52 protein-coding genes (1 of these 52 running past the window's edge) are annotated in these 46,307 nt (G+C 72.1%); 30 read left to right on the plus strand and 22 right to left on the minus strand.

The features are described 5' to 3' along the window. Positions 1 to 719, minus strand: partial view of a hypothetical protein gene (locus BSZ37_RS11235; RefSeq protein ID WP_143537631.1) — the 5' portion only. It extends 55 nt beyond the left edge of the window; 719 of the gene's 774 nt are visible here — the first part of the coding sequence; the start codon lies at positions 717 to 719; its stop codon lies beyond the left edge, outside the window. Positions 720 to 915: 196 nt separating this feature from the next. Between BSZ37_RS11235 and BSZ37_RS11240 the strand changes: the two genes are divergently transcribed. From BSZ37_RS11240 to folK, 4 genes are all read left to right on the plus strand, one after another. Next, positions 916 to 2,994, plus strand: coding sequence for a tetratricopeptide repeat protein (locus tag BSZ37_RS11240; RefSeq protein ID WP_143537632.1), 2,079 nt, complete (start codon positions 916 to 918; stop codon positions 2,992 to 2,994). Continuing rightward, positions 2,991 to 3,950 (plus strand): hypothetical protein, encoded by a 960-nt coding sequence (locus tag BSZ37_RS11245; RefSeq protein ID WP_143537633.1) that lies wholly within the window; start codon positions 2,991 to 2,993, stop codon positions 3,948 to 3,950. Before BSZ37_RS11240 ends, BSZ37_RS11245 begins: the two co-directional genes overlap by 4 nt. Positions 3,951 to 4,054: 104 nt before the next feature. Next, positions 4,055 to 4,420, plus strand: a complete 366-nt coding sequence (gene folB, locus BSZ37_RS11250) for a dihydroneopterin aldolase (RefSeq protein ID WP_218830476.1) — start codon at positions 4,055 to 4,057, stop codon at positions 4,418 to 4,420. Beyond that, entirely contained in the window at positions 4,417 to 4,929 is a 513-nt protein-coding gene (gene folK, locus BSZ37_RS11255) for a 2-amino-4-hydroxy-6-hydroxymethyldihydropteridine diphosphokinase (RefSeq protein ID WP_179299586.1), read from the plus strand. Before folB ends, folK begins: the two co-directional genes overlap by 4 nt. 10 nt (positions 4,930 to 4,939) lie before the next feature. On the opposite strand, the gene BSZ37_RS11260 is transcribed toward folK, so the two are convergent. Then, positions 4,940 to 5,752 (minus strand): DinB family protein, encoded by an 813-nt coding sequence (locus tag BSZ37_RS11260; protein ID WP_095510643.1) that lies wholly within the window; start codon positions 5,750 to 5,752, stop codon positions 4,940 to 4,942. Positions 5,753 to 5,898: 146 nt separating this feature from the next. Here BSZ37_RS11260 and BSZ37_RS11265 point away from each other — a divergent pair, with 146 nt between their 5' ends. Beyond that, positions 5,899 to 6,570 carry a deoxynucleoside kinase gene (locus tag BSZ37_RS11265; protein ID WP_095510644.1) on the plus strand — a complete coding sequence of 224 codons (672 nt, stop codon included), beginning with the start codon at positions 5,899 to 5,901 and terminating at the stop codon, positions 6,568 to 6,570. A gap of 127 nt (positions 6,571 to 6,697) precedes the next feature. On the opposite strand, the gene BSZ37_RS11270 is transcribed toward BSZ37_RS11265, so the two are convergent. The 3 genes from BSZ37_RS11270 to BSZ37_RS11280 all read right to left on the minus strand — a co-directional run bounded on the left by BSZ37_RS11270 (position 6,698) and on the right by BSZ37_RS11280 (position 8,036). Next, positions 6,698 to 7,123 (minus strand): hypothetical protein, encoded by a 426-nt coding sequence (locus BSZ37_RS11270; RefSeq protein ID WP_095510645.1) that lies wholly within the window; start codon positions 7,121 to 7,123, stop codon positions 6,698 to 6,700. A 62-nt stretch (positions 7,124 to 7,185) separates the two neighbouring features. After that, positions 7,186 to 7,608 (minus strand): hypothetical protein, encoded by a 423-nt coding sequence (locus BSZ37_RS11275; protein WP_095510646.1) that lies wholly within the window; start codon positions 7,606 to 7,608, stop codon positions 7,186 to 7,188. 152 nt (positions 7,609 to 7,760) lie between these two features. Next, positions 7,761 to 8,036 (minus strand): hypothetical protein, encoded by a 276-nt coding sequence (locus BSZ37_RS11280; RefSeq protein WP_095510647.1) that lies wholly within the window; start codon positions 8,034 to 8,036, stop codon positions 7,761 to 7,763. Positions 8,037 to 8,113: 77 nt separating this feature from the next. On the opposite strand from BSZ37_RS11280, the gene BSZ37_RS11285 reads away from it, so the two are divergent. From BSZ37_RS11285 to BSZ37_RS11295, 3 genes are all read left to right on the plus strand, one after another. Then, positions 8,114 to 9,106 carry an IS1595 family transposase gene (locus BSZ37_RS11285; protein ID WP_095510648.1) on the plus strand — a complete coding sequence of 331 codons (993 nt, stop codon included), beginning with the start codon at positions 8,114 to 8,116 and terminating at the stop codon, positions 9,104 to 9,106. Between the two features lie 261 nt (positions 9,107 to 9,367). Then, complete coding sequence (locus BSZ37_RS11290) at positions 9,368 to 9,841, plus strand: hypothetical protein (protein WP_095510649.1); 474 nt, start codon at positions 9,368 to 9,370, stop codon at positions 9,839 to 9,841. 66 nt (positions 9,842 to 9,907) lie between these two features. Beyond that, positions 9,908 to 10,123: a hypothetical protein gene (locus BSZ37_RS11295; RefSeq protein ID WP_095510650.1), complete on the plus strand. Its 216-nt coding sequence runs from the start codon at positions 9,908 to 9,910 to the stop codon at positions 10,121 to 10,123. A 68-nt stretch (positions 10,124 to 10,191) separates the two neighbouring features. On the opposite strand, the gene BSZ37_RS11300 is transcribed toward BSZ37_RS11295, so the two are convergent. Continuing rightward, positions 10,192 to 10,866 (minus strand): heme exporter protein CcmB, encoded by a 675-nt coding sequence (locus BSZ37_RS11300; protein ID WP_095510651.1) that lies wholly within the window; start codon positions 10,864 to 10,866, stop codon positions 10,192 to 10,194. A 109-nt stretch (positions 10,867 to 10,975) separates the two neighbouring features. Here BSZ37_RS11300 and BSZ37_RS11305 point away from each other — a divergent pair, with 109 nt between their 5' ends. After that, positions 10,976 to 11,887, plus strand: coding sequence for an ADP-ribosylglycohydrolase family protein (locus tag BSZ37_RS11305; protein WP_095510652.1), 912 nt, complete (start codon positions 10,976 to 10,978; stop codon positions 11,885 to 11,887). Here the strand turns inward: BSZ37_RS11305 and BSZ37_RS11310 are convergent. Both BSZ37_RS11310 and murB read right to left on the minus strand, forming a co-directional pair. Then, on the minus strand, positions 11,884 to 12,570 hold the full coding sequence (locus BSZ37_RS11310; RefSeq protein WP_095510653.1) for an EAL domain-containing protein: 687 nt from the start codon (positions 12,568 to 12,570) through the stop codon (positions 11,884 to 11,886). The genes BSZ37_RS11305 and BSZ37_RS11310 overlap by 4 nt on opposite strands. A 132-nt stretch (positions 12,571 to 12,702) precedes the next feature. Then, positions 12,703 to 13,836, minus strand: coding sequence for a UDP-N-acetylmuramate dehydrogenase (gene murB, locus BSZ37_RS11315; protein ID WP_218830477.1), 1,134 nt, complete (start codon positions 13,834 to 13,836; stop codon positions 12,703 to 12,705). Between the two features lie 101 nt (positions 13,837 to 13,937). Here murB and BSZ37_RS11320 point away from each other — a divergent pair, with 101 nt between their 5' ends. From BSZ37_RS11320 to BSZ37_RS11335, 4 genes are all read left to right on the plus strand, one after another. Further along, positions 13,938 to 14,300: an MGMT family protein gene (locus tag BSZ37_RS11320; protein WP_095510655.1), complete on the plus strand. Its 363-nt coding sequence runs from the start codon at positions 13,938 to 13,940 to the stop codon at positions 14,298 to 14,300. A gap of 258 nt (positions 14,301 to 14,558) precedes the next feature. After that, on the plus strand, positions 14,559 to 17,597 hold the full coding sequence (locus tag BSZ37_RS11325; RefSeq protein WP_179299587.1) for a TonB-dependent receptor plug domain-containing protein: 3,039 nt from the start codon (positions 14,559 to 14,561) through the stop codon (positions 17,595 to 17,597). Between the two features lie 72 nt (positions 17,598 to 17,669). Then, entirely contained in the window at positions 17,670 to 18,923 is a 1,254-nt protein-coding gene (locus BSZ37_RS11330; protein WP_095510657.1) for a RagB/SusD family nutrient uptake outer membrane protein, read from the plus strand. A gap of 109 nt (positions 18,924 to 19,032) precedes the next feature. Then, positions 19,033 to 19,773, plus strand: coding sequence for a TonB-dependent receptor plug domain-containing protein (locus BSZ37_RS11335; protein WP_095510658.1), 741 nt, complete (start codon positions 19,033 to 19,035; stop codon positions 19,771 to 19,773). A 2-nt stretch (positions 19,774 to 19,775) separates the two neighbouring features. Here BSZ37_RS11335 and aroA read toward each other — a convergent pair whose 3' ends face one another. The 3 genes from aroA to add are packed head-to-tail and all read right to left on the minus strand — an operon-like array spanning position 19,776 to position 22,818. Then, positions 19,776 to 21,098, minus strand: coding sequence for a 3-phosphoshikimate 1-carboxyvinyltransferase (gene aroA, locus BSZ37_RS11340; RefSeq protein WP_095510659.1), 1,323 nt, complete (start codon positions 21,096 to 21,098; stop codon positions 19,776 to 19,778). Continuing rightward, positions 21,095 to 21,775 carry a hypothetical protein gene (locus BSZ37_RS11345; protein WP_095510660.1) on the minus strand — a complete coding sequence of 227 codons (681 nt, stop codon included), beginning with the start codon at positions 21,773 to 21,775 and terminating at the stop codon, positions 21,095 to 21,097. The genes aroA and BSZ37_RS11345 overlap by 4 nt, the downstream gene beginning before the upstream one ends. Next, positions 21,772 to 22,818, minus strand: a complete 1,047-nt coding sequence (add, locus tag BSZ37_RS11350; protein ID WP_095510661.1) for an adenosine deaminase — start codon at positions 22,816 to 22,818, stop codon at positions 21,772 to 21,774. The genes BSZ37_RS11345 and add overlap by 4 nt, the downstream gene beginning before the upstream one ends. 154 nt (positions 22,819 to 22,972) lie before the next feature. On the opposite strand from add, the gene BSZ37_RS11355 reads away from it, so the two are divergent. From BSZ37_RS11355 to yihA, 3 genes are all read left to right on the plus strand, one after another. After that, complete coding sequence (locus BSZ37_RS11355) at positions 22,973 to 23,284, plus strand: Sec-independent protein translocase subunit TatA/TatB (RefSeq protein WP_095510662.1); 312 nt, start codon at positions 22,973 to 22,975, stop codon at positions 23,282 to 23,284. A 108-nt stretch (positions 23,285 to 23,392) separates the two neighbouring features. After that, complete coding sequence (gene sucD, locus BSZ37_RS11360) at positions 23,393 to 24,274, plus strand: succinate--CoA ligase subunit alpha (RefSeq protein ID WP_095510663.1); 882 nt, start codon at positions 23,393 to 23,395, stop codon at positions 24,272 to 24,274. A gap of 68 nt (positions 24,275 to 24,342) precedes the next feature. Next, on the plus strand, positions 24,343 to 24,954 hold the full coding sequence (gene yihA / locus BSZ37_RS11365) for a ribosome biogenesis GTP-binding protein YihA/YsxC (RefSeq protein WP_095510664.1): 612 nt from the start codon (positions 24,343 to 24,345) through the stop codon (positions 24,952 to 24,954). Between the two features lie 35 nt (positions 24,955 to 24,989). Here the strand turns inward: yihA and BSZ37_RS11370 are convergent, their stop codons facing one another. Next, positions 24,990 to 25,334 (minus strand): hypothetical protein, encoded by a 345-nt coding sequence (locus BSZ37_RS11370; protein ID WP_143537636.1) that lies wholly within the window; start codon positions 25,332 to 25,334, stop codon positions 24,990 to 24,992. A gap of 57 nt (positions 25,335 to 25,391) precedes the next feature. Here BSZ37_RS11370 and BSZ37_RS11375 point away from each other — a divergent pair, with 57 nt between their 5' ends. Continuing rightward, positions 25,392 to 26,009 (plus strand): rhomboid family intramembrane serine protease, encoded by a 618-nt coding sequence (locus BSZ37_RS11375; RefSeq protein ID WP_095510666.1) that lies wholly within the window; start codon positions 25,392 to 25,394, stop codon positions 26,007 to 26,009. Between the two features lie 3 nt (positions 26,010 to 26,012). On the opposite strand, the gene BSZ37_RS11380 is transcribed toward BSZ37_RS11375, so the two are convergent. From BSZ37_RS11380 to rplU, 3 genes are all read right to left on the minus strand, one after another. Further along, positions 26,013 to 26,738 (minus strand): HAD family hydrolase, encoded by a 726-nt coding sequence (locus BSZ37_RS11380; protein ID WP_095510667.1) that lies wholly within the window; start codon positions 26,736 to 26,738, stop codon positions 26,013 to 26,015. A 120-nt stretch (positions 26,739 to 26,858) separates the two neighbouring features. Next, positions 26,859 to 27,119 carry a 50S ribosomal protein L27 gene (rpmA, locus tag BSZ37_RS11385; protein WP_095510668.1) on the minus strand — a complete coding sequence of 87 codons (261 nt, stop codon included), beginning with the start codon at positions 27,117 to 27,119 and terminating at the stop codon, positions 26,859 to 26,861. A gap of 45 nt (positions 27,120 to 27,164) precedes the next feature. Next, positions 27,165 to 27,479 (minus strand): 50S ribosomal protein L21, encoded by a 315-nt coding sequence (gene rplU, locus BSZ37_RS11390; protein WP_095510669.1) that lies wholly within the window; start codon positions 27,477 to 27,479, stop codon positions 27,165 to 27,167. Positions 27,480 to 27,700: 221 nt separating this feature from the next. Between rplU and nadD the strand changes: the two genes are divergently transcribed. The 7 genes from nadD (at position 27,701) to prmC (ending at position 32,607) form a co-directional block, all read left to right on the plus strand. Continuing rightward, positions 27,701 to 28,321, plus strand: a complete 621-nt coding sequence (gene nadD / locus BSZ37_RS11395; protein WP_095510670.1) for a nicotinate-nucleotide adenylyltransferase — start codon at positions 27,701 to 27,703, stop codon at positions 28,319 to 28,321. Between the two features lie 32 nt (positions 28,322 to 28,353). Further along, entirely contained in the window at positions 28,354 to 29,913 is a 1,560-nt protein-coding gene (locus BSZ37_RS11400) for a glycoside hydrolase family 3 protein (protein WP_179299588.1), read from the plus strand. A 106-nt stretch (positions 29,914 to 30,019) separates the two neighbouring features. Then, entirely contained in the window at positions 30,020 to 30,229 is a 210-nt protein-coding gene (locus BSZ37_RS11405; RefSeq protein WP_095510672.1) for a hypothetical protein, read from the plus strand. After that, the gene (locus BSZ37_RS11410; protein ID WP_095510673.1) at positions 30,226 to 30,444 is read left to right on the plus strand and encodes a hypothetical protein; all 219 of its coding nucleotides are present in this window, start codon (positions 30,226 to 30,228) and stop codon (positions 30,442 to 30,444) included. The genes BSZ37_RS11405 and BSZ37_RS11410 overlap by 4 nt, the downstream gene beginning before the upstream one ends. Before the next feature lie 63 nt (positions 30,445 to 30,507). Continuing rightward, positions 30,508 to 31,338, plus strand: coding sequence for a phenylalanine 4-monooxygenase (locus BSZ37_RS11415; protein WP_095510674.1), 831 nt, complete (start codon positions 30,508 to 30,510; stop codon positions 31,336 to 31,338). Positions 31,339 to 31,399: 61 nt separating this feature from the next. Continuing rightward, positions 31,400 to 31,678: an acylphosphatase gene (locus BSZ37_RS11420; RefSeq protein ID WP_095510675.1), complete on the plus strand. Its 279-nt coding sequence runs from the start codon at positions 31,400 to 31,402 to the stop codon at positions 31,676 to 31,678. Between the two features lie 38 nt (positions 31,679 to 31,716). Then, positions 31,717 to 32,607, plus strand: a complete 891-nt coding sequence (prmC, locus tag BSZ37_RS11425) for a peptide chain release factor N(5)-glutamine methyltransferase (protein WP_095510676.1) — start codon at positions 31,717 to 31,719, stop codon at positions 32,605 to 32,607. On the opposite strand, the gene BSZ37_RS11430 is transcribed toward prmC, so the two are convergent. The 5 genes from BSZ37_RS11430 to BSZ37_RS11450 are packed head-to-tail and all read right to left on the minus strand — an operon-like array spanning position 32,562 to position 37,749. Then, complete coding sequence (locus BSZ37_RS11430; protein WP_095510677.1) at positions 32,562 to 33,626, minus strand: sulfate/molybdate ABC transporter ATP-binding protein; 1,065 nt, start codon at positions 33,624 to 33,626, stop codon at positions 32,562 to 32,564. The two genes, prmC and BSZ37_RS11430, sit on opposite strands and share 46 nt — an antisense overlap. After that, positions 33,623 to 34,534 (minus strand): sulfate ABC transporter permease subunit CysW, encoded by a 912-nt coding sequence (gene cysW / locus BSZ37_RS11435; protein ID WP_218830478.1) that lies wholly within the window; start codon positions 34,532 to 34,534, stop codon positions 33,623 to 33,625. Before cysW ends, BSZ37_RS11430 begins: the two co-directional genes overlap by 4 nt. Before the next feature lie 2 nt (positions 34,535 to 34,536). After that, complete coding sequence (gene cysT, locus BSZ37_RS11440; protein ID WP_095510678.1) at positions 34,537 to 35,370, minus strand: sulfate ABC transporter permease subunit CysT; 834 nt, start codon at positions 35,368 to 35,370, stop codon at positions 34,537 to 34,539. Between the two features lie 2 nt (positions 35,371 to 35,372). Continuing rightward, the gene (locus BSZ37_RS11445) at positions 35,373 to 36,416 is read right to left on the minus strand and encodes a sulfate ABC transporter substrate-binding protein (RefSeq protein ID WP_095510679.1); all 1,044 of its coding nucleotides are present in this window, start codon (positions 36,414 to 36,416) and stop codon (positions 35,373 to 35,375) included. Between the two features lie 10 nt (positions 36,417 to 36,426). Continuing rightward, on the minus strand, positions 36,427 to 37,749 hold the full coding sequence (locus BSZ37_RS11450; RefSeq protein WP_179299589.1) for an OprO/OprP family phosphate-selective porin: 1,323 nt from the start codon (positions 37,747 to 37,749) through the stop codon (positions 36,427 to 36,429). 179 nt (positions 37,750 to 37,928) lie between these two features. Between BSZ37_RS11450 and BSZ37_RS11455 the strand changes: the two genes are divergently transcribed. From BSZ37_RS11455 to BSZ37_RS11465, 3 genes are all read left to right on the plus strand, one after another. After that, positions 37,929 to 39,452 (plus strand): sigma-54 interaction domain-containing protein, encoded by a 1,524-nt coding sequence (locus tag BSZ37_RS11455; protein ID WP_218830479.1) that lies wholly within the window; start codon positions 37,929 to 37,931, stop codon positions 39,450 to 39,452. 186 nt (positions 39,453 to 39,638) lie between these two features. Continuing rightward, entirely contained in the window at positions 39,639 to 41,726 is a 2,088-nt protein-coding gene (locus BSZ37_RS11460; RefSeq protein ID WP_095510681.1) for an ATP-dependent helicase, read from the plus strand. 31 nt (positions 41,727 to 41,757) lie between these two features. Continuing rightward, a complete protein-coding gene (locus tag BSZ37_RS11465; protein ID WP_095510682.1) occupies positions 41,758 to 42,228 on the plus strand; it encodes a GNAT family N-acetyltransferase in 471 nt (156 codons plus the stop codon). Positions 42,229 to 42,330: 102 nt separating this feature from the next. Here the strand turns inward: BSZ37_RS11465 and BSZ37_RS22010 are convergent, their stop codons facing one another. Beyond that, the gene (locus BSZ37_RS22010) at positions 42,331 to 42,489 is read right to left on the minus strand and encodes a DUF5989 family protein (RefSeq protein WP_179299590.1); all 159 of its coding nucleotides are present in this window, start codon (positions 42,487 to 42,489) and stop codon (positions 42,331 to 42,333) included. Positions 42,490 to 42,640: 151 nt separating this feature from the next. Here BSZ37_RS22010 and BSZ37_RS11470 point away from each other — a divergent pair, with 151 nt between their 5' ends. The 3 genes from BSZ37_RS11470 to rpiA all read left to right on the plus strand — a co-directional run bounded on the left by BSZ37_RS11470 (position 42,641) and on the right by rpiA (position 45,885). Beyond that, on the plus strand, positions 42,641 to 43,867 hold the full coding sequence (locus BSZ37_RS11470) for an ABC transporter permease (RefSeq protein WP_218830480.1): 1,227 nt from the start codon (positions 42,641 to 42,643) through the stop codon (positions 43,865 to 43,867). Then, positions 43,860 to 45,077, plus strand: coding sequence for an ABC transporter permease (locus tag BSZ37_RS11475; protein ID WP_095510684.1), 1,218 nt, complete (start codon positions 43,860 to 43,862; stop codon positions 45,075 to 45,077). Before BSZ37_RS11470 ends, BSZ37_RS11475 begins: the two co-directional genes overlap by 8 nt. A 73-nt stretch (positions 45,078 to 45,150) precedes the next feature. Next, the gene (rpiA, locus tag BSZ37_RS11480; RefSeq protein WP_095510685.1) at positions 45,151 to 45,885 is read left to right on the plus strand and encodes a ribose-5-phosphate isomerase RpiA; all 735 of its coding nucleotides are present in this window, start codon (positions 45,151 to 45,153) and stop codon (positions 45,883 to 45,885) included. A 67-nt stretch (positions 45,886 to 45,952) separates the two neighbouring features. Here the strand turns inward: rpiA and BSZ37_RS11485 are convergent. Beyond that, positions 45,953 to 46,307 (minus strand): energy transducer TonB (locus BSZ37_RS11485; protein WP_143537771.1); only part of this gene is annotated, 355 nt, incomplete at its 5' end.

The raw sequence follows: 46,307 nt of genomic DNA on the forward strand, positions 1-46,307 counted from the left end.
CGGCCGGCGGCGACGGCATCTTCGAAGAGGTGCTCCAGGAGAACCGCACGGGCGGAGGCGAGGTCGGGGTCGGGGGCGGTCACGGCGACGCGGAACGTGTCGGGGTTCCACTCGAACCGGCTCGCCATGCGGTAGACGTACGAGCGGAGGGTCGGCTCGAGCTGGGCGCTCCGGCGGCCGAACCCGTGGTGGATCGCGTCGAGCAGGCGCGACAGCTCGACGTCGAGCGGCTCATCGCTGGCGCTTTCGAGCCGCGTGAGGAGGTCGACGGGGATCGGGGCGGGCTCAGCGGAGAAGTCGGCGGGTGTGGCGGGGGCGGTCGGCGGGGGCACCGGGGCCGGCGCGTCGGCCCCGGCCGGCGCGGTCTCGTCGGTATCGGCCGGCGCGGGCGCGGCCTCAACCCGCGGCCGGTCGGTGGCGGCGATCGCGAGGGCCGCGGTCAGGGCGAGGCACACGAGCGAGAGCCCGCCGACCAGGGCGATCCCCCAGCTCGGAAGCGGAGGCAGCGGAGCCCGCCTCGAACGGGACGGAGGGGGAGCGGGCGTCCCCGCCTCGGGGCCGGACTCGGCCGCCTCGGCAGGGCCCGGCGTGTCGTCGGAATCGGGCGCGAGGGCCCCCAGGGCCCGGTCCGGGATCGGGATGGCGCCGTCGATCCGCTCGACGGTCGGGAGCTCGATTTCGAACGGCCGTGCGGGCGCCTCCTCGGCGTCGTCGGTCACGGGGACGTCTGTCTCGTCACGCGGGGCGCGGGGCGAGAACGGAACGCGGTCGAGTAGATCGGTAATCGGCACGGGTCTGAAGGGGCCGTTCTGGAACGGCAGCGTGTCAGCGGGCGGAGGTGCAACAGCCATGCCCGTCGGAAGGCCTGTAGGGGACCGTCCGCCCCCGGTATCTTCCGGCGTCGCCCCCGAACGCGTGTCCGGACGTCTCGTCCTCTCCCTCGCCGCGGCCGCGCTCGTCGCCGCGTACGCCCTCTCCGCCTGCCGCACCTCGGCCCCCGAGGTCGCGGACGACGCGTCGTGGACCTACGTCGGCGACGGGGCCTGCCAGCAGTGCCACGCCGACCTGGCGGCGAGCTACGCGCAGACCGGGATGGGCCGGTCCCTCAGCCGCTTCGACCTGGCCACCGCGCCCGAGCAGTTCGGGCCGAACGGGGAGGGGCCGACGGTCTGTGCGCCCGACGGCTACTGCTACCAACCGCTCGTCCGCGGCGACACGCTCCTCATGCGCGAGACGCGGCCTGACATGCCGGGCTACGAACGCATCGAGGCGGTCGATTACGTCGTCGGCTCGGGCAACGCGACGCGGTCGTACCTGCTGGCGGCGGGTGGCGCCGCGGAGGGGCCGCACGGGGAGTATCTCACCGAGATGCCGCTCACGTGGTACGTCGAACGGGCCCTCTGGGACCTCAGCCCAGGCTATGAGGACGGCAACGCGCGGTTCGATCGGCCCATCACGCTCGAGTGCCTGACGTGCCACGACGCCCGGCCGGGCCACGAGACGAGCCAGAACTTCTACACCGACGTCCCGCTCGGCATCTCGTGCGAGCGGTGCCACGGGCCGGGATCGGCCCACGTCGCGGCCTTCGAGGCCGGCGGCGAGCCCTCGGACCCGCGGATCGTCAACCCGTCGCGCCTGCCGACCGACCTCCAACTCGACGTGTGCCAGCAGTGCCACCTCACGGGGACCAGCGTGTTCGCGCCGGGGGAGGACCCGACGACGTACCGTCCCGGCCGGCCCCTCGCGGCCCACCGCGCCGTGTTCGCGACGGAGGCCTCCGTCGAGGACCCCGTCCGCTTCGGGATCGCCAGCCACGCCGAGCGGATGATGCGGAGCGCGTGCTTCGAGGGCAGCCTCGGGACGAGCCGCGAGATGACGTGCACGACGTGCCACGACCCGCACGTCGCGAACGACGCGCTCCCGGCCGACCACTTCAACCAGACGTGCGCCTCGTGCCACGGGCCCTCCGCCCACCTCGACGCGTGCTCGCGAGCGGGCGCCGAGACCGTCGCCGAGGCCGTGACGGGCGACTGCGTGAGCTGCCACATGCGGACGTCCGGCACGTCCGACATCCCCCACGTCTCGTTCACCGACCACTGGATCCGCCGCGATCCGCCCGCCTCGTCCGAGGCTCTCTCGACGGTCGACGACGTGCGCGGAGACACGCCCTTCCGCCTCGTCAACCTCGCCGGCGGCGGCGACCCGCCGAGCCCGGCCGTGGCCGACGCCCACCTCGCCATCGCGACGTTCTCGCTCTACGAGACGCAGCACCCGCTGCCGGCCTACCTCCCTCGTGTCGCGAGCCTCGCGCGGCGGGCGCTGGCGGCCGGCGTCGAGCGGACCGACCTCCGCGTGACGCTGGGCCGAGCGCTCCTCGCGATGGACTCGTCCGCGACGGCCCGCGACGTCCTCGCCGACGCCACCGCACGCGGCCCGAGCGATCCGTACGCCCACCTCTGGCTCGGCGTCGCGGAGTCCGAGCGGGGCCGGCACGCGGAGGCCGCCGACGCCTTCCGCAAGGCGGTCCGCCTCGCGCCGATGCTGACGGAGGCCCGGGTCCGCCTCGGGACCGCGCTCACCGAGGCAGGGCGGCTCGCCGAGGCGGAGGAGGCGCTGGCCACGGCCGTCGCTCAGGACCCGCTCCGCCACCCGGACGCGTGGAACGCGCTCGGCCTCGCCCGCCTCCGCCAGAACCGTCTCGACGGCGCGCTCGGCGCGCTCCGCCGGGCCGTCGCCCTCGACCCGCGCGTCGCGACGGCCCGCGCCAACCTGGGCGCCGCGCTCCTCGCCTCCGGCGACCTCGACGCCGCGCGGGCCCAGTTCGAGGCGGCCCTCCGGCTCGACTCGGCGGAGCGCTCGGCGCTCGGCAACCTCGGGCTGATCCTCGCGCGGCAGGGGCGGACCGACGAGGCGCGCGCCCACTTCCAACAGCTCCTCCGGATCGACCCGACCGACGCCCGGGCTCGCGCCGCGCTCGCCGAACTCAGCCCATGATCCGTGCTTGGATGCTGTTCACGGGGCTTCTGCTCGCCGGCTGCGGCGGGGGAGGCCCCGTCGACGTCCAGACCGCCGACGCCGTCCCGCTCCGGCTCGATCGCGACGACCCGGGGAAGCTGCTCGGCTCGGTCCTCGGCGCCTACCTCGGCCCCGACGGCGGGGACCCGGTCGAGGCCGGGCTCCTCTCGGGCGACGGCGACGCGCTCGTGCTCCACCCCCAGCGGCTCCCCGAGGCGGCCCGGGCCGCGCTCGCCGACGCCAACGGCGACGGGGCCATCGACTGGGAGGAACTGGCGGCGATGCTGGAGGCGACCTACGTCGACGCCCGCGATCTTCCGCCGACGCTCGACGCGCTCCGCCAGCAGGCCGACTACCGGGCCGGCGAGCCCGAGTGGTTCACGGTCGAAGTCGACGGCGTGATGACGGCGGCGCGGCGGCGGATCCACGTCCCCCTCGCGGCGCTCCGTGAGGCGATGCGGGCGTTCGCGGACGGCGGCACGCTCGACTACCCGGCCGGCACGTGGATCGTCGGCGAGCACGCGGTTGACGGCGACGTGGTCGAGACGACGGTCAAGCACCGCCGGCCGGACGGCTACTGGGACTTCGCGGTCTACGGCCCCGACGGCGCGCTGGCTCCGGCGACGCAGACCGAGCCGCGGTCGCTCCGCGTGCCGACGCAGTGCACGGGCTGCCACCTCGGCCAGCGCCTGTTCGAGCCCGAGAAGAGCTTCCCCGCCGAGGCCGGCGACGGCCCGTTCGGCCCCCGCGCGATCTACGTTCCCGACGCCTGGCGGAGCCGGGAGGCCACGGCCCTTTTCGACGAGCACCGCCGCCGCGACGACGGCGTCCTCGGCCTCTACGCCACGCTCTACGCCGGCCGCCTCCTCGCCGACCGCGAGGCGGGCACCCTCGGGGACGACGACCGACGGCTGCTGGAGGCGCTGGGGCTGTAAGGCGGGCCGGCCCGCCTCGGGGAGTTTGGCGGGTTTCTCGAACGCGGGCCGCCTCGTCGACCCGAAGCCGCGTAACCTGCTCCCCCAGCCGACCCGATCGACCCGTGCGCCTCGCCACCGTCCGCCTCGTCAACGCCGTCTTCTACGCCCACCACGGGGTGATGGAGGAGGAGCACCGGATCGGCGGGCGCTACGAGGTCGACGTGGCCATGACGCTGGACGTCCGCGAGGCGGCGGAGGGCGACGACCTCTCGAAGACGGTCGACTACGAGAAGGTGTACGCGCTCGTGCGGGAGGTCGTGACCGGCAACTCGTCGTACCTCATCGAGCGCGTGGCGTGGCGGATCGCCGAGGCCGTCGGCGAGGCGTACCCCGCGGTCGCCGAGGTCGAGGTAACGGTGCGCAAGCCGAACCCGCCGGTCGGCGGGCCGTGCGACCGGGCCGAGGTCGCCGTCCGGCACGCGCCGTGACGGAGGCGTTCGTCGCGCTCGGCGCCAACGTGGGCGACCGGCTCGCGGCGCTCCGAGGCGCGGTCTCGGCTCTCGGCGCCCTCAAGCACACCGAGGTGACGGCCATGAGCGCCGTCTATGAGACGGAGGCCCTCGTCCTGCCCGGCGCCGACCCGCAGCCCGACCACCTCAACGCGGTCGTCGGGCTGTGGACCGGGCTCGGGCCGTTCGCGCTCCTCCGCGCGCTCCACGTCATCGAGCGGGACGCCGGCCGCGACCCCGACGCCCCGAAGTGGGCCCCTCGGCCGCTCGACCTCGACATTCTGCTGTTTGGGGTTCAGTGCGTCGAGTCGTCGACCCTTGTCGTCCCGCACCCGTCGCTGGCGGAACGGCGGTTCGTGCTCGCGCCGCTCGCCGAGGTGGCCGGCCTCGCCGAGGTCCCCGGCCTCGGGCAGACCGTGGACGATCTCTTGGCCGCCTGCCCCGACTCCGGTCGGGTCGAGCGAACGGAGTTCGTCCTGAGGGCTTGACGCCCGCCGGCTACGGCTGGGCCCAGGCCGACGTCGGCGTCGGCGTCTCTCGGAACGCCCACTCGGGGTAGGGGTGGGGCGGCACCAGCCCGAGCGCGGTGAGCATGACGCTGGCCTCGCCCCGGTGGAACACCATGGGTGCGATCCCGAAGCGCCGGAGGGCCGAGCCCCGCGACATCCGAGCGATCTCGACCCCGTCCCTCTCGAGGCGCCAGGTCCCCTGGAGGTCGTCCGGTGTGGTCGTGGGGATGAGGGACCGAACGGTGTCGGCGTTGGACCGGTACGTCTCGATCAGCTCCGCGGGCGTTTTGAATTGGGGGAGGTCGGGCTCGAACATCACCTCGAGCGCGTCGAGTTCGAGCACCCAGCTCATCCGGGCCACGATCCGAACGAGCCTCCGTGAGAGGGTCCGCAACGTGGCGATGTCGGGGTGCGGAGTCCAGTCGTACTGGTCGGGGGGGAGGGATTTGAGGACGGTCTCCGTTTGCTCGATCTCGAACAGGGCCTCGGTCAGGATCGCGGGTCGCTCCGGCTCCGACGCGAACTCGGGCCCGCTCGGGGCCTCGTCCGGAGGGGTCTCATCCGGAGGGGGCTCGGAGCGGTTCGGGGCCACCGCCGAGGGGTCTGGCGACCACAGGACGACCTGGTCGAACGGGAGGCTGGACCGGCCGTTCTCCAGAACCCACGCGACGCCGGCCGGCCAGTCGTCGGTGTGCGTGACCTCGAAGAACGCCGCGTGGTCGACGCCCCCCTGGGTGACGATTCGGACGAGCTGCCCTTGGCGGGGGACGCGCGCGGTCGCGTCGTACCAGGCGGGTTCCAATGTGGGCGTGCTGTGGTGGGCGCAAGAAGACTGAAGGATACGCCGTCCGCACGCCGCCGTCCGGGGTCTGACAGGCAGGGTGTCGCCCGGACGGGCCGACGTTGCCCTCGTCCGGCGCGATCTTGCCCGCCCACCCATCCACCGCCATGCCTGCCCCCACGCTCCCCGCCCACCTCGGATACGTCGCCGTCGAGGGCGTCATCGGTGCTGGCAAGACGACGCTGGCCCGGATGCTGGCAGAGCGGGCCGGCGGCAAGCTGGTGGAGGAGGAGTTCGAGGAGAACCCCTTCCTAGACCGCTTCTACGGCGACCGCGACCGGTGGGCGCTCCAGACGCAGCTCGCGTTCCTCGCCAGCCGGTTCAAGCAGCAGAAGGCGCTCGCCGCGCGCGACCTGTTCGTCGACCACGTCGTCTCGGACTACACGTTCGACAAGGACCGGATCTTCGCCCACGTCACGCTCGACGGCGACGAGGTCCGCCTCTATGAGACGCTCTACGGCATCATGGAGCCGTCGGCGCCGGTGCCCGACCTCGTGGTTTACCTCCGCTCGTCGGTCGACCGGCTGCTCCACAACGTCGCGCTGCGGGGCCGGAGCTACGAGTCGAACATGGACCCGGCGTACCTCACCGAGCTGGTCGACGCCTACGACCGCTACTTCTTCCACTACTCCAAGAGCCCGCTCCTCATCGTCGACTCGTCGCGGATCGACTTCGTGCGGGAGACGGCGACGTTCGACGAGCTCGTCCGCCAGATCGGGAGCGTGCGGGGCGGCACGGCCTACTTCAACCCGCCGGCCACGATGCAGCTGGCGTTTTAGGCCACCGGGTGAGGGTCGAGCGGGTGATTGGCGATTGGGGCGGCGGATTCTGGCGACCCAATCGCCCGACGCGCCTATCCCCTCGGCGCACCCGGAATTCTAGGGCTGGAGGCGGAAGGTGCCGATGTCACAGGGCTTCGGCGTAGCCGAGGTGCGTCTGGCAAATGGGGCACGGCGCCGTCTCCCCTCGTTCTAGGTCCATCTGGACGGGCACCAACGTTCTTTTGCCGAAGCACCCGGGGCAATAGTACGTGTCCGTCTCCTGATCGTAGTAGGCCCGCCGGCCTCTCCACCTCCAGTATGCCCCTGGGCGGTGTATCTCGGGCTCTTTTAGTTCATAGCGGCCACTGCTGAACGCTTCCAGTTCCTGGACCTTCGCCTTCAGCGACTCTACTTCGTCTAAGAGCCCAACCAAAGCCAGTCTGGCGTCGAAGAGGTAGTCCTCGATCTCGTTGGCCGCCTCCCCGATCCCCGGACCGTCGCTGAGGCCCTTCAGCCCGTGGGCGACGGTGATCGCGGACTTGATATTGTCCAGGGCGGAACGGGCTTCCATTGGGCACGAGGTTCGCGTGGCGAAGGGCGGACTACGATACCGACGACGTGAACGCCGACCGACTACGTGAGGAGATGGACCTCGAACTGTCCACCGTGGACGACGACATCGCCGCCGCTCTTCGGGTGGACGACCCTGCCGAGTTCGTGTATGGCAGCGCTGTCCGGCTCCAGATCGCCCGGTCGCTCCGCAGGCTCGTCCAGATCGCGGAGGAACGTGGCGAGCGCGACGAGCGCGGCCAGGACGGTCGCGGCCGTCAGGACGACGTTGAGCCAGAACACCCGGCGCCCTAGCGTGGCGCTCGCAGCGGCGTTGGCCTCGGTGGCGTCCTTGAGTTCGCGGACGGCGACTTCTACCTCTTGGGCCGTCTTGTAGCGGATGAGCGCGTGGAGCCGTTCTGCGCCGATGGACCCCGGCTTATGGCTGACCACCTCCGTGATCAGTTGCTCGATGGGCTTGCCGAAGTCCTCGGACGGATGGGGCATGGAGTTGGTATCGAAGCGGGCGAACTAGCCCACTTCGGGAATGACAATTCGACGAGAGCGCGGAGGTTGGTTCATCCGCGCGGACGACGTGATCGAGACGGGCACGGTGGACTGGCTCATGTGGGCGCTCAAGGGCCGTTGGGACCCGAGCCCTACCCTAGTCTCAACCGCAGCCACTCCATCACCTCCTGCGGAGCCTGACCTGCCGGAGGCCCGCTGACCCCGAACACCATGACGGCGTCGTCCTCGTCTACGATCCCGGCGAGGAGCCCGTGGACTTGCTCTGGCGACAGCGGAGAGTCAGCGGCGTAGACCGACTCCGAAATCTTGACGGCGTGCATCTCGCGTAGCATCGCGTAGAGCCGTTCGTAGTCGCCCTCACGTTCCCTCTCGTGGTTGAGGTCGTATGTGATGAGGTGGACGGGCATGGGCTATGACATTCGGGTGACACAGGGCGCCACTAGCTTCGCTAGTGCCCCTCGAAAGTAGCCCGTCACTCGTCCCCGTGGAACGCTTCACCGTCGTTGACCTATTCCGGCGCTTCCCCGACGACCACGCCTGCGTCGCCCACCTCGCCCGCGAGCGGTGGGGCTGCGACCCGGTGGAAGGCGGGATGGACTGCGAGCGGTGCGGCGGCCACCGGGCCTTCCGCTACATCGAGACGCGGAAGTGCTACGCCTGCACGGACTGCAAGGCCCAGGTCCGCCCCACGGCCGGGACCATCTTCCACGGGTCCCGGACGCCGCTGACGATCTGGTTCTACGTGTTCTTCCAGATGGCGAAGACGCGCACGGGGATCGCGGCGAAGCAGATCGAACGCGAGACGGGCGTGACGTACAAGACGGCGTGGCGGATGTGCCACCTCGTCCGCGCGGCACTCGCGGAGGGGGCCGAGGAGGCGTCGATGTTCGCGGGCGTCGTGGAGGTGGACGAGGTCTACATGGGCTCGCGGAAGCCGCGCCGGAAGGGGCAGCGGAAGCCCGGTCGCGGCACCATCCACGGGTCCGTCCCCAAGACGCCCGTGATCGGCGTCCTCGAACGGGACGAGGACGGGATGCCGGTCCGGGTCCGCGCGAAGGTGACGGCCGACACGAAGCGGGCGACGGTCCTCCCGTTCATCGACGCCAACGTGGAGGGCGGGTCCCGCGTCTACTCCGACGAGTACAGCGTGTACACGCCGCTAGAGGGCATGGGCTTCCGTCACGACTTCGTGCGGCACCGGGCGAAGCAGTACGCCGTCGAGGTCGTGGACGGGGACACGGGCGAGGTCCGCAACGTCCACACGAACGGCATCGAGGGGTTCTGGAGCCAGGTCAAGGGCGGCGTCCTCAACGTCCACCGGGGCGTCTCCGCGAAGTACCTCCAACGGTATGTAGACGAGTTCGCCTACCGGTACTCGCGGCGGGCCGACGACCGGCCTCTCTGCCTTACGATGCTGAGTCGGGCCGCTTCTTCCGGGCGGCACGCCGCACGGCTCGCTCCCACGTCTCCCGGCTGACGCCCTCGGTCGCGTCCGGGTGGCCCGCCGCGACCTTCGCCCGGACCGTCTTGCGGAGCGCGGGCGGGAGGCCCTTGAGGTAGTCCTCCTCTTTCACCCGAGCCGGCCCCGGCTCCGCGCGGGCGTCACGCGAGGTCGCGTCCCGCCGTGCGTCCTTCGGCGGGTTCGGGTCTTTCGGGGGCGTCTTGCGGGCCATAGGCGGGAAGGTAGGGCCTCAACGGGGCTCGTGATACTTTGGTTGCCCACTTCCCCCGCGCATGAATGAGCGTCGTCCAACAAGCCCACTTCCAGAGCACCGGCGGAGGGTCGCGGGCCGTCCGCGAGGACGAAGAAGTGGTACGGGTCGATACCGCGTTCTTGAAGGATCACGCATCAGGGCTCGGCAACTGGGCGTACCGGAAATACAAGGAACGCGGTCGCGGCTACCTCTCCGTGGACGCGAAGGAGGTCCTGCGGTGGGGGGCTGCCCGGTCGGTTGACCCCACGGCCCCACTCCGCCTCAAGTACCTCCTGCCGCGTGGGGAGCCGGCCTACAACGTGTTCCAGACCCGGGACGACTTCCGCTCGGTCATCGAGGCGATGGTCCTGGCCTACGACCCCGAGGCCGAGTTCTTGGCCGTCTGCTTCACCAGTGGCGATAGCGCCCTGAAGGGGTTCTATCGCCTGTATCGCTTTCGCCCGGACGGCTTCAGTCCCGGAGCCGGAGGCGACTTGCTGCCCGCGTCGTTCAACTGACCGCACTTTCATCTCGCTCAGGTGTAGTTACTCGCTCTCCTCGATTGCCAACCCCGTGCCCGACTCATGAGTGACGCCCCGGTCCGCCACCCGCTGTCCCTACCTCTCTACGCGCTCGCGGGCGCGCTCGTGCTGTCCTCGCTCGCGCTGTCGTGCGGGAGCCGCTACGAGGCCGTGTCTGTGGACGGCCCCGCATACCTCGTGGACTCGTGGACCGGCAAGGCGAGGTTCCTCGTAGGCGTGACGGGGCAAGACGTGGAGCCCTCCCCGTCCGCCCCGTAACAGAACCCCGGGTGCGCCGAGGGGATAGGCGCGTCGCCCGATCAGAAATCGCTCGGTCACCCGACCTCTCAGTCTCTCCAGACGTAGTCGAAGAGGAGGAACGACGCCGAGACGAGAAGGCCGGCGTAGGAGGCCATCAGCACGAGGTCGTCGCGGGCGGCGGCCCAGGCGCCGTCGGCCTGGCCGGAGGCCAGCTCGGTGAGCGCGACGGCCGGGATCAGGATCGGGACGAGGACGGGGAACGCGAGGACTGGCAGGAGCGGGCCGGCGGCGCGGGCCCGTGCCACGAGCGCCGACAGGAGCGTCGTCGCCGCCGCGATGCCGACGGCGCCGAGGCCGAGGCCGGCCGCCCACACGCCGGGCGCCGCGAGCGGGACGGGCACGAGGATCCGGAAACCGAGCGCCGCGAGCGCCACGACGCCGGTCATCAGCGCCGCGTTGAACGCCAGCTTTCCGGCGAACACCTGGCTCGGGCGGAGGTGGAGCTGGAGGAGGAGGGACGTCCCGCGCTCTTCCTCAGCCACAAACGCGCGGCCGAGCCCGACCGCCGCGGCGAACACGACGACGATCCACAGGAGGGCGGCCGCGATCGGCACGGTCGGGGCGCCGCGGCCGAGGGCGACGCGGACGAGCACGAGCGAGGCGGCCACGAACAGACCGAGGCCGCTGAGGGCCACGCGCGTGCGGAGTTCGAGGCGGGCGTCGTTGGCGACGACGGCCCAGGCGCCGGAGAGCCAGGCCACGGGGCGGGAACGGGGGAGGGCCGGTCAGGATAGCACGACCCGGCCGCCGAGCCGGGCCGAGCGACGCGCCACGCCCCGTCCTCCGCACCTCTTCTCTTCCCCTCCGCCGATGCCCGTCCCGTTCCGCGACCGCCTCGTCGCCACCGTCCTCGGCGCCGCCATCGGCGACGCCCTCGGCATGCCCATCGAGGGCCTCAGCCACACCAACGTCCGCACGTACTACAAGGGCATCAAGGAGATGCGGGCCGACGAGAAGCGCGAGGACCTCGGTGTCGGGCAGTGGACGGCCGACACGCAGCGGGCCCGCGCCCTCTGCCGCGCGCTCGCCGAGGCGGCCCCGGACAGCCCCGAGGAAGTCCGCCAAGCGTTCGAGGCCGAGCTGCCCGACGACGCCGCGCTCCGTCGGCCTCAGATCCACTCGCCGAGCAGCGCGCTCGCGGCGGCCTCGGCCCCGCTCGGTGTGCAGGCCCGGCTCCGTGGCCTGAAGAACCTCGCCAGCGCCCGTTGGGCCGCGCTCCTGTTCGGGACGGTCGACGGGCACGCCGTCGCGCACGTCGCCGCGGCGTCTCAGATCGGCGCGATCCGGACGTGCCTCGGCAAGGACCCCGACGGGCTCTCAGGCCCCGACGTCCTCGCCGCCGCGCACGAGGCGGCCCTCGACGCCGAGCAGATCCTGTCGGCCGACGACCGCGTCTCGTCCCGCCTCGGCACCCTCCGGGACCACCTCGAGGACTATCCCCTCGACCTCCAGGACCTCTGTGCCGGCACCGGCCCCGCGGCCGACGAGGCGTTCCCGTTCGCCGTCGCGATGGTCGCCCGCTCGCCCGCGCTCGTCGAGTCGACGCTGCTCGCGGCCGTCAACGTGGGCGGCGACGCGGCGGCCGTCGGGTCGTGCGTCGGCGCGCTCCTCGGCGCGCTCCACGGGCTCGCCCCGTTCCCGGATGCGTGGCTCGACGCACTCGAGGACGCCGACGCGATCCGCGCCGAGGCCGAGGCCCTCGCGGACGCGCTCGGCGGCTAGCCTCGGACCAACGGCCCGCCGACGAGGAGGGCCCGCGCGTCGCCGGCCGTGAGGGCGTCCCCGTCGAGGTCGAGCACGAGGCGGACCGAGTCGGGGAGCGTGCCGGCTGGCGGGTACGAGCCGTGGACGATGACCTCGGCGTCCGCCCCGGTCTCACGCGGCGCGATGACGGTGACCGGCCCCGCGTGTTCGGACAGCTCGGACGGCGGCTCCATTGTCGTGGCGAGGCGGAGGCCCGTGCGGCGGAGGTCCGAGAACAGGCGGAGGGAGCTGCCGGCCTCGGGCACGTCGAGCGCGAGGCGGTCAGGGGGGAGGCCCGAGAGGTCGGCGGCGGCGCGGGCATCGTCGGCCAGGCCCTCGCTGGTGGCCGTCGGGGTCGAGAGGGCGACGAGGAGGACGGCGAGCGCGTCGACGGCCTCGCCGCCCCAGCCGGCGACCTCCGTGCACGCACGGTCGAGGACCCAGCGGTCGAGGTCCTCGGCGAGCCCGATCTCTTCCGCCAGCGGCAGGAAGCGGTCCGGGCCGAGACGCCCGAGCGACGGGTGCTCCCACGTGGCCTCGACGCGGAAGCCGACGACGGCCTCGGTCTGGGTGTCGACGACGGGGCGGAAGCGCGGCTCGAGTTGGTCGCGCCCGGCGGCGTAGCGGAGGTCGATCTCGAAACGGGCGGCGTCGGAGTCCATCGGGTGCGGTGGGGGCTCCCACTGGCATCGGCCGGTGGGCGGTCCGACTTGAGGGGACCGGTGCTGCCCGGATGGGCCGCGGGGACCTGATGTACCTCGTCCCTTCCGAAATTCGGTGCGGAACGTGTCGAGCTACCGCCGTTCCGCGTCGCGGTGGGCCTCCGGGTGGCCGCCAGGCGGCACGCCCCCGGTGAAGCCGTCGGCCTCCTCCCAGCCCGCCTCGGGGAGCCGCCCGAGGTCGCCAAAGTCGCCGATCATCCCGACCTCGGTGCTGAGGCGGTAGCCCTGCTCGCGCTCGACGGTCTCCTGGATGTAGCCGATGAGGTGCCGGACGTCTCGTGCCGTGGCCGACTGGCCCCCAGCGACGCCCGCGTTGATGAGGATGTTGGCGTGGCGCTGCGTCACCATCGCCCCGCCGATCCGCGTGCCCTTCAGGCCACACCAGTCTGCGAGGCGCCCGGCGCCGACGCCATCGATCTTCTTGAAGATGGAGCCGGCCGAGGGCTCCGTGTCCAGCGGCGGGTGCCGCGCGCCGCGCCATTCGAGGTTGGCCTCGACGATCTCGCGGAGCCGCGCCGGGTCCTTCGGCTCGAGCTGGAACGTGGCCGAGAGCACGAGGTCGTCGGTGACGTGGAGCGTCGAGTAGTCGTAGCCGAAGTCGAACCACTCGCGGTCGACGGTCCGCCGCTGGCCGTCGGCGCCGAGGAGCTCGGCCGAGGCGACGACTTCCTCGATGAACATCGTCCGCTCGCGCTCCGGCGGCGGCGAGAGGAAATGGAGGTTCTGCCACAGCGCGCCGCCGACGGTCGACGGGATGCCGGCGTAGTGCTCCAGCCCGGAGAGCCCGGCGTCGAGCGTCGCCTCGATCAGATCCGGCCAGACGACCGCGCCGCTCTCCGCCCACACGCGGCCGCTCGCGCGGTCGGTTTGCACGTGCGCCGCCCGGTTGCGGACCACGACGCCCCGAAAGCCGAGATCGCCCACGAGGATGTTGGCGCCGAGCCCGAGCACGAAGAACGGCACGCCGACCTCGCGGGCCGCCGTCACCGCTGCCGCCAACTCGTCGGCGGAGTGGGCCTCGAAGAACACGTCGGCCGGGCCGCCGATCTGGAACGTCGTGAACGGCCCGAGCGGGACGTCCGAACGAACGCGGGAGGGGTCGAGGTCGGTGAGGCGGCGGGCGAGGACGTCGCGGAAGGCGTCCTCGCGGCGGTCGCGTTCGGCGGGGGCGAGCGCCCCGTCGGGGGCCGGGGTGACGAAGGCCACAGTCAAAAGGGGAGGGGGCATGAGTCTACCGCGCCGTGCCGCCGCGTGGTCCGCCCGAGAGCCCGCGCCGGGCGTAGTCTCCGACGGTTCACGCCGCTCCCATGGCCGACGAGTCCGACTTCTTCGCTCGCGTATACGACGTCGTCGCCCGGATCCCGCCGGGCCGCGTCACGACCTACGGGGTCATCGCGCGTGCGCTGGATGCGCCTCGAGCGTCGCGCGGGGTGGGCTGGGCGCTCCGGGCCGTCGCGGCCACCGAGGCGAGCCCGCTCGCGGTCCCGTGCCACCGCGTCGTGAACCGGGAGGGCCGGCTCACGGGCCGCCGCCACTTCGCGACGCCGACGGCGATGGAGGAGCGGCTCCGGGCCGAGGGGGTCGCGTTCGTCGCGCCGGACCGCGTGGACCTCGCGGCCCACCTCTGGGATCCCGGGCGGCCCCGCGATGAGGCTCCGCAGCGGAGATAGCCGTTCGACCAAGGAAATGCCCATTCAGCGGGCGATTGTGACCGTCCGGGCGGCTGAGGCGGGCTTCTGCGCAGAATTGGGCCCATGCCGCCGTGACATCACGGTATCATCATGGTCCAATCGCTCCCCACCACACCGCTCGGTCGAGGACTGGACCTCCGGGCGGGGCGTCGTTCGCGAATATGCCGCGACGGGGCACACATCTCAGATCCATGTGGGTGGACCGGGAGCACGATCGACACACACCCCCCATCTCCCATGAGCTTCCTTACAGCTAGCGCCCGTCGGGGCGCGTGGAGCGGCGCCCTCGCGCTTCTCCTGGCCCTGTTCGGCGCGGCCCCCGTGGCCGCCCAGACGGGCACGATCGCTGGCCAAGTCATCGACGCCGCGACCGGCGACCCGCTCCCGACCGCGGCCGTGACCGTCGTCGACCAGGCCGGCGTCGGCGCCGCGACCGACATCAGCGGCAACTTCGAGTTCGCCATCGCCCCCGGCACGTACTCCGTGCAGGCCGTGTTCACCGGCTACGAGCGGCAGACGAACGAAGTCACCGTGACCGCCGGTCAGCGCACGGTCGTCAACTTCGGCCTCGAGACCGACGTGACGGGCCTCGAAGAGGTCGTCGTGACGGGCGCGCTCTCGGAGCGGTCGCTCTCCCGCTCCGAGGTCGCCGTTTCCCGGATCAACGCGGCGGCCCTCACCGACGTCCAGCCGTACTCCGACGTCAACCAGCTCCTCAATGGGAAGGTGGCCGGTGTCTCCGTCCAGCCCTCGTCGGGCAACGTGGGCGGCGGCATCCGGTTCAACGTCCGCGGCGGCGGCGGCCTCAACGGCAACGGCCAGCCCCTGATCTACGTCGACGGCATCCGCGTCGACAACGACCAGATCGAGGGGTACGCGGTCGGTGGCCAGGGCATCGGGGCGCTCTCGAACCTCGCCCCCGACGACATCGCCTCGATCGACGTGCTCAAGGGGCCGGCCGCGGCCGCGCTCTACGGCACCGACGCCTCCAACGGCGTCGTCCTCATCACGACGAAGAAGGGCCAACTCGGGGGCGGCGTCAACGCCTCGGCCCCGTTCCAGGTGACCTACTCGGGCGTGACGGGCGTCAACACGCAGCAGTTCGAGTACGACCGGCTCACGGCCGGCGAGACCGCCGACGACGCCAACGCGGTGTTCCAGGACGGCGGCATCGAGCAGCACACGATCGGCGTGTCGGGCGGCTCCCAGACGGTCCGCTACTTCACGCAGTTCGACTACCGCGACGAGGACGGCATCGTGTTCGGCAACTTCCAGAACCGCCGGAACCTCCGGGCCAACTTCGAGGCGTTCCCGGCGCCGAACCTCCAGCTGTCGGTCAACTCGGCCTTCGCCTTCAACACGGTCGGCCAGCCGCAGAACGACAACAACATCTTCGGGTACCTCGGCAACACGCTGCTCTTCCCGTTCTCGTACGCCTTCACCGACTCGGCGGCCGTCCGCGCCGTCGACACCGGGTACAAGACGACGCAGTTCCTCGGCTCGTTCGAGGCCCGCTACACGCCGGTCCGCAACCTCTCGCTCCGTGCGCAGGTCGGGATCGACGCGGCCGACACGCGGCAGGACCAGACGTTCCCGGCCAACTTCTCCTACTCGGGGACGACGAACGGCGAGCGCGACGTCTACACGCGGGAGAACGACCAGATCACGTTCACGGTCGACGGGACGTATCGGTACCGCCCGATGACGGACCTCAACGCGACGACGTCGATTGGCGTCCAGGGCTTCGACCAGCGGCGCCGGACGTTCTTCTTCGGCATCCAGGACTTCGCGACCTCGCTGATCACCGACGCCGGCGCCGGCGCCGCGTACCAGTCGGCCGGGGAGTTCTTCAACAACCTCCGCCAGATCGGGCTCATCGCCAACCAGTCGTTCGACTACCAGGACACGTACTTCCTGTCCTTCGGCTTCCGAAACGACTACGCCTCGACGATCGGTGAGGAGTCCCCGAGCATCTTCTATCCGCAGGTCCGCGGCGCCGTCCGGCTCGACCGGTACGACGCGGTCCCGTCGCTCTTCTCGATCCTCAAGCTCCGCGCCGCTTACGGCGAGAGCGGCCAGCTGCCGGGCAACTTCGACGGCATCCCGGTCCTCTACTCGGCCGAGGTCGGCGGCGACGGCGCGGGCGCCACGCCGGCCCTCATCGGCAACGCGGCCATCCAGCCGGAGCGCGTGAGCGAGTTCGAGACGGGCATCGACCTCGAGCTGGCCGACCGCGTCGGCGTCGAGTTCACGTACTACAACCAGACGGCGACCGAGTCGATCTTCGAGCGTCAGCTGGCGCCCTCGACGGGCCTCGTGGCCTCGGGCGTCCCGTTCAACGTCGGCGAGATCGACCTCCAAGGCCTCGAGCTCGCGATCAACGCGACGCCGATCGCCACGCGGAATGTCACGCTCGACCTCGGCATCATCGCGGCCTACCAGACGAACGAAGTCGTCTCGGTCGGGACCGACGAGGCCGGCAACGAGCTCCCGGCGCTCTACGACGGGTTCGACCTCAACGTGATCAAGCCGGGGCTCCCGCGCGCCGCCTTCTACACGCGGCCCGTCAACGGGGCCACGTTCGACGCGGACGGCGTCTACACCGGCGTCGACGCCGGCGTCACCGAGGAGCTCTACGCCGACGAGATCGCCGCCGGCGAGTGCTCCGTCGAGGACAACCGGTGCCTCTTCGGCACGCCGTACCCCGAGTACAACGGGTCGTTCACGGCCAGCCTCCGGCTGTTCCGGGACTTCACGTTCTACGCCCTCGCTGACTGGGCCACGGGGCTCTCGGTGTTCAACAACACCGACCTCTTCCGGTCCGACTTCGGCAACTACGCCCAGCGGAACGACCTCGCCGACCAGCTCGGCCTGACGACCGAGTTCGACGACGACGGCAACGTCGTCGACGCGGGCGACCTCCCGGACCTCACGCCGGGCACGGAGGAGTACATCGACGCGGCGAACGCCTACGCCCGCACGAGCGGGACGTACGACGCCAACTTCATCCGCGAGGCCGACTACCTCAAGCTCCGCGAGCTCACGGTCCGCTACGACCTCGGCCGGTTCATCGCGCAGACGAACGCGCCGGTTCTCGGCAGCGTCCGGACGGCGTCGGTCGCCTTCTCGGCCCGCAACCTCTTCCAGACGTCGCTCTACGACGGCCTGGACCCGGAGGTCAACTTCGACGGGTCGCGCAGCCTCTCGCGCGGTCAGGACTTCCTGACGCTCCAGAACCCGCGCCAGTACTACCTCACCCTCACGCTCGGCATCTAGCGGATGGCCCCCGGGCGCCGGGCTCGGCTCGGCGCCCGCCCCTCCGGTCCATCTGACTTGACAACCCCTCTCATGCGAAACTCCATTTTCACCGGGCTCGTCGCCCTCGCGGCGGTCGGGGGCCTCTCGGCCTGCGACTCCTTCGTCGAGGACACCGACCCGCCCATCGACCGAGTCGTGAGCGACTCGCTCGACACGGTCTCCCAGGTCCCGTTCCTCATCACGGGCGTGGAAGAAGGCTTCAACGACGCCTACGACGCGACCGCCGTCGTCGCCGACCTCCTCTCGGACGCGGCGATCTTCGACACCGACGTCAGGAACGCCACGTTCCCGACGTTCGACGACATCGATGACGGCGAGATCGAGAACGACAACAACTCGATCGACGGTCCCTACAACGCCGTCAACGAGTACCGCTTCCTCGCCGACGACCTCCTCCGGCGCACGAACGAAACCATCGACTTCGGGGACGACGAGGAAGGGCAGCGGCTCCGCGATCAGGCCCTCTACGCGGCCAACTTCCACGGCGGCATCGCCCGGTACTTCCTCGGGACGTACTTCGGCACGGGCCCGACCACGGGCGGTGCCCCGATCTCGGATGACCCCGACAACCCGTCTCCGGCCTCCTCGACCGCCGAGCTCTACGCCGCGGCCGACGCGAAGCTGGCGGCCGCCCTCGCCGTCGCCCCGGATGACTACGAGCGGCGCGTGATCAACACGCTGCGGGCCCGGATCGCCCTGTTCAGCGGCGACCGCTCTGCCGCCGCCTCGTTCGCGGCCAACGGCCTCACGGACGGGGACGAGCCCTACACCGGCGACTACGCGTCCACCTCGGCGAACGACTGGTGGGCCTCGGGTGGCCGGGGCCGCACGCAGGTCGCCGTCGCCCCCCGGTTCGCCGCCTACGACGAGGTCGATGACCGCACGCTCGTGGAGCCGGCCCCGAAGGTCGACAATCCGGAATCGAGCGACCCGTTCTACCGTCAGGCGCTCTACCTGACCGACAGCGCGTCGATCCCCTTCGTGTCGTGGCAGGAGAACGCGCTGATCCTCGCGGAGGCCGCCCTCAACGGGGCCGGCGGGGGCGACGCGACGGCCCTCATCAACGCCGTCCGCGCCTCGCGCGGGATCGACGCCCTCGACGGGAGCGCCGACCAGGACGACCTCCTCGAGGCCCGCGACCGCGAGCTGTTCACGCAGGGCCAGCGCCTCGTGGACCAGCGCCGGTTCAACCTCCCGTTCACGAACCTCGACGGGGCGCTGCCCGGCCCGTGGCGGTTCTTCCCGATCACGCAGACGGAGGTGAACGCGAACCCGAACCTCTAGCGTCACCCTCCCTGTGAGATCCGCCCTCTCGTGAGGGCCACGGGGCGGCCCGGCGTCTGACGTCGGGCCGCCTTGTCGTTTCTTGTCTGTCGGACCCGCCTCTGCTGCCATGCTCCGCCGCTTCCTCGTCGTCGCCTGCGCCGTGCTCGGGGCGACCTCCGTTGCCCAAGAGGCCGACCTCGCGCTCGTCATCCGCGCCCACGACACGGGCTCCCCGCTGGCCGGCGCCGAGGTCGACATCCTGGGCGTCCAGGGCGCCGTCGATGCGTTTGGGCAGGCGCAGCTGAGCGGCGTGCCCGTGGGCGACGTCCCGATCTCGGTGACGTACCCCGGCTACGTCCGGCTCGACACGACGGTGGTGGTTCAGGAGGGCGACGCGAACCTGACGGTCCTCTCGCTCCGCTCGGCGCTCGGCGACGCCCGCGACCTCGGCGACGTCGTCGTCGAGGCGGAGACGGTCAACGACGCGGTCCTCCGGCGCCGCGGCTTCTTCGACCGGCGCGACCGGCTGACCGGCGTGTTCTACACGCGGGAGGAGCTCGACGACCGAGGCGTACGCCAGGTGTCCGACATCTTCGGGAGCACGCCGGGCGTGCGGATCCAGCGGTCCGGCGTCCAAGAGCGGCTCGTGTCGGACCGTCGCGGCGGCTGCCCGATGACGGTCTACGTCGACGGGACGGAGATGGCGTTCATCGCCTACAACATCGACGCGCTCCCGTTCGACGACATCGCGGCCGTCGAGGTCTACCGGGGGCCGTCGGAGCTGCCCATCGAGTACGCCAGCACCAAGTTCAACGATACGTGCGGCGCCGTGCTGGTGTGGACGCGGATCGTCGCGAGCAACGACTGACGCTAGGCCGGCTCCTCGACGGAGCCAGCGGCGACGCTCCCCAGCGCGTCCCAGAAGGCGGGGAACGAAATGGCGGCGGCCTCGGCGCCGTGGATCGTCGTCGGCCCGTCGGCGACGAGGGCGGCGACGGCGGCGGCCATGGCGATCCGGTGGTCGTGCCGAGCGTCGACCTCGGCGCCCTTCAGCGGGCGCCCCCCCTCGATGACGAGGCCGTCCGGGCGCTCCTCGACGTCGGCGCCCATGGCGCGGAGGACGTCGGCCGTGGCCTCGATCCGGTCGGTCTCTTTCACCCGGAGCTCCTCGGCGTCGCGGATGACGGTCCGCCCCTCGGCGCACGCCGCGGCGACGGCCAGGACCGGGATCTCGTCGATGAGGTTCGGGACGATGGCCCCGCCGATCTCGACGCCGACGAGGCCGCCGGGCGCCTCGACGCGGAGGTCGCCGAGCGGCTCGCCACCGCGGTCGCGCTCGTTCGAGATCCGGATGTCGGCGCCCATCGCGCGGAGCACGTCGAGCACGCCCGAGCGCGTCGGGTTGAGGCCGACGCCGTTGAGCTGGATCGTCGCCATCTCGGCGATGCTGCCGGCCACGAGGAAGAACGCCGCGGCGGACACGTCGCGCGGCACGACCCATTGGCGGGCGCGGACGGCATGCCCGCCGGGCACCGACACGTGCCGCTCGCCGCCGACCTCCATCACGTCGAGCTCGAGCATGCGCTCGGTGTGGTCGCGCGTGGCGACGGGCTCGACGACGGTCGTCGTGCCGCTGGCGGAGAGCCCCGCCAGGAGGACGGCGCTCTTGACCTGGGCGGAGGCGACCGGGAGCCGGTACGTGATCCCCGACAGCGAGCCGCCGCGGACGACGAGCGGGGCGTGCCCGTCGGTCATGTCGATCCGTGCGCCCATCTGGCCGAGCGGACGTGCGATCCGGCCCATCGGGCGCGGCGTCAGTGACGCGTCACCGACGAGCGTCGACTCGAACGGCCGGCCGGCGAGCAGCCCCGCGAGCAGGCGCATGGTCGTGCCCGAGTTGCCGCAGTCGAGCGCCGAGGCGGGCGCCCGGAGCCCGTCGAGACCGCGGCCCTGAACGAACAGGCTCGGCACGCCGTCCGGGCCGAGGACGTCCTCGCGCTCCTCGATCTCGACGCCGAGGCCGCGGAGGCACGCCAGCGTCGAGTGCGGGTCGGCCGCGTCGGAGAACCCGACGATCTCGCTCTCGCCGTCGGCGAGGGCGGCGAAGAGGGCGGCCCGGTGGGAGACCGACTTGTCGGCCGGGAGCGCGGGCGTGCCGGCGAGCGCGGCGGCGGGGTGGACGGTGACGGTCATTCGAGCGGGTAGGACATGGGCCAGTCCTCAGGCGGGACCGGGTCGTCGCAGTCGAGGTGGGCGCGGACCTCGACGATGGAGGCGCCGCCGTCGGGGCGGAGGCGGTAGTCGGCCTCGGTGCCGCAGCCGCCGTGGCCGGCGCTCTTGGTCAGGATCGAGAACCGGTCGGGGTCGGCGTCCGGGTCGTGGGTGAGGAGGCCGAAGAAGCTCGCCGTCGTGTCGGCCGTGACCGTCCCGCGCTCGGTGACGCCGAGCGCGCGGACGAGCCGGGGCGGCTTGCCGGCCTCGGCGTCGACCAGGGCGAACGTGCTCTGGTAGGCGAACCGCTGGCACGTGATCTCGGCGAGCGACTCGTTCGCGCTCAGCCCCACGAGGCGGACCACCCCGCGGCCCTCGGCCGTCGGGTCGTCCTCCCCGCACGCGACGCGCCAGTCGACGGCGTCGAGGAGCTGGGCGGACAGGGCCACGAGTTGGGCATCGGTCTCGGCGTCACGCACGGCGGCGACCCACGCGACCGAGTTGAACCCCGGCTCCCGGATCGTCTCCGCGCCGGGCGAAGCCGTCGTGTCTGGAGCGGCCTCGGCGAGCGTGTCGGCCGGGACGGCGGGCCCGTTGGGGCCGGGGTCGGGCGCGGTGCAGGCGGCCAGGAGTAGGAGGGCGGGGAGCAAGATCCTCATGACGCGGCGGGGAGGGCGACGAGCGGCTCGACCTCGTCGAGGAGGGCCTGCTTCTCGCGGTGCGGCAGGAACGCATGGCGGAACCCGTTCAGCACGACCTCGCGGAGGTTCTCGGCCGAGACCCCACAGCGCGTGTGCGCCAGCCACAGCTCGTCGGTCGTCGTCGTGTGGCTGAAGAGGGTGTTGTCGGTGTTGATGGTCACCGGCACTCCGGCCCGGACGTACTCCGCGACCGGGTGGGCCTCGTAGCTCGCCACGACGTGCGTCTGGACGTTCGACGTGGGGCAGACCTCGAGCGGGATCTGGCGGTCGACGACGTAGCGGAGCAGCTCGGGGTCCTGGCCGAGCGTGACGCCGTGGCCGATCCGGTGGGCGCCGCACTTGAAGAGGGCCTGGCGGATCGAGGCCGGGCCGAAGCTCTCGCCGGCGTGGACCGTGATGTTGAGGAGTTCCTTGCGTGCGAGGTAGAACGCCGCCCCGTGCATCTCGGCCGGGTTGCCGCGCTCGCCGCCCGCGAGGTCGAACCCGATCACGCCACGCCCGCGGTAGCTCGCCGCCAGCTCGGCCTGCGCCAGCGACGCGCTCTCGAACCGGTCGCGGAGGCCGCACACGATCACGCCGGAGCGGATGCCGTGGTCGCGTTGCGCATCGGCGAGTCCGGCCAGGACGGCGTCGTTGACCTGCCACATCGTGAGGCCCTCCTCGGTGTGGAGGATCGGCCCGTATCGCACCTCGAGGTAGCGGACGTTGTCGCGCGCCATGTCCTCGGCCAACTCGTAGGCGATCCGGTGGAGCGCCTCCCGCGTCTGCATCAGCGGGATCGAGTACCCGAACCACTTGAGGTACTCCTCGAGCGTGGGGGACCCGTCGATCTTTCGGAGCTCCTCGGCCAGGCCCGCCTCGTCGTCGGCGGGGAGGAGGTCGGTCTTGCCCTGGGCCTCGGCGAGCTCGAGCATGGTCCCGAGGCGGAGGGACCCGTCGAGGTGGCAGTGGAGCTCGGCCTTGGGCCAGGCGTGGACAGTGGCGCGGTCGAGGGCGGACATCGGGGGGCGGTGGCGTCCGACAAGCTACGGGCGGGAGGGCCGGCCGGCGGCTGTCGAGGGGGGCGCCTGCTCTGCGGTCTCGGCGAAGACCGCGGCGCCCGGGCACCCATGTCGGGCGGGCACGTACCTTGGATTCCTCCCCCACACCACCCCCATGGGCAGCCTCGGACCGTTCGAGATCCTCGCGATCCTCCTCGTCGTGCTCCTCCTGTTTGGGGCCAAGCGCATCCCCGAGATCGCGCGCGGCCTCGGCAAGGGCATCCGCGAGTTCAAGGACGCCACCAACGACATCAAGCAGGAGCTGAACGTGGACCCGCCGCGTCAGCAGCCGCCGCGGCAGATCCACCAGTCGCCGCAGACGTCCGCCCCGGTGCAGGCGCAGCCGTCGCAGCCCGTCGCTTCGGAGGCGGCCGCGCCGCCGCAGCCCGCCCCGGAGTCGCCGGCCGACCCCCAGTCGCAGGCGTAGCCCGCACCCGCTCGGCCTCGGCGCGCAGGGACGCCGAGGCCGGCCCACCGGCCCTGCCGGTCCCCTCTCGCTCACCGTCCCTGCAGCCAGACCCCCGCACCTCTTCGAATGAGCATCCTCATCGACAAAGACACCCGCCTCGTCGTCCAGGGCATCACCGGCAAGGAGGGCTCCTTCCACGCCGAGCAGATGATCGAGTACGGCACGACCCTCGTCGCGGGCGTGACGCCCGGCAAGGGCGGCCAGACGCACCTGGACCGGCCCGTCTACAACACGGTCTCGGAGGCCGTCGAGAAGGAGGGGGCCAACGTGTCTGTCATCTTCGTCCCACCGCCGTTCGCCGCCGACGCGATCCTCGAGGCGGCCGACGCCGGCGTCGACACCGTCATCTGCATCACGGAGGGCATCCCGGTGCAGGACATGATCCCGGTCAAGCCCTACGTCGACAAGAAGGGCGTGACACTCGTCGGCCCGAACTGCCCCGGCCTCCTGACGCCGGGCGACTCGGTCAAGGTCGGCATCATGCCGACGATGATCTTCTCGCCGGGCGCCGTCGGCGTCGTGTCCCGCTCGGGGACGCTCACGTACGAGGCCGTCGACCAGCTCACGCGCGCCGGCCTCGGCCAGTCGACGGCCATCGGCATCGGCGGCGACCCGATCATCGGGACGACGCACCTCGACGCGATCCGGATGTTCAACGAGGACCCGGAGACGGAGGCGATCGTGATGATCGGCGAGATCGGCGGGTCCGCCGAGGAGGAGGCCGCGGCCTACGTCAAGGCGAACGTCAAGAAGCCGGTCTTCGGCTTCATCGCGGGCCGCACGGCGCCTCCGGGCCGCCGGATGGGCCACGCCGGCGCCATCGTCTCGGGCGGGAAGGGCACGGCCGAGGCCAAGCTCGAGGCCATGCGCGAGGCCGGCATCACGACGGTCGAGAGCCCGGCCGCCATCGGCGAGACGGTCAAGGACCACTTCGCGGCCGTCGCGTAACGAGGTCGGAGTTCAGAGTTCGGAGTTCAGTCTCGAACCCTGGACTCCGACCCCTGAACTCCGACCTCATGAAAGTCAAAGACGCCCGGTTCGTGCTGTCGGCGCCCTCGTGGAAGGCGCTGCCGCCGCCGGGCGCGCCCGAGGTGGCGTTCGCCGGGCGCTCGAACGTCGGGAAGAGCTCGCTCCTCAATGCCCTCCTCGGGAGGAAGCAACTCGCCAAGACGAGCGGGACGCCGGGCAAGACGCAGGCGCTCAACTACTACGCCGTCAACCCCAACCCGCAGGGCCACCCGGACGTGTTCCTCGTGGACCTCCCGGGCTACGGGTATGCCAAGGTCTCGCAGAAGCAGCGGGCGGCGTGGCAGCGGCTCATGGGGCGCTACGTGATCGAACGGGCGGAGGAGGGCACGCTCAAAGCGGTCGTCCAGCTCATCGACGCGCGGCACCCGCCGACGAAGATGGACCTCGAGCTGCTGGCGATCATGCTGGAGAGCCCGGCCCCGCACCTCATCGCGCTGACGAAGGCCGACAAGCTGTCGGCCAACGACAAGCAGAAGGCGGTGGCGGCGCTCAACCGGGAGCTCGCGCCCTACGGCCTCGTCCTCCCGACGGTCCTCACCTCGGCCGAGAAGAAGCGGGGCCTCGGCGAGCTCTGGGGCTGGATCGACACGGTGCTGTAAGTCTGTCCGGCTCGGCGCCGAGGCGGGGCGGGTGGCTAGAGCCGGACCCAGGCGTTCGTCTGCCCGCTCGCCGGGTTCTCGAGGCGGAGCGTGTCGCCGTCGAGGCGGATCCGGAAGCGGCCGTCGTCCGTCGCCCCGTCGATCCACTGGAGTGTGAGGACCGAGTCCCCGATGATGGCGTAGCGGGCCTCGTAGACCTGCGGCTCGTCGCGGGCGCGCTCGACGATCCGCGCCGTGCCATCGGCGAAGAACTGGTACCGCATGTCGAGCGTGTCGGCCCCGGCTGCGCGCCACGTGCCGACGTACGGGCCGCGGCCGTCGCCCCGGCACGCGCCTGCGGCGAGCGCGAAGATGGCGAGGAGCAGGAGGCGGCGGGGCACGGGGCGGAGCACGGCGGGGCGACGCGGGTAAGGTAGCCGCCCACACGCCACCCCCCGATGCTTCAAGAGCTCCTCGCGCTGCCGCCCGTCACCCAGTTCTTCCTCACGCTGAACGTCGTGATCGGGGCATACACGCTGCTCGCCAACCCCGCGCTCATCGACCGGTGGGCGTTCAAGCCGTACCGGGTGGTCCGGGAGAAGGAGTGGAGCCGGTGGCTGACGGCCGGGTTCGTGCACGTCGGGTTCATGCACCTCCTGTTCAACATGATCACGCTGTTCTACTTCGGCCCGCCGATCGAGCGGACGGTCGGGACGTGGCGGTTCCTCGTGATCTACATCGGCTCGGAGCTCCTGGCCAACGCCCTTACGTACTGGAAGTACAAGGACCGGCCGGAGTACTCGGCCGTGGGGGCCTCGGGCGCGATCTCAGGCGTGCTGTTCTCGTTCTGCCTGTTCGAGCCGTTCGCGATGCTGTACATCTTCTTCGCCATCCCGATGCCGGCCATCGTGTTCGCTGTGCTCTACGTCGCCCTGTCGATCTACGCGTCGAAGCGGGAGGTCGGCCGCGTGGCCCACGAAGCCCACCTCGGCGGCGCCCTCGGCGGCCTCGTCCTGACGATCCTGCTCTATCCGTCCGCCGTCACGACGTTCCTCGCGAAGATCGGGCTGGGCTGAGCGTCAGAGGCCGAGCCGGTCGAGGAGCGTCTGCCAGTTGTCGAAGGCGAAGGCGCCGTCGGGCGCGCGGTCGGCGTCGCCCTTGTACCACGCGACGCGCCAGCCGGCGCCGGTCCCACCGCGGACGTCTGAGAAATACGAGTCGCCGACGTAGAGCACGTCGGCCGGCTCCAGCGGCTGCCCGAGGCGGGCGGAGGCGTGCGCGCGGACGTGCTCGAACAGGGCGCGGGCGGGCTTCATCACGCCGACCTCCTCGGAGATGACGACGAACGCCGCGCGCTCGGCGATCTCCGGCAGTTTCTCCAGCTTCCCCCGCTGCTGGGCCGAGAACCCGTTCGTGAGGACGCCGACGGGAAAGGCGTCGGCGACGGCGTGGTAGGCCTCGCGGGCGCCGGCGGCCCAGCGCCAGTGGGCGGCGTAGCGGTCGAGGTAGTCGCGGCTGAACGTCTCGGGCTCCAGCGTGTCGCAGCCCAGCGCCTCGAGGAGCCGCTCCGACCGGAGCCGCTTGAGGTCGGCCGACGTGATCGTCCCCGCGCCGAAGTCGCGCCAGAGCGGGACGTTGCAGTCGTGGTACGTCGCCTGGACGTGCGCGAGCTCGTGGTGCCCGAGGTGCGCGTGGTGCTGGCGGTGCACGTCGGCGAGGGCCGCGCGCTCGGCGGCCTTGTGGTCGAGGAGCGTGTCGTCGAGGTCGAACACGACGACGGCGGGGCGGGGGGCGTCGAGGGGCATGTGGAGAGGCTAGGGGAGGGGGGCGCCCGCGGTGCGTCACCCCCGGAACGGACGACGCCCCCGCGGCCGGAGCAGCGGGGGCGTCGCGGGTCCGTCGGCCAGAGGCCGCGGCGGGGGAGGCTAAGCCTCGACCTCGTCGATGTGGACGTACTTCCGGCCGCCGGTCGAGACCGCGAACCGGACGCGGCCGGTCGCCGTCGCGAAGAGCGTGTCGTCACCGCCACGGCCGACGTTGATGCCGGGGTGGAACTTGGTGCCGCGCTGGCGGACGATGATCGTGCCGGCGTTGATGACGGCCCCACCAGGGGCCTTCACGCCGAGCATCTTCGGATTCGAGTCGCGACCGTTCTTGGACGAGCCGACGCCTTTTTTGTGTGCCATCTCGGTGGGGGGCTGTGCTTGCGGAGGGAGGGCTGCGGGCCGGCCTTAGTTGACCGAGAGGCCGCCGATCTTGATGTGCGTGAACGGCTGCCGGTGCCCGTTCTTGACGCGGTAGCCCTTGCGGCGCTTCTTCTTGAAGACGATGACCTTGTCGCCCTTGACGTGGTCGAGGACCTCGGCCGTGACCGAGGCGCCGCCGACCGTCGGGGCGCCGACCGTCACGCCGGAGTCGCCGGAGACGAGGAGGACGCGGTCGAACGTGACGTTCTCGCCGACGTCGTCCTGGAGGCGGGGGACGTAGAGGCGGTCGCCCTCGGCGACCTTGAACTGCTTGCCGCCGATCTCGACGATTGCGTACATGGGAGTGCGGGCTTGGTGATCCCCCCGCCTGGCGGTCCCGGCGGCGCCGGGCAGGCCCGCGGAGGGGCGCGGGACAGAGCCTGCAAAAGTAGGGATCGAGCGCCCCGATGATCGGGTGATTTGGCGAAGATTGGCCGTTTCGCCGGGCTTTCGCGGTCCGCGGCACGCGTCCGCCTCGTTCGCGTACCCCGACGCCCCGTCTGACCTCCCCCGATCACCCGATGCCAACTGGCCTCTTCGGCGGCTCCTTCAACCCCCCGCACGTCGGGCACCTCGCCGTCGCCGAGGCGTGCGCCGAGGCGGCCGGCCTCGACCGCGTCCTGTGGATGCCCGCCGCGACGCCGCCCCACAAACAGGGCGACCCGGCGCTCGCGCCGGCCGAGGCCCGCCTCCGCATGGTCGAGGCCGCCATCGCCGGCAACGATCGGTTCGTGGTCTCCGACCTGGAGATCGCCCGCGGCGACGTCAGCTACACCGTCGACACCCTCCGCCGACTCCACGACGACGGTCTGGGAGGACTGGCGCTGATCCTCGGGGGCGACAGCCTCGCGGGCTTCCCGGGCTGGCGGGAGCCCGAGGCCATCGTCGGCCTCGCTCGCCTCGTGGTGTACCGGCGGCCGGGCGACCGGGTCGACCTCGGCGCGCTTCCGGAGTGGATCGGGGGCCGCTGCACCGTGGTCGACGGGCCGGCGCTCGACGTCTCCAGCACCGAGCTCCGCGGGCGGATCGCGGCGGGGCGGACCGTGCGCTACCTCGTGCCGGACGAGGTCCGCGGCGTCATCGAGGCCGAGGGGTGGTACCGGCCCGGTGGAGGATCGGCGGGGATCGGCGGGGCGGGGTGACCGTAGGAGCGGGCCCACCTCTCCCGTCTCCCGTGCCCCTCTCCCTCGAAGACAAGGCCGCCGGCCTCCTCATCGTCCGTCTCGGCAACAACCTCCCGCCAGCGGTCACCGCCAGCGAACAGGAGGCCGAGGTCGCCGCGCTCCTCGACCGGCTCCCCATCGGCGGGCTCATCTTGTTCAACGGCCGCTGGCCTGACACGCGCGACACGCTCGCACGCCTCCAGGCGAAGTCCGAGCGCGGGCTGATCGTCACGACCGACATGGAGCGGGGGTTCGGGCAGCAGGTCATCGGTGGGACGGTCTATCCGCACGCGGAGGCGTTCGGCGAGGTCGGCGACGCCGCGACGGTCCGGCAGTTCGCCGAGCAGGCGAGTCGCGAGGCCCTGGCGTGCGGCGTCCACGTGACGTACTCGCCGGTGGCCGACGTCGATCGGAACCCGGACAACCCGATCATCGGCGCTCGGGCGTTCTCGTCCGACCCGCAGCGCGCGGCCGAGTTGACAGCGGCGTTCGTGGAGGGCGTCCACGCGGCGGGCCAGTTCGCGACGGCCAAGCACTTCCCCGGCCACGGCGGCACGACCGGCGACTCGCACGACGGCCTCCCGACCCTCGACGACGACCGCGAAACGCTCGAGGCGACGGACTTCGTCCCGTTCCGCGCGGCCATCGAGGCGGGCGTGGACGCCGTCATGACGGCCCACATCGTCTACCCGGCCCTCGACCCCGAGAACCCGGCCACCCGCTCGAAGGCGATCCTCCGCGGCCTGCTGCGGGACGAGATGGGCTTCGAGGGCGTCGTCGTGACCGACAGCCTCCAGATGGCCGGGGCGAAGGTCGACGGCACGACCGAGGGCGAGTTGGCCGCGGACCTCCTGGAAGCCGGCGTCGACCTGTTCGTGGACGCCGTCGACCCGGAGGCCCTCGTGAAAGGGCTGGCCGAGGCTGTCCGCGCCGGACGGGTCTCGGAGGCCCGCCTCGACGAGTCGCTCGCCCGGGTCGAGGCGCTCCGCCAGCGGCTCCGCGACCGGTTCGGGCCGGACGTGTTCGCGACGCCGCCGTACCCGGCCGAGACCGTCGCGGCGCCGGCGCACCGAGACCTGGCCGACCGCGTGGCCCGCGACGCCGTCGAGGTCGCCCGCGGCCCGCTCCCCGACCTGGGCGACGGGACGGGGACGCTCGTCGTGCTCGTCAAGCCGGCGCCGCGCCCCAACGAGCCCGAGACGATGCCGATGGGGGAGGCCGTCGCTGAGCACCTGCCCGGCGCCGTCTACCGCGAGCTCGAGCCGACGCACGAGGACCAGGACGAGCCGTTCGACGAGATCCGCCTGCTGGCCAACGACGCCGAGCGGCTCGTGATCGCGACCGTCGCCCGGCCGGCGGCCTGGAGCACGTTCGGGCTCGAAGCCCGCGAGCGCCGGTTCGCCCAGCGGATGATGGAGAAGCACCCGACCACGCTCGTCGTCCTCGGCGACGCCCGCGGCCTCCGCGGCTACGACGGCTGCGACTCCGCCCTCGTCGTCTACTCCGACGTCGCCGCCTCGCAAGTCGCCGCGGTCGAGCGGCTGGCGGGGAAGGGGGCGGCGTCTGCGTGAGCCCCCGGCTTCGGCACCGAGGCGGGCAGAGTGGGGGGACGCTCTGGGCCGCACGTCGCCCGACCCCGCCCTCTTTGCCTCACGCCTCGGCCCGCACGCCTCCCCGATGAACCTTCCCACCGAGCGGCTCGTTCTGGCCTTCGGGTGTGGGATCGCGGCCGTGGCCTACCTCTACTGGACCCTCGAGGCGATCGACCTCGGCCTCGGGTGGACGTCCATCGCGTCGGCCCGGGCGGCGGTGGTCCTCGCCGGAACCCTCCTCCTCGCCCTCGTCCTCCGGGCTGCGGCCCGCGCCAACCCACCTCCAGACCCATGACCTCCGGAACCAACTACCGCTGGGTGACCGCCCTCATCGCGGCCCTCGTCGTCGGCCTCGTGGCCGCCATCGTCACACCGCGCTTCGGCGACTCCGACGGGGTCGACTGGCTGGTCACGATCGCGCTGGCCGTCCTGGCCGGCGCGCTCGTCGCGCTCGCCACCCGTGAGAAGACCGACGACGGCGCGCACATCAAGGACGACGTGCTCCCCTAGCGGAGCCCCTACGCCCGGCGCGCGTAGCTTCTGGAAGCCCTTCCGATTCTCCCCCCGTTCCCCATGACCGACCCGACCGACGCCCCCGTTTCCGCCTACGAGAAGCCGCCCGCCGACGGCAAGGAGGTCGACCCCCGCTGCGTCCCCCAGAACCTCGACGGCCCGCCCCCGATCGGCGACGAGATCGAGCCGCCGGACTACGACGAGGAGAGCCAGGAGAACTGGCGGTTCCTCTTCGAGCGCCAGATGTCGCTCTTGCCCGGCCGCGCCGGCGAGGCGTACATGGAGGGCGTCGAGACGCTCGGCATGACGAACCGTGAGATCCCGCACCTCCGCGACCTCTCGCGGCGGATGGAGGAGGCCGCCGGCTGGCGGATCGCCCGGATCCCGGGCCTGCTCCACGAGCGCGACTTCTTCGGCCTGCTCTCGGACCGCGTCTTCCCCTCGACCGACTACATCCGTCGGAAGGACGAACTCGACTACACGCCGGCGCCGGACTGCTTCCACGATATGTTCGGCCACATGCCGATGCTCTGCGAGCCGGCCTTCGCCGACTTCTACCACCTGTTCGGGCAGAGCGCGCTCCACGCCGAGGGCGTCGACCGCCAGTCGCTGGAGCGACTCCACTGGTTCACCGTCGAGTTCGGGCTGATCAAGCAGGAGGTGGGCGAGCGGATCTTCGGCGCCGGCATCCTCTCGTCGAAGGACGAGGTCCAGCACGCCCTCAGCGACGCCGTCGAAAAGGTCCCGTTCTCGGTCGACGCCGTCATCGACCAGGACTACGACGTGTGGCACCTCCAGCCGAAGCTGTTCGTGCTCGACTCGTTCGAGCAGCTCGAGACCGACTTCCGCGCCTGGGCCGACTCGCGCGGCCTGCTCCCGGCCGACGCCTGAGCCCGTCGCTCGAGCCCACTCCGCCCGCCTCGGGGACGCCGCCGAGGCGGGCGGCCTGCTCATGGACCGACTAGAGGCCACCGTTTCGGGACGCGTCCAGGGCGTCGGGTTCCGGCGCTACGTCCAGCGGTGGGCGCGGAAGCTGGACCTCGCGGGCTGGGTGCGGAACGAGCCCGACGGGACCGTCCGCCTCGTGGCCGAGGGCGACGCCGAGGCGCTCGACCGCCTCACGCGTCTCCTCTGGGGCGGGCCGCCGCCAGCCGACGTGGCGTCGGTCGACGCGGAGAGGGGGAAGGCGACAGGATCGTTCGACGGGTTCGACGTCCGGTACGAGCGGTAGGCCCGCGGGCGTATCCTCCGTGCGAGCCCCCTGTCCGAATGACCCGCCGCGCTCTGCTCGACGACGCTGTTGACCGGCTGGCCGCGGCCGGCATCGAGGACGCCCGCCGCAACGCCGAGTGGATCGTGGAGGAGGCCACCGGGGCCGACCGCGCCGCGCTCTACGCCCGGCCCGACGTGGTGGTCGAGCCCGTCGAAGTGGCGCTCGTGGCGCGCTACGTCGCCCGCCGCGCCTCTGGCGAGCCCGTCCAGTACGTCCTGGGCCACACCGACTTCTACGGGCTCCGGGTGGCCGTCACGCCCGACGTGCTGATCCCGCGGCCCGAGACGGAGGAGGTCGTCGAGGAGGCGCTCCGCCGGATCCGGGACGCCGAAGCCCCGTGGGTCCTCGATGTGGGAACGGGCAGCGGCGCGATCGCCCTGGCCGTCAAGCACGAACGGCCCGACGCCGAGGTTTTCGCCGTCGACGTGTCGGCTGGCACCCTCGCCGTGGCCGCCTCGAACGCCGACCGCCTCGGCCTCGACGTCACCTTCGTCGAGTCCGACGCGCTGCGGCCCCAGTTCGCCGCCGACGTTCCGCCGACGTTCGACCTCATCATCTCGAACCCGCCCTACGTGCCCGAGGCGGAGCGGCCCGGGCTCCAGGTCGAGGTCCGCGACCATGAGCCTGCGTCCGCGCTGTTCGTCCCGGACGCCGACCCGCTCGTGTTCTACCGCGCCCTCGCCGGCCACGCCGACGCGCTCCTCCGCCCCGGCGGCTGGCTCGTCGCCGAGACGCACGCCGACCTCGGCGGCGCCGTCGGCCAGCTCTGGACCGAGGCGGGCCTGGTCAAGGTGGAGGTCCTGCCCGACCTCGCCGGCCGCGACCGGATCGCCGTCGGCCGTCAGGCCGCCCCGACGAACACGCGAGCGACACGGGGCGTCGCGTAGAGCGTGTGGCCGAGGACGAGCGGGAGCGTGCCGGCCCGCTCCCGCGTGACCGAGGCCTCCAGACGCTCGCCCGTGTCGTGCCGCTCGAGCTCGACCCGCACGAGCGGCCCGACCGCGCTCACGCCGCGGAGGATCACCGCGAGCGACGGCTGGGCCGGCGCCTCGGCGCTGAGGTCGAGGTCGTGAGGGCGGACGAACGCGACGGCCGCCGCCGTCTCCGTCTCGGCGTGGTCGGGGAGGGCGAACCGGACGCCCGCGACGTCGGCCTGCCCGTGGTGGACGACGCTCCGCATCGGGTTGACCTCGCCGAGGAAGTGGACCACGAACGGGCTCGCCGGCCGGTCGTAGACCTCCGTCGGCGCGCCGACCTGCTCGACGCGGCCGGCGTTCATGACGGCCACGCGGTCGGCCACCTCGAGCGCCTCCTCCTGGTCGTGCGTCACGAACACGCTCGTCACGTGGAGCTCGTCGTGGAGGCGGCGGAGCCAGCGGCGGAGGTCGCGGCGGACCTGCGCGTCGAGCGCACCGAACGGCTCGTCCAGGAGGAGCACCTCGGGCTCGACGGCGAGGGCGCGGGCGAGGGCCACGCGCTGGCGCTGCCCGCCGGAGAGCTGGCTCGGGTACCGGTCGGCCGTCCAGTCGAGCTGGACGAGCCCCAGCAGGTTCATCACGCGCTCGCGGATCTCTCGCTTCGGAGGCCGTGTCCGGCGCGGGCGCACCGTCAGCCCGAACGCCACGTTCTCGGCGACCGTCATGTGCCGGAACAGGGCGTAGTGCTGGAACACGAACCCGACGCGGCGCTCGCGGACCGGCCGCCGCGTGGCGTCGGCGCCGTCGAACCGGAGGGACCCGGCGTCGGCGGCCTCCAGCCCCGCGATGATGCGGAGGAGCGTGGTCTTGCCGCACCCGCTCGGGCCGAGGAGGGCGACGAGTTCGCCCGACGGGACCGTCAGGCTCACGTCGTCGAGGGCGGTGAAGGCGCCGAAGCGCTTGCTGACGTGGTCGATCTGGATGCTCATGCGGGGGCCTCGGTGGTGGCGAGCAGGGGGCGCTCGGGGGGAAGGAGGACGGTGCGCCGGGCGGCCTTCCGCTCCACGACTTCCTTGGCGACGAGTGTCGCGAGGGCGAGGAGCGTGAGGAGCGACGCGACGGCGAAGGCGGCGGAGAACTGGTACTCGTTGTAGAGCACCTCGACGTGGAGCGGGAGCGTGTTGGTCTTCCCCCGAATGTGGCCGGAGACGACCGACACGGCGCCGAATTCCCCCATCGCGCGGGCGTTGCACAGGATCACCCCGTAGAGCAGGCCCCACTTCACGTTGGGCAGCGTGACCTTGAGGAACGTCTGCCACGGCCGCGCACCAAGCACGATCGCGGCCTCCTCCTCCTCCGTCCCCTGCTCCTGCATCAGCGGGATGAGCTCGCGCGCGACGAAGGGGAACGTGACGAACACGGTCGCCAGGACGATGCCGGGCGCGGCGAAGACGATCTGGAGCCCGTGCGCGACGAGCCACGGACCGAACAAGCCGTGTGCCCCGAACACGAGCACGAACATCAGCCCCGAGACGACAGGCGAGATCGTGAACGGGAGGTCGATGAGCGTGATCAACAGGCCCTTGCCTCGGAACTCGAACTTTGCGACGGCCCACGCCGCGGCCAGTCCGAACACGGGGTTCAGCACCACCGACGCGCCGGCCGCCATCAGCGTGAGGCGCACGGCCGACCGCGCCACCGGCTCGGTGACGGCGGCGGCGTACGTGCCGAGGCCGCTCGCGAGCGCCTGGACGAAGACGACGGCGAGCGGGAGCCCGAGGAAGAGGAGGAGGAACCCGAGCGCCGTTCCGAGGAGGACACGCCGGACCCAGGGTGGCTCCGTCGTCGCGGTCTCGATCGGGGCCGCCGCGGAGTAGAGGGGGATCGTGAGGTGCACGGCTAGACGTGGCGGCGCTGGGTCCAGCGCTGGAGGAGGTTGATAGCGAGGAGGAGCGCGAACGAGATCACGAGCATGAGCGCGGCCACCGCCGTCGCGCCGGCCACGTCGAATTGCTCCAGCCGCGTCATGATGAGGAGCGGGAGGATCTCGGTCTTGAAGGGGAGGTTGCCCGAGATGAAGACGACCGACCCGTACTCGCCGAGCGCACGCGCGAAGGCGAGTGTGAACCCGGTCAGGAGCGCCGGCGCGAGCGTGGGGAGGATCACACGCCGGACCGTCTGCGCCCGCGTCGCCCCGAGGCTCGACGCCGCCTCCTCGAGGTCCGTCTCGAGGTCCGCGAGGACGGGCTGCACCGTCCGTACGACGAACGGGAGTCCGATGAAGGTGAGGGCGATCACGATCCCGAGCGGCGTGAACACGGCCTGGATGCCGAGCGGCTCCAGGGCCTGCCCCACCCAGCCCGTCGGCGCGAGCACCGTCGTCAGGGCGATGCCCGCGACGGCGGTCGGGAGCGCGAACGGGAGGTCCACGAGGGCGTCGACGACGCGGCGGCCCGGGAACGTGTAGCGGACGAGGACCCAGGCGACGAGGAGCCCGAACCCGGCGTTGAGCGTGGCGGCCACGAACGCGGCGCTGAACGACAGCCGGAGCGCGGCGAGGATCCGGGCGTCCGTCACGAGGGCGGCCCACTCGGCGAGGCTCAGCGCCGAGGCCTTCAGCGCGAGCGCCGTGAGGGGCAGGGCGAGGAGGAGGCCGAGGTAGAACACCGTGAACCCGAGCGTGAGCCCGAAGCCGGGCAGGACCGTCGCGCGGCGGGCCGAGAGCGTCGCCATCGCTAGGCCCCGGGCCGGTAGATCCGGTCGAACACGCCGCCGTCGGCGAAGTGCGTCTCCTGGGCGCTCGACCAGCCGCCGAGCACGTCGTCGACGGTGACGAGGTCGATGTCCGGGAAGCGCTCGAGGTCGGTGGGCGAGGCGTGCTGCGGGTCAGCGGGGCGGTAGTAGTGCCTGGCCGCGAGGCGCTGGCCGATGGGGCTGTAGAGGAACCGGAGGTAGGCCTCGGCCACGGCGCGCGTCCCGTGCGCGTCCACGTTCCGATCGACGAGCGCGACGGGCGGCTCGGCCCGGATGCTCAGGCTCGGCACCACGATGTCGACCGCGTCCGGCCCCAGCTCCTCGACGGCCAGGAACGCCTCGTTCTCCCACGTCAGCAGCACGTCGCCGAGGCCGCGCTGCACGAACGTGTTCGTCGCCCCCCGGGCCCCGGAGTCGAGGACGGGGACATTCTGGAACAGCCGCGTCACGAAGGCCTCGGCCGTCGCATCCGTGCCGCCGGGCTGGCGGAGCGCGTAGGCCCAGGCCGCGAGGTAGTTCCAGCGCGCGCCGCCGCTCGTCTTCGGGTTTGGCGTGATGACCTCAACGTCGTCGCGCACGAGGTCGTCCCAGTCCTCGATCCCCTCGGGGTTCCCCTTGCGGACGAGGAAGACGATGGCGGACGTGTACGGCGCGCTGTTGTGGGGCAGCCGGGTCTGCCAGCCCTCCGAGATCAGACCGGCCGTCCGCATCTGGTCGATGTCGTAGGCCAGGGCGAGCGAGACGACGTCGGCCCCGAGCCCGTCGAGCACCGCGCGGGCCTGGCTGCCCGAGCCGCCGTGCGACTGCTGGACGGTCACGTCCTGGCCCGTCGAGTCTTTCCAGTGCTGGGCGAAGGCCGTGTTGAACTCGTCGTAGAGCTCGCGCGTGGGGTCGTAGGAGACGTTGAGGAGTTCGACCGAGGCGAGGGCGTCCGCCTCGGGCGGCGTCTGGGAGTTCCCGTCGGCGCAGCCGGCGAGGAGGCCGAGCGCGAGGCCGGCGAGGAGGGTGATGGGGAAGCGAGGCATGGGAAAAGGGCTAAAAGGCGATCTGGAAGCGGGTTAGGATGAGGTTCTCCGAGGGCAGGGCCGCGGCGGCGCCCGCGGCGTCGGGGAGGGCGAACGTGGTCCGCTCGTAGTTGGCCATGGCGCGGACGTTCGCCGTCGGGTACCAGCTGAGCCCGACGGCCCAGGCCTGCGTGCGCCGGGCGTTCGCGGTGGGGCTGGCGAACAGGGGGAAGGCGTCGTCGTCGTAGCGGAGCTCGCCGTAGCGCGCGCTCACCTCGACCGCGCCGAAGCCGCCGGAGCCGTCGAGCGGGTGGGCGGGCCGGAGGCGCCCGTACGTCGCGCGCTCCCCGGTGAGGACGTAGCCGCCGACGACCTGCCAGGCCATCGCCGTGAGGTCGGCCGACGCCGCGCCGAGGCGGACCGCCTGCGTCGACACGACGACCTCGGCGACGAGGGAGGCGGGGCCGCTGTAGAGGTAGCCCTGCGGCGAGTACCGGACGCGCGCGCCGTCGGCGACGACGGTCGTCGAGTCGGCCGTGCCCGTCCGGAGCCGGTCGACCATCCGCCCGCCCACGCTCCGGTACGACGCGACGGCCGGCGCCGCCAGCGAGCCGGACTCCTCGCCCCACGTCGCCGCCAGCCCGAGGCCGAGCCCGCGGAGCACGCCGCCCCCGCTGAGGAACGGCTGCGCGAACAGCCGCGCGGCGACGTCCTTCCCGTCGGTCGCGTCGCCGTCGGCGTTCTGCCCGTCGAGCGCCCCGTCGAACGCGCCGAGCTCGTAGCTCAGCCGCCCGCCCGCCACGCGCCCGTGGACCATCACCCCGACGTCGCGGCGCGGCACGAGGGCGGAGGGGAGCCCGAGCTCGACGAGGTGGAGGTCGGCCGGCGACCGGAGCCACTCCAGGCCGAGCGGCACCTTGAACTTGCCCGCCTGCACGGCGAGGGCCGGGGTGAACCGGGCGTCGAGGTAGGCGTCCTGGATCTCGACCCGGCCCTGCCCGAAGTTGGGCATCAGCTTGAAGTCGTAGCGGCCGCCGAGCGTGCCCTGGAGGTTGACGCGGGCGCGGCGGAGGTAGAGCTGGTCGACGCCCAACTCCTCGGCGTCCCCCGCGAAGAAGCGCCCGTCGGTCTGGGCGTCGCCGCGGATGCGGAGGGTGAAGGATTCGTCGGGGCTCTGGATCTGGAAGCCGTCCTCGTCGGCGGAGATCACGACCGGGGCCGCCGCGGGGGCCTCCGCCACAGGCGTCGCTGCGGCGGGCGGGCGAGCCGCCTCGGGCGCGGGCCCCGACGGGGCGGACTGTGCGAACGCGGCGGGGGCGAGGAAGGCGAGGAGGAGGAGGAGGGGGCGGGACACGGGGGGAGGCACAGGGATGCCTCCGAGCCGGCACGGTGTGTGCCAGAGTCCTGCGCGGGCACGAATTCGCTCTCTCGGGCTCTGCAAGCAGCGTTCCCGAGGACGAACGTCTTTTGCCCCCGTCGCATTTGCCAGGCGACCCATCGGATATGACAGATCCGTCCCATGTCCTAGCGCCCATGCCGTCCTCCACGTCCGACCTGTGGCGCGAGGCCAGTCACACCGAGGATCTCGCCGAGGCGGTCCTACGCATGACGTCGCTGCTGTCGAGGGAGGTCCCACTCCGCTGCGTGCTGGTTCGCCTCTACAACTCGGAGGCCGGCGTCCTCGAGACGGTGGCGATCGGGACGGCCCGGAGCGGGGCCACGCCTGGAGCACCCCGCACCCATTGCCCGGCCGGCTATCTCGACCGGCTCCGGAAGCGGGCCAGAGGCCGCGTCGTCCTCCTGGAACGGCACGAGACGCCCGGCGAGGACGCCGTGCCAGCCGGGCTGCGGGGCACCGCGGCCATCGGCGTGCTCGAGGCCCGGGACGCAACCCCCATGGGCGTGCTCGTCGCCGAGCTGGCCGGCCCGCTCGATGGGGCCGGCCGCTCGGCCCTCGACGCCAGCCTGGACCCGTTCGCGGCCGCCCTTGCGCGGCACGTCCAGCTCCACCGACTGGAGCAGCTGTGGGAAGCCGCGCAGGCCACGAACGTCTCGCTGCTCGCTCGCCTGGGTCGACAGGAGATCGTGGAGGAAATCGTGGGGGCCGAGGGCTCGCTGCGCGCGGTCATGACCCGTGTCGAGCAGGTGGCGCCCACGGACGCCCCGGTCCTGATCCTCGGCGAGACCGGGACGGGGAAGGAAGTCATCGCGCGGGCCCTCCACGCCCGCTCGCCGCGCGCGGACGGGCCGATCGTCCGCGTCAACTGCGGGGCCATCCCGCCGGACCTGATCGATTCCGAGCTGTTCGGGCACGAAAAGGGCGCCTTCACCGGGGCGCTCGCCACTCGAAAGGGGTGGTTCGAGCGGGCCGACGGCGGGACGCTCTTCCTCGACGAGATCGGGGACCTCCCGCTCGCCGCGCAGGTCCGCCTGCTACGGATCCTCCAAGATGGCACCTACGAGCGCGTCGGCGGCCAACACACGCGGCGGGTGGATGTCCGGCTCCTCGCCGCCACACACCGGGACGTCGAAACGCTCGTCCATGCGGGCCACTTTCGCGAGGACCTGTGGTATCGGATCAGCGTCTTCCCCGTCTACCTCCCGCCGCTCCGGTCGCGGCGCGACGACCTCCCGGCCCTCGCACGCCACTTCGCTCAGGCCCGGGGCCTCCGCCTCGGCCCGGACCCGCTCGACCTGACCGACGACGACATGGAAGTCCTCCTGGCGTACCCCTGGCCGGGCAACGTGCGCGAGCTGGCGGCCGTCATCGAGCGGGCGGCCATCTTGGGCGGCGGACATCGCCTCGACGTGCGGGGCGCGATGGGGACCAAGCTCCACGCGCTGCATGAGCGGTTGGCCGAGCCCAGTGCGGAGCCCGCTGCGTTTCTCTCACTCGACGAAGCGATGCGGTCGCACATCGAGGAGGCGCTCCGTCGTTGCGGCGGGAAAGTCGAGGGCGCGGACGGAGCCGCCGCGCTCTTGGGGATCAACCCGCACACGCTCCGAGGGCGGATGCGGAAGCTCGGCGTCGACTGGACCCGGTTCCACAGCCGCTAGATCGGGGGCGATGCCGCGCACGTCGTGAACCCGGCCCCACCCGCCTCGGCGTCGAGGCGGGTGGGGTTACCGACGAGGGCACCGGGGCGGAGGGCGTCGAGCCGACGGCCGGGTGGGCCCGCCTCGGGAGCGCTGTCGGGACGACCGGACGGCCGTACCCTCCGGTCCGACGTTCCGACCGATCCCGTGGCCCGCCGCTTTGTCCTCCAGCCCCGCGAGCCGTCGCCCGCCGATCCGGGGCTGACGCTCGACTACGCCGCTGACCTCGACTCGCAGCAACACGCCGCGGCGACGGCTGGCGACGGCGTCACGCTCGTCGTGGCCGGGGCGGGGACGGGCAAGACGCGGACGCTCGTGTACCGCGTGGCCTACCTCGTCGAGACCGGCGTCCCGCCCGAGCAGATCGTCCTGCTCACGTTCACGCGCCGGGCGGCCTCCGAGATGCTGACGCGCGCGGCCGGGCTCCTCGACGGCCGGTGCGAGCGCGTCCGTGGCGGCACGTTTCACGCCTACTGCCTAGAGCTCCTGCGCCGCCATTCGGAGCGGATCGGGTACCCGCAGCGGTTCGGCGTGCTCGACGCCGCCGACGCCGCCGACGTGGTCGACCTCGCGCGGACGCGGCTCGGGCTCGACCGACTCCCCAAGCGGTTCCCGAAGAAGCGGACGCTCCTGGCGATGTTCTCCGCTGCCACGAACCGCGGGCTGGAACTCGACGAGGTGCTCGCCGAGGAGTACCCGCAGTACGCCGAGCACCTCGACCTCATCGAGCGGCTCCGTGGGGCCTACGCCGAGACGAAGCGGCGGACCGGCGTGATGGACTTCGACGACCTGCTCGCACTCGCGCTCGAGCTCCTGCGCGAGAACCCCGATGTCCGCCGCCAGGTGGCCGGGCGGATCCGGCACGTCCTCGTCGACGAGTACCAGGACGTCAACCTGTTGCAGGCCGACCTCGTGGAGCAGTTCCAGTCGGTGCACGGCAACGCGATGATGGTGGGCGACGACGCACAGTCGATCTACCGCTTCCGCGGGGCCGACGTGGGGCACATCCTCGAGGTCCAGAAGCGCTACAACGGCGCGCGCGTGCTGAAGCTGGAGCACAACTACCGGAGCACGCAGCCCATCCTCGACCTCGCCAACCGAGTGCTCGACGAGGCTGTCGAGAAGTACGACAAGCGGCTCTTTACGGACCGCGAGGGCGGGGACCTCCCCGCGCTCGTCGCCGCGCCCGACGACGACATGGAGGCCCGGTTCGTGGCGCAGGTCGTCCTCGACAAGCGCGAGGCCGGCACCGACCTCAATCGGATGGCGGTCCTCTTCCGCTCCGGCTGGTGCTCGTACGCGCTCGAAGCCGAACTCAACCGCCGAAAAATCCCGTTCGTCAAGTTCGGCGGGCTCAAGCTCACCGAGGCGGCCCACGTCAAGGACGTCGTCGCCCACCTCCGCGTGGCGGAGAACCCGGCCGACGCCGTCGCCTGGAACCGGGCGCTGCGGCTCGTCGAGGGGGTCGGGCCGACGACGGCGGGGCGGCTGCTCGACTGGATCGGCGCGGCGGCGACGGGAGGCGGGCCGGCGGCGGCCGTCCAGATGCTGCGCCAGTCGGTCGACGAGGTCGTCCCGTCCGCCTCGGTGGCGGCGTCGGTGGGGCGGCTCGTCGAGGCCCTCACGCCGCTCCGCGACGACGACATGCCGCCCGAAGAACAGGTCGAGCGGCTGCTCGGCTACTACCGCCCCGTCTTCGAGCGCGTCTACGCCGACGACTTCCCCAAGCGCGAGGCCGACCTCGACGCCGTCGTCGCCCTCGCCGCCCGCCACCGCTCGCGGACGGCGTTGCTCGAGTCGCTCGCCCTCGACCCGCTCGACTGGACACAGGAGCCGGCGGAGGGCGCCCGGAAGGACGAGCCGCCGCTCGTTCTCTCCACGATCCACTCGGCGAAGGGGCTGGAGTTCGACACGGTCTTTCTGATCCACGCGCTCGACGGCGTGCTGCCCTCGGCCTACGCCCTGGCGTCGAGCGACGAGGAGGACGAGGAGCGCCGGCTCCTCTACGTCGCCCTCACGCGGGCCGAAACGGAGCTGTACGCGTCGTACCCGCTCGTGCAGTACCGGCGGGGCACGGGTCAGTATCTGACGGAACCCAGTCGCTTCCTCTCCGGCCTGCCCGAGTCGCTCCTGGAGCCGTGGTCGCTCGTCGAAGAGGCCACCCCGCCCGCCTCGGGCGACGCGCTGCCGGAGGCGGACCGGCCGGCACTCCCCAGATCCTCCGGCGGTGCTTGACCGGGGCCGCCCGCAGCCCTACCGTTGCGCCATGCAGATCGGCGCCCCCGTCCACTCGTCTGTCCGCGGCCCCGACGGGCTCCGGATCGACCGGCTCGGGTTGGATCGGTACGCCGAGGTCCAGGCGCTCAACCGCGTCATCTTCGGCGACGACCGCGTGATCTACCGGACCGACCGGGACGACCTCGTGCTCTTGCTGGCGATGGTGGCCGACGAGGCCGTCGGGTACAAGGTGGGCTACCGGGAGACCTCGTCGACGTTCTACAGCGCGAAGGGCGGGGTGCTCGACGGGTGGCGCCGCCAAGGGGTCGCCCGCGCGCTCCTCGATCGGATGGAGGCCGAGGCGCGCTCGCTCGGCTACCTGACCTTCGCCTTCGACACGTTCCCCAACAAGCACCCGGGGATGACGGTCCTCGGTCTCGCCGAGGGCTTCCGCGTCACGGCCGCCGGCTACAACGCGGCCTACCGGGACTACCGCATCCGCTTCGAGCGGCCGCTCTAAGGGGGATGGGCACGAGGGAAATGCGGGTTGGCAGAGGCAGGAACTCCCGATCTGTCCCGCTCCCTCGTTCCCAGTCCCTCTTGACCGGCGTGCGCAGCGAGCCTAAAACAGCGCGTACACGAACGGCGCCAGCGGGCTGCCGCTGACCGACACGACGATCGCGCCGAGCAGGACGAGCACGATCACGATCGGCGCCAGCCAGTACTTCTTGCGGACGCGGAGGAACTGCCAGAGCTGGCCGAGGACGCGGAGCTTCGACATGAGTGCGAGGGGGAGCGTCAGAAGGTAGCGCCGTCCGGACATCGACCCCGCCCGCCTCGGCGCCGAGGCGGGCCGCCCCGCGCGGCGGCTCGTAGACTCCGTAACCCGTCGCCGGCACATGCGTAGCCGGCCCCTCACCCCCCGACCCGCCGTGCCCGCCGTCCCCACCGAGATTGCCGAAGGCGTCCGGATCGCCCTCTCGGCGCTGTGGGAGCGGAAGGCCCGCGCGCTCCTCACGACGCTCGGCATCGTCATCGGCATCGTGTCGGTGACGTCGATGTTCACCGTCATCAACGGGATCGAGCGCGAGTTCGACAAGTCGATGGCGATGATCGGCGACAACGCGCTCTTCATCCAGAAGGAGCCCTGGTTCGCCTTCGACGACTGGTGGAGCTACCGGAACCGGCCCCCGATCACGGACGACCTCGCGCCGTTCCTCGCCGAGCGGGCCGAGACGATTGCGGCGGCGACGGCCGTGACCGGCGCCGGCACGCGGGCCACGCGCGGCAGCGACGAGCTCGGCGGCATGTTCGTCGAGGCCGCCACCACCGACTACGTCGACGTCGGCGGGGCAGACCTCGAGGCCGGCCGGTTCTTCACCGAGGCCGAGGACCGCGGGGCCCGCGCCGTCGCCGTGATCGGGGTCGACCTCGTCGAAGCCCTGTTCCCGGCCGAGGACCCCATCGGCAAGGACATCCGCCTCGGCGGCCATGTGTACGAGGTGGTCGGCGTGCTGACCGCGCGGGGCAAGTTCCTGGGGATGCAGTCGACCGACAACCGCGCCATCGTCCCGCTCGAGACGTTCCGTCGCCACTTCTCGAACGACCCCGACGTGTCGATCAAGGTCCGCGTCAAGGACGGCGTCGACCAGGCCGACGCGATCGACGAGGTGACCGGGCTCACGCGGCTCTGGCGCGGTCTCGACGCGCTCGAGGACAACGACTTCTCGGTCAACCGCCAGGACCAGTTCCGCGACCTCGTGCAGGGCTTCAAGGTGGCCGTCTACGCCGTCGGCATCTTCCTCACGGCGCTCTCACTCCTCGTCGGCGGGATCGGCGTGATGAACATCATGTTCGTCAGCGTGAAGGAGCGGACGCGCGAGATCGGGGTGCGGAAGGCGTTGGGGGCGACGCGGCGGGCCATCTTGTTCCAGTTCCTCGTCGAGGCCGTCATGATCTGCTTCGTCGGCGGCGGCATCGGCGTGGCCCTCGCGGCGCTCGCGGCCGTCGGGCTGAACCAGGTGTTCACGGCCGAGCTGTCGGGCGGGACCGTCGCCCTCGCCTTCGTGCTCTGCGGCGTGCTCGGCGTCACGTTCGGGCTCCTCCCGGCGTGGCAGGCCGCCCGCGCCCGCCCCATCGACGCGCTCCGCTATGAATGAGACCATCCGCCAGGCGCTCCAGGCCCTCCGGGCGAACCGGCTCCGGTCGGCGCTCACGCTCGTGGGCATGGCCATCGGCGTGTTCTCCGTCATCGCGTCGGTCACGGCCGTGAAAGTCCTCGACGGGACGATCGCCCAGGAGCTCGCCGCGCTCGGGACCCAGACGATCGTCGTCACCCGCCTCCCGGCCGACCGCGAGCCGACCGACGAGGAGTGGCGCCGGCCTCAACTGACCTACGAGGACGCGCTCCGACTCCGCGAGCGCGCGACCCTGCCCGCCTCGGTCAGCGCGTCGGTGGGGACGGGCGGGCGCGAGGTCCGCACTCGGGAGGAGTCGACGGACCCCAACGTGTCGATCCAGGCGGCGGACGAGGGATGGGCGCAGAACAACGGCTGGGGCATTGAGGAGGGGCGCTTCTTGGACGAGGGCGACGTGCGCGCGGGCCGGTCGGTCGCCGTCCTCGGGCAGACCGTCGCCGAGAAGCTGTTCGGCGAGCAGACGCCCATCGGGGCCGAGGTCCGCGTCGACGGCCGGCGGTTCACGGTCGTCGGCGTGCTGGAGCCGAAGAGCGGCGGGTTCAACATCGGCGACTCGAACAACTTCGTGGTCGTCCCCATCACGCGCGGGATTGCGGCGTTCGGGCTCAGCGACCGCGACGTGTCGATCGACGTCCGCGCGCCGAGCCCCGAGCTCCTGGCGGCGACGCTCGACGAGACGGTCGGCGTGCTCCGGGCCATTCGTCGCGTGGTGCCCGAGGAGCCCGACAACTTCGGCGTGTTCACGAGCGAGCAGGCCGCCAGCATGCTCGGCGGGTTCATGGACGCGCTCGCCTATGGCGGCGCCGGGATCGGGCTGATCGCGTTGCTGGCGGCCGGCGTCGGCGTGATGAACATCATGCTCGTGAGCGTGACGGAGCGGACGCGCGAGATCGGCGTGCGGAAGTCGCTCGGCGCGCGGCGCCGGGACATCCTGCTGCAGTTCCTCGTCGAGGCCGTCGTGCTGTGCCAGATCGGCGGGTTCGTGGGGATCGGGCTCGGCGTGCTCGGTGGCAACGCCGTCGCGGCGCTCATGACCACGGCGCCGGCCTTTCCGTGGGGGTGGGCGACGATCGCGGTGGTCGGCGTGACGGTCGTGGCGCTCGTGTTCGGCGTGTACCCGGCCACGAAGGCCGCCCGGCTGCACCCGATCGAGGCGCTGCGGTACGAGTGAGCCAGGGATCGGGCGGGTTCGCTGCGCGTGACCGCCGGTAGCTTCCCCTCGCACATCCACCCACCCCTCTCCCGTGTCTGACTCTCAAGCCGACGCCAAGCGCGCCGTCGGCCACGCCGCCGCTGCCCTCGTCGAGGACGGGATGACGCTCGGCCTCGGCACCGGTTCGACCACCGCGTTCGCCATCGAGGCCATCGGGCGCCGCGTCCGCGACGAGGGGCTCGACGTCCGCGGCGTGCCCACGTCCTACGCGGCCGAGCGGCTGGCCCGCGAGTCCGGCGTTCCCGTCGTCACGCTCGACGAGATCGGCCTCGACACCCTCCCCACCTCGCGGTCGCCGCTCGACCTCGCGCTCGACGGGGCCGACGAGGTCGGGCCCGCGCTCGGCCTCATCAAGGGGCGCGGCGCGGCGCACGTCCGCGAAAAGGTCGTCGCCTCCCTCGCGGCCCGGTTCGTCGTCCTCGTCGACGCCTCGAAGGAGGTCGAGCGGCTGGGGACGCAGGCGCCGGTGCCGGTCGAGGTGCTGCCGTTCGCGGAGCCGGCCGTCGCCCGCGCGCTCCGCGGCCTCGGCGCCGAGGCCACGCTCCGGATGGGCGAGAAGAAAGACGGGCCCGTCGTCACCGACCAGGGGCTCTGGGTCCTCGACGCCCGCTTCGACGGGATCGACGACCCCGCCGGCCTCGACGTGGCCATCGACGGGATCCCCGGCGTCCTCGGCCACGGGTTGTTCGTCGGTCTCGCGACCGACGTTCTCGTCGGCGGCGGGGAGCAGGTCCGCCACGTCGTCCAGCCCCGCGAGCGCGGCTGACAAACGAAAGCCGCCCCGGCGACAGCGTCACCGAGGCGGCCAGGGTCGGACCGTCAGGCCGTCCGGCCTAGCGGAGGCGGAAGGTGACGGGGACGGCGAACCGGACCTTCACGGGGCGCCCGCGCTGCTGGCCCGGCGTGAACTGGCTCTCGCGGACGGCCTTGAGCGCGGCCTCCGACAGGAGCTCGTTCGGGGACCGGAGGACGACGGGGTCGACGACGTTCCCCCGCTCGTCGACGACGAACTGGACGACGACCTGGCCCTCGATCCCGGCCCGGCGGGCGAACTCGGGGTACTCGACGCGGCTCTGGAGGCCCGGGAGCCCGCCGATCAACTCCGGCTGGACCTCCGCGACCTCGAAGATCTCGGGCTCCGTCGGCTCGGGCTCCGGCGGCGGCGGCGGCGGCGGCGGGGCGTTCGGG

Origin of the sequence: Rubrivirga marina (assembly GCF_002283365.1) — a bacterium.
Classification (GTDB): Bacteria; Bacteroidota; Rhodothermia; order Rhodothermales; family Rubricoccaceae; genus Rubrivirga; species Rubrivirga marina.

Coding starts and splice junctions, on each gene's coding strand:
- aroA (WP_095510659.1), bottom strand. CDS start 21,098: ATGACCGTCACCGTCCACCCCGCCGCCGCGCTCGCCGGCACGCCCGCG.
- BSZ37_RS11475 (WP_095510684.1), top strand. CDS start 43,860: ATGAATGAGACCATCCGCCAGGCGCTCCAGGCCCTCCGGGCGAACCGG.
- BSZ37_RS11325 (WP_179299587.1), top strand. CDS start 14,559: ATGAGCTTCCTTACAGCTAGCGCCCGTCGGGGCGCGTGGAGCGGCGCC.
- BSZ37_RS11355 (WP_095510662.1), top strand. CDS start 22,973: ATGGGCAGCCTCGGACCGTTCGAGATCCTCGCGATCCTCCTCGTCGTG.
- BSZ37_RS11295 (WP_095510650.1), top strand. CDS start 9,908: ATGAGTGACGCCCCGGTCCGCCACCCGCTGTCCCTACCTCTCTACGCG.
- BSZ37_RS11415 (WP_095510674.1), top strand. CDS start 30,508: ATGACCGACCCGACCGACGCCCCCGTTTCCGCCTACGAGAAGCCGCCC.
- BSZ37_RS22010 (WP_179299590.1), bottom strand. CDS start 42,489: ATGTCGAAGCTCCGCGTCCTCGGCCAGCTCTGGCAGTTCCTCCGCGTC.
- BSZ37_RS11430 (WP_095510677.1), bottom strand. CDS start 33,626: ATGAGCATCCAGATCGACCACGTCAGCAAGCGCTTCGGCGCCTTCACC.
- BSZ37_RS11445 (WP_095510679.1), bottom strand. CDS start 36,416: ATGCCTCGCTTCCCCATCACCCTCCTCGCCGGCCTCGCGCTCGGCCTC.
- BSZ37_RS11405 (WP_095510672.1), top strand. CDS start 30,020: ATGAACCTTCCCACCGAGCGGCTCGTTCTGGCCTTCGGGTGTGGGATC.
- BSZ37_RS11330 (WP_095510657.1), top strand. CDS start 17,670: ATGCGAAACTCCATTTTCACCGGGCTCGTCGCCCTCGCGGCGGTCGGG.
- cysT (WP_095510678.1), bottom strand. CDS start 35,370: ATGGCGACGCTCTCGGCCCGCCGCGCGACGGTCCTGCCCGGCTTCGGG.
- BSZ37_RS11270 (WP_095510645.1), bottom strand. CDS start 7,123: ATGGAAGCCCGTTCCGCCCTGGACAATATCAAGTCCGCGATCACCGTC.
- BSZ37_RS11410 (WP_095510673.1), top strand. CDS start 30,226: ATGACCTCCGGAACCAACTACCGCTGGGTGACCGCCCTCATCGCGGCC.
- prmC (WP_095510676.1), top strand. CDS start 31,717: ATGACCCGCCGCGCTCTGCTCGACGACGCTGTTGACCGGCTGGCCGCG.
- BSZ37_RS11245 (WP_143537633.1), top strand. CDS start 2,991: ATGATCCGTGCTTGGATGCTGTTCACGGGGCTTCTGCTCGCCGGCTGC.
- nadD (WP_095510670.1), top strand. CDS start 27,701: ATGCCAACTGGCCTCTTCGGCGGCTCCTTCAACCCCCCGCACGTCGGG.
- BSZ37_RS11320 (WP_095510655.1), top strand. CDS start 13,938: ATGGCCGACGAGTCCGACTTCTTCGCTCGCGTATACGACGTCGTCGCC.
- BSZ37_RS11280 (WP_095510647.1), bottom strand. CDS start 8,036: ATGCCCGTCCACCTCATCACATACGACCTCAACCACGAGAGGGAACGT.
- BSZ37_RS11290 (WP_095510649.1), top strand. CDS start 9,368: ATGAGCGTCGTCCAACAAGCCCACTTCCAGAGCACCGGCGGAGGGTCG.
- yihA (WP_095510664.1), top strand. CDS start 24,343: ATGAAAGTCAAAGACGCCCGGTTCGTGCTGTCGGCGCCCTCGTGGAAG.
- BSZ37_RS11310 (WP_095510653.1), bottom strand. CDS start 12,570: ATGGACTCCGACGCCGCCCGTTTCGAGATCGACCTCCGCTACGCCGCC.
- BSZ37_RS11305 (WP_095510652.1), top strand. CDS start 10,976: ATGCCCGTCCCGTTCCGCGACCGCCTCGTCGCCACCGTCCTCGGCGCC.
- BSZ37_RS11420 (WP_095510675.1), top strand. CDS start 31,400: ATGGACCGACTAGAGGCCACCGTTTCGGGACGCGTCCAGGGCGTCGGG.
- sucD (WP_095510663.1), top strand. CDS start 23,393: ATGAGCATCCTCATCGACAAAGACACCCGCCTCGTCGTCCAGGGCATC.
- rplU (WP_095510669.1), bottom strand. CDS start 27,479: ATGTACGCAATCGTCGAGATCGGCGGCAAGCAGTTCAAGGTCGCCGAG.
- BSZ37_RS11275 (WP_095510646.1), bottom strand. CDS start 7,608: ATGCCCCATCCGTCCGAGGACTTCGGCAAGCCCATCGAGCAACTGATC.
- BSZ37_RS11465 (WP_095510682.1), top strand. CDS start 41,758: ATGCAGATCGGCGCCCCCGTCCACTCGTCTGTCCGCGGCCCCGACGGG.
- BSZ37_RS11380 (WP_095510667.1), bottom strand. CDS start 26,738: ATGCCCCTCGACGCCCCCCGCCCCGCCGTCGTCGTGTTCGACCTCGAC.
- add (WP_095510661.1), bottom strand. CDS start 22,818: ATGTCCGCCCTCGACCGCGCCACTGTCCACGCCTGGCCCAAGGCCGAG.
- BSZ37_RS11455 (WP_218830479.1), top strand. CDS start 37,929: ATGCCGTCCTCCACGTCCGACCTGTGGCGCGAGGCCAGTCACACCGAG.
- BSZ37_RS11265 (WP_095510644.1), top strand. CDS start 5,899: ATGCCTGCCCCCACGCTCCCCGCCCACCTCGGATACGTCGCCGTCGAG.
- BSZ37_RS11335 (WP_095510658.1), top strand. CDS start 19,033: ATGCTCCGCCGCTTCCTCGTCGTCGCCTGCGCCGTGCTCGGGGCGACC.
- BSZ37_RS11345 (WP_095510660.1), bottom strand. CDS start 21,775: ATGAGGATCTTGCTCCCCGCCCTCCTACTCCTGGCCGCCTGCACCGCG.
- rpmA (WP_095510668.1), bottom strand. CDS start 27,119: ATGGCACACAAAAAAGGCGTCGGCTCGTCCAAGAACGGTCGCGACTCG.
- BSZ37_RS11375 (WP_095510666.1), top strand. CDS start 25,392: ATGCTTCAAGAGCTCCTCGCGCTGCCGCCCGTCACCCAGTTCTTCCTC.